Raw genomic sequence first — 47,285 nt, 5'->3', positions numbered from 1 at the left:
GCCCTCATCCAACCCGGAACCTCCGACATTCACACGGGTGAAACCACGCAAAACGGGCCAGGTCAGAAGGGTATTCCAGAACACCGGAACACGGTGCGAGCGGCGAGGGAGAAGGCCCCGGCGAACCAGAAACCTCACCACGTTTCGTCTCGCTCCGCTCGCGCAACGACCCGGGATCGGAGCAGCAGCGGAGCGAAGATCCCGAACTAGGCGAGTCCGCGCTCGTCGAGCCATCGCTTCGCGACGAGCACCGGCGCTCGCACGAGCCAGGCTTCAGCGATGAGCTCCGCGAGGCGGTCGCGATCGATCGCATCCAGCTTCACGAGAAGCCCCGAGTACCCGTCGAAATGCGGGATCGAGAAGAGGATGCCCGGCTCGGCCGCGAGCAGCGCCTCCTTCTCCTCCTGACTCCCGACCCGCACGGCGAGCACCGGCCCCTCGGGCCACGCGGCTCCGAGCGCGGCGAGCTGCCGCAGGTCGGTCGCTCGGGGACCGCGGATCCACGCGATCTGCCCGCTCGACAATCGCCACGCCGGCTCCCCGGTATGGCCGCCCACCCGCTCGGTCACGCCGGGCAGCGCGAGCGCGATCGCTCGCACGTCGTCGATGGTCGCCATGTCGCCATCGTCCTCCCGCAGAGCGGTCGCCACAACCGCCCGTCGCACACGCGCGCCGGCAAAGTCACACACGCGGGAAAGTCACACCCGCGCGGCAGAGTCGCACGCACGCGGGAGGACGGCTCAGCGTGTGATGCGCAGCGTCCGCACCTCGAACGGTCGCAGCGACAGCTCTCCACCCACGCGGGCATCCTCCAGCGGATCCTCGATGAGCGACACCTCGCGGATCTCCGCATGCTCGAACCCGACGGTCAGCGCCCCGGTCGTGCGGCGACCGAGCGCCTCGTACAGCCGCACGATCACATCACCCGATCCGTCGTCGGCAAGCTTGACGCCCGAGACGACGATGCCGTCGCCCGCGACCGACACGAGCGGCTCGACCTCGCGCGCACCGCGCACGACGGAGGCCGGCGCGTTCAGCGCGATGCCCTCGGCGGTGGCGATCGCGGCATCCGCTCCGATCACGAACCCGATCTCGATCTGGTGCGACCCGTGGTCGGTGTCGGGGTCGGGGAAACGCGGCGCGCGCAGCAGCGACAGACGCACGGTCGTCGTGACAGCGTCGCCGTCCACGTCACGCGACGTGTCGTAGCCGTAGATCGAGTCGTTGACGAGCGCGACCCCGAAGTCCTGCTCGCGCACGAGCACGAAGCGGTGCATCGACGCCTCGAACTTCGCAGCCTCCCAGCTGGTGTTCGTGTGGGTGACGCGCGCCTGATAGCCGAACTGCGTCTCGGCCTCGGTGTGCGACGCCTGCACGTCGAGGGGGAAGGCGAGCTTCAGCAGCTTCTCGGTCTCGTGCCAGTCGACGTCGTTGCGCAGGTGCACGGTGCGCGACCCCGCGGCCAGCACGATGCTCTGCTCGATGCGCGACTGCGAGAACTCGCGCACCACCCGCACCACGGCTGCGCCGTCGACGATGGATGCCGAGATCGACGCCACCTCGGTCAGGTCGGTGACGCTGTTGCGGTAGTAGCGGTCGATGTCCCACGCGTCCCACATGTTCGGGAAGTCCTGGTGCAGCTGGAACAGGTTCGCGGCGCGGCCCTCTGCGACGGCCTCTCGTCCTGTGGCCTTGTCGACGGCCGACACGATCAGGCCCTCGCTCGACACGAGCACCGACACGAGGTCGTTCTCCAGCCGCCAGCCGCCGGACTCCTCGCTGAGCGACACAGAAGAGTCGGCGGGTTCGCCCACCCACGCAGCGCCGAGCGCGCGTCCGCGACCGCCGACGGAGCTCGGCGTGAACCGCAGCTCGCGGTCGCCCTCGCCCGCGAGCGAGCGCCGCGCGGCATCCGCGATGTCCTGCGCGTCCGACAGCACGCCGCTGAGCACCTCGACGGCCTCGCGGTGCACCCAGGCGATCGAGGTGCCGGGCAGGATGTCGTGGAACTCGTGCAGCAGTACGATCTCCCACAGCCGGTCGATCTCGGCCTTGGGGTACGCGGCGCCGGTGCGCACGGCATCCGTCGCAGCCCACAGCTCCGCCTCGACGAGCGCGTGCTCGGCCCAGCGGTGCAGCGCCTTCGTCGCGTGCTGGCTGGTGAGCGTGCCGCGGTGCAGTTCGAGGTAGAGCTCGCCGACCCAGACCGCGGGGTTGGCGATCTCGGCGCGCGCCTTCTCGAAGAAGGAGTCCGGATGCTCCCACTCGACGCGCGCGCTGCCCTCGAGGTCGCGCAGGCGCTCCGCCTTGCCGGTCATCTCGCGCGTGGTGCCGCCGCCGCCGTCGCCCCAGCCGACCGGGGCGATCGACCGCGAGGAGACGCGGTTCTCCTTGAACTGGCGGGACGCCTTTGCGACCTCCATGCCGCTCAGCTGCGAGTTGTAGGTGTCCATCGACGGGAAGTGCGTGAACATCCGCGAACCGTCGATGCCCTCCCACAGGAAGGAGTGGTGCGGGAACACGTTCTGCTGGTTCCAGGAGATCTTCTGCGTGAAGAACCACTCGAATCCCGCCCGCCGCATGAGCTGGGGCAGGGCGGGCGAGTACCCGAAGCTGTCGGGCAGCCAGACCCCCTTCGAGCGGATGCCGAACTCGCGCTCGAAGAACCGCTGGCCGTACGCGAACTGGCGCACGAGCGACTCCCCCGTGGGCATCACGGTGTCGGATTCGACCCACATGCCGCCGAGCGGCAGGAAGCGTCCGTCGGCGACGGCGGCCTTCACGCGCTCCCACACCTCGGGGCGGTGCTGCTTGAGCCACGCGTACTGCTGCGCGCTCGACATGCCGTACTGGAAGTCGGGGTGCTCCTCGATCAGCGAGGTCATCGACGAGGTCGTGCGGGCGACCTTGCGGATCGTCTCTCGCACCGGCCACAGCCAGGCGGAGTCGATGTGCGCGTGCCCGATCGCCGAGATCTGATGTGCGCTCGCCTCTGCGGGAGCGGCGAGGACACCTTCGAGACGAGCCCGGGCGTCGGATGCCGTCTCGGCGATGCGCTGCAGGTCGAGCACGTCGAGCGCGTCATCCATCGCCTGCAGGATGCGCATGCGGCGCGGCGAGGTCGGCGCGAGCTCGGCCTGCAGCTCGTACAGGACCTCGAGATCGAGGGACAGGTCGAAGACCTCCTGCTCGAACACGGCGAGGTCCATCCGCCGCGAGCGGTACAGGCGCTCCGGGGACGAGGTGCGGATGTCGCCCTCCTGGGTGGGGAGGAAGGGGTGGTAGTCGAGCAGTACGGGGTTCGCGGCCGCCTCGAGGTACAGCTCCACGGGCTCGTCGCCCCGCGCGGTCTGCGTGATCGGGACCCACTGGTTGCGCGGGTTGATGCTCTTCACGGGCGAGCCGTCGGGGCGGTAGACGAGCGCCTCGCACTGGAACCCGGGCATGTTGATGTCGAAGCCGAGGTCGATCACTGCCTCGACGCGGCGGCCGGCCCACTCCGCCGGCACGCTGCCGGTGAGGCGGAACCAGGTGGTGCCCCAGGCCGGACCCCACATCTCGCCGACCGCGGCCGGCTCGAAGTCGAGGGCGAGTCCCTCGGTCGGGGCGATGGGCTCCCCCGGCAGCTCGTGCAGTGCGATCTCCAGCGGCGCGGAGGCCGAGTGGATGGCGGGTCGGATCCGCTCTTCCAGGACGCGCTTGACGCGGCCGACGGTGAGCGAGGTGTCGTCATGCATGGGTCAGTCTCCGAGCTCGACGGTGAGAGGGGGCGGGTGACGGCGAGGGGGAATGCGGTGCCGTCCGACGATGCTATCGGATTTACTAAAGCGATCTAGCATCCGGGCTCACAGGGTGTCGTCACTCCTTCCTGCGGGCTAAACCGATCAAGTAGGGTGAGGGACTATGAGTCCGGCGAAACGCGTCACCATCGCCGATATCGCGCGCATGGCCGGCGTCTCGCCCGGGGCCGTCTCGTTCGCCCTCAACGGCCGTCCGGGCGTGAGCGAGGAGACGCGGCAGCGCATCCTGACGATCGTCGAGGAGAACGGCTGGCAGCCCAGCTCCGCAGCCAGGGCACTCGTCGGGGCGCGCGCGAACACGGTCGGCTTCGCCCTCGCGCGTCCGGCCCGTTCCCTCGGCTCGGAGGCGTTCTTCACCGACCTCATCGCCGGCATCGAATCGCGGCTCTCCGAGAGCAAGGTCAGCCTGCAGCTGCGCCTCGTCAGCGGCATCGCCGAGGAGATGGAGGTGCATCGGCAGTGGCGCTCGTCCAATCAGGTCGACGGCATCATCCTGATCGACCCTCGCGACGACGACCCCCGCGGCGAGCGCATCACCGCCCTCGACGCCCGCGCCGTCATGATCGGCTCGAAGCCGTCGCCCGAAGGCTCCGTGCCGAGCGTGTGGATCGGCGACGACGCCGTGGCCGACGCCCTGTTCTCGTATCTCGCCGCGCTGGGCCATGAGCGCATCGCCTACGTGGCGGGGCCCGCCGAGCTCGAGCACACGCGGCTGCGCGCTGAGGTGCTCGAGCGGATGACCGGCGACGGGATCGCGGGCGAGGTCATCACGACCGACTTCTCCCCCGCGCGCGCGTCGGCCGTGACCCGCACGCTCCTGGCCGGCCGTCAGCGTCCGACCGCGATCGTCTACGACAATGACGTCATGGCCGTGGCCGGGCTCAGGGTGGCCCAGGAGATGGGTCGACACGTCCCCCGCGACGTGTCGCTCGCATCCTTCGATGACTCGGTGATCGCCGGACTCATCAACCCGTCGATCACCGCGATGACGCGTGACACGTTCGAGCTCGGCGAGCGCGCGGCGACGCTGCTGCTGCAGCAGATCGAGGCCGGAGCGAACCTGCCGAGCGTCGAGGGCCCGACCCCGACGCTGACCGTGCGCGAGAGCACCGCGCCGCCGGCGCCGGTCGCCTGAGCGGGCGACCCCGGCTCAGGCCTGCACGACGGTGTTCACCGAGCCGTAGCGGTCGACGCCGCTCGCGGCGAGATCCGGACGGATGAGGTGTCGGATGCCGCGGGCGTCGAGCGCCGCGGCATCGAGCGCGTCGAGGGAGGTGACCAGGGCGGGGTCGAGCCCGCCGGCGCACGCATCCACCCACGCCTGGAACACCGCTCCGCCCGGGCTCAGGGCGGCCCGGCTCACCGGCACCTCCCGCTCGTCGACCTCGACGACGATCGCGGTGTCGCGCGCGGGGGGCGCGGTGCGTCGCCGCAGCTCGGGGATGAGCTCGGCGAGGCGGAGGCCGATCGACTTCGCCGCACCCGTCTGATCGATGAGGCCCAGCGAGTACTCCAGCTCGGGGAAGTCCCCGAGCTCGCGGCTCACGTCGTGCGAGCACCACCAGGTGATGCCCCAGAGGTTCTCGGTGCGCGCGGCCGAACGGACCGTCGCCTCGAGGAAGTCGGGCATCTCGTCGTCGGCGAGGCAGTTCGACGGCGCACCGACCTCCTGCAGCCAGACGACGCGTTCGGGGTCGGTCGCGAAGGCGCGGGAGAGCTCGATGAGGTACTCGGCGTGCCGGTCGGAGGCGACCGACCTTCCGCCGTAGCGCTGCGCGGTGCCGTTGAAGATCCAGGAGTGGATGGTAGTCATCGCGCCGAGACGCGAGGCATGCGCCGGCGTGAAACCATGCCCGTCCATGTACCAGACCGCGTCGTACTCGCTGTGCACGTGCGGCAGACCGGGGGCTGCCTGTTCGGCGGCCGACAGCAGCACCTCGATCCATCCGCCCGCCTCGTCCTGCGTGACCGGCCAGGGGGACGGATGCGTGTGCGCGGAGAACTGGTTGACCTCGTTGCCGAGCGTCAGACCGAGGAAGTTGGGGGCATCGGCGAGCGCACGGCCCAGCCGATCGACGAGCGCGATCTGGCCGTCGAGAGCCCTGGCATCGGTGAACATGTTCTTGTCGTGCCACGTGAACAGCCACGACGGCACGAAGTCGAAGCTCGACAGGTGCCCCTGGATGACGTCGACGCTCGCGTCCAGGCCGAACTCCGACGCGATGTCGACCATCGCTCGCACGTCGTCGACGGCCTTGCTGCGGATGAGGGTGCGGTTCGGCTGCAGCACGGTCCACAGCGGGAAGACGCGGACGTGGTCGAGTCCGAGCTCGGCGAGCGCCGCGAAGTCTCGGCGCACGTCATCGGGGGTGAAGTCCAGCCAGGAGTGCATCCAGTCCTTCGACGGCGTGTAGTTCGCCCCGAATCTCAGGGGAGCATCGAGAGCGCCGCGCTGCGTCATGTATCCGGACCTTTCCGACGGTGTCCTCCGGCGAGGACGGGATCGGACCACTATAACGCTTGAGCAACGCCGTGCCTACAACCGCATGCATGACCCTGCGCGACCGCTCGAGTGAGCCTTGACACGCGCCGTTTCGGATGGTTTCATCTGCTAAAGCGCTGTAGTCCAATGACCGGACCCACGCCCTATCGCCCGCCTCGAGGAAGAAGCACGATGAGAGTTCCGACACGCATTGCCACGGTGGCAGCCTTCAGCATCGGCGTCCTGGCGCTGACGAGTTGCACGGGAGGCGGGGGCGGCACGAGCGATTCCGGCCCCATCGACACGTCCGGCGAACTGAGCGGGACCATCCAGTTCCAGACCTGGTCGCTCAAGAACGAGAAGTTCACCCCGTACTTCGAGGACCTCATCGACGCGTTCGAGGAGGAGCACCCCGACGTCACGGTCGAGTGGCTCGACCAGCCGGGCGACGGCTACCAGGAGAAGATCCTGAGCCAGGCCAACGCCGACACCCTGCCCGACGTGCTGAACCTGCCGCCCGACATCGCGTATCCGCTGGTCGCCGCCGGCAAGCTCCTCGATGTCGACGAGGCGGATGCCGACCTGAAGGACGCGTACAACACCGGAGCGTGGGAGTCGTACAGCCAGTACCCCGGCGTCGACGGCACCTACGGCCTCCCCTGGTACCTCTCCAGCGACGCCTCGTGGTGGAACCTCGCGCAGCTCGCGCCCTACGGCGTCACCGAGGACAACCTGCCCACCACGGTCGACGAACTGCTCACCCTCGCGAAGGACGTCGCATCGGAGTCGGGCGGCAAGGTGCAGCTGCTGTCGTCGATCCCCGCGCTCGACACCTTCACCTCCGCCGGCATGGAGGTCATCGACGACGAGGGCGAGTTCGTCTTCAACACCGACGAGGCAGCCGAGATCATCCAGGCCTACGCCGACGCCTACGCCGCCGGAGCGATGCCCGCCGAGGCTCTGACCGGCGACTACGGCGGGAACGCCGAGGCGTACATCCAGGAGAAGGTCGCCTTCACCACCGGAGGCACCGGCTTCACGACCGACCTGCAGAAGGACGCCCCGGCGCTCCTCGAGAACACGGTCGCGACGCCGCGCCTCGGCATCCCTCCCCTGTACGTGCAGGGACTCAACGTCTCGGCCGACTCCGACAACAAGTCGGCGGCCCTCGCGTTCGCCGAGTTCGTGACGAACGAGGAGAACCAGATCGCGTTCTCGTCGCTCGCCGTCGGCACCGCGCCGGGCACCGCCTCGGGCGGCGACACCGTGGTCGAGAACATCTCGTCGTCGGTCACCGACCCCAAGCAGCTCGCCGCGATCGACACGGTGTTCACCGCGATGCAGGACGCGAAGGCGATCCCGTTCCAGTGGACGTCCGACATGGCGACGTACATGACGCAGCAGATCGCGCTCGCCATCAACGGCGAGGCCGACCCGAAGACGCAGCTCGACAAGATCGTCGAGTACGCCAACGCGAACCGGGTGGACCAGTAAGCATGAGCGCGGACACCGGCACCCGGAAACGGTCGGGCGGAATCACCTCGCATCGGTGGTTCACGCCGTGGCTCCTGCTCGCACCCGCTGTGATCTGGGTGCTGGTGTTCGCGCTCTGGCCGTTCCTCAACACCGTCGTCCTGAGCTTCACCGACGCCAAGCCGCTGCGCACGCCCGAGTTCGTCGGCGGTGCGAACTACGAGCGCATGTTCGGCGACGAGATGTTCTGGAACGCCCTCACCACGTGCCTGATCTACGTGGTCGTGTGCGTGCCGCTGCTCACGATCCTGCCGCTGCTGCTGGCGCTGCTCGTGCAGAAGAAGCTGCCGGGCATCTCGTTCTTCCGCACCACCTTCTACTTCCCCGTGATCGCCTCGGTCGTCGTGGTCGCCCTCATCTGGACCTGGCTGTTCGACAGCCGCGGCATCATCAACCAGACGCTCGAGTTCCTCGGCGTCGTCGACAAGCCGGTGGCGTTCCTCGTCGATCGGTGGCTGCTGCTCGGCTGCGCCATCCTGCTCACGGTGTGGAAGGGCCTCGGGTATTACATGGTCGTCTACCTCGCTGCCCTCGGGAACGTCGGCAAGGAGCTGCACGAGGCGGCGATGCTCGACGGCGCCGGATCCTTCCGTCGTTTCCTGTCGGTGACGATCCCCTCGGTGCGCGGAGCGATGCTGCTCATCTCGGTGCTCATAGCGGTGTCGGCCATGCGGGTCTTCGCCGAGCTCGACGTGCTGTCGAAGAGCACCGGCGGCCCGGGCGGCTATGACATCTCGCTCGTGATGCTGATCCGCCAGGTCGGATCGGGCCTCAACGGCAACATCGGCTACGCCTCCGCGATCAGCGTCGCACTCTTCCTCCTCACCCTCATCCCGCTCGCCGCGATCGCCTTCATGAATCGCGAGAAGAAGGCGAAGGTCTCCGCATGAGCATCCTGACCCGCCCCCGCACCGAGGACGAGCGCCCGGCAGACGACGCCGCGCCCCCGTCGCGCGAGCGCATCTTCCGCCGCCGTGGCTCCGGCGACTTCAGCAAGCCGACGCTCGGGGGGCTGATCGGCCGGTACGCGCTGCTCGTGTTCGTGCTGTTCCTCGTGATCGGCCCGTTCGTGTGGCAGCTGTCGACCTCGTTCAAGGGGCCGCAGGAGAACATCTACTCCTTCCCGCCGAACCTCATCCCCCGCGAGCCGACGCTCGGCAACTACGCCACCGTCGCCGACATCGTTCCCGTCTACCTGTACGCGTGGCACTCGCTGCTCGTGTCGGTCGGCACCGTGATCAGCAACGTCGTACTCGCGACCTTCGCCGGCTACGCGCTGGGATGCATGCGGTTCCGCGGCAAGTGGATCGTCATGGCCATCCTGCTGTCGACCCTGCTCTTCCCGGGCGAGGTCACGGTGACCAGCAACTTCCTCACGATCCGCGCGCTCGGCCTTGCCGACACCCTGTGGGGCGTGTTCCTGCCGGGCGCGATCAGCGCCATGAACGTGCTGCTCGTCGCGACCGCGTGCCGCATGATCCCGAAGGACGTGCTCGACGCCGCGACCGTCGACGGCGCCACGACCTGGCAGCGCATCCGCCACATCGTGTGGCCGAACATCCGCGGCATGGTCTCGGTCGTCGCGATCTTCGCGTTCATCGGCGCGTGGGACGACTACCTCTGGCCGCTCATCGTGCTCTCCGATCCGGCGAAGTACACGCTCACGGTCGGCATGGCCTACCTGAACAGCAGCTTCTCCGTTGACCCGCGGCTCATCGCCGCCGGCACCATGATCGCGCTCGTGCCGATCGTCATCATGTTCTCGTTCACGCAGCGGTTCTTCTTCAAGGGCGTGCAGGAGGGTGCGGTCAAGGGGTGAGTTCCGCGCAGCTCGTCCCGGCCCGTGGCCCGGTCGATCCGCCGTCGTCGCGCCCGCTGTCGGGCGTGCTCGCCGCACCGGTCTTCGCGTTCTCCTTCGAGCCGGCCGCCGGCGTGCAGCGGGTCGACGTGCCACCCCTCGACACGATCGCGATCACGTCGGACACGGTGCTGCACTGGGCCTTCTACGCCGACGGAGCTGATGCCGCGCTCGCGCCGCAGGCCGCGCTCGCCGTGTCGGTCGACGTGCGGCTCGACGCCGGCAGCCGTCTGGCCGACGACCCCGCGGTGCGCGACCGCTACGGCTTCGCGGTCACCCCGGACGCTCAGTTCGCGGCACGCTGGTGCATGCCGGAGCAGTGGAACGCCGACACCGTTTCGCTCGCGCCGCTCGCCGGGCGTCGCGGGGTGGTCGAGGTCGTGCTCGGCGCGGGATCGCTGGCCGGTGCCGCCGGCCTCCCCGCCCGGGTGAGCGGGTTCGTGCAGGTGCTGATCGAGCAGAGAGTCGCCGCGGCATCCGATCTCTCTCCGGTCGAGCGGGTCGACACGCGTCGCGGCACGCACTCGGGTGCACGGTTCTCGCGCGGCAACACGATTCCGGCGGTGGCGCGCCCGCACGGCTTCACGTTCGTGACCCCGGCGACCGACGCCGCCGACGCGAACTGGCCGTATCGCCCGTTCGTGCACGACGACCCGCAGGGTCGCCGCCTGGAGGCGATGCAGTTCTCGCACCAGCCGAGCCCGTGGATCGGCGATCGCTCGGTGCTGCAGCTCATGCCGTTCTCCGGGGTCCCGGCGTCAGACCACGCCGACCGCCGGCGCTGGATCGTCGCCGGGTCGGAGCGCTCGAGGCCGCACGAGTATGCCGTCGAGCTCGACGACGGGCGCGGCGGCCGCATCCGCGCCGACATGACGGCGACCGTGCACGGCGCGGCGTTCCGCGTCGGCAGCGGCGATGCCGACGAGCGCGTCGGCTTCGTGATCGACCAGCTCACCGACGAGGGACGCCTCGATTGGGCCGACGCCGACCGTTTCTCGGGCTGGATCCCCGAGGGGTCGGAGGACTGGGGCAACGCCCCGCGCTGCTACTTCGCCGGGCGGGTGATCGGCGGTGCCCCGCCCGAGCGCGGGCGGCTCGACGACGCCGGTCGCGGACGGGTCGCGGGCTTCGTCGCCGGCCGCGGATCGCTCGAGGTGCGCGTGGCGGTGTCGTTCCTGTCGATCGAGCAGGCTGAGCGCACTCTCGCCCTCGAGCTCGTCGGCGCGGTGGGGTTCGACGAGCTGCGCGCCGACGCCGCGGCATCCTGGAACCGGTTGCTCGGGCGCGTGACGATCCCGCCGCTGCCCGAGACCGAGGCGCCGTACCGCGCTCTCGCCGACGAGGAGGACACTGCGCGGCTCGCCGCCGCCCTGCACCGCATGCATCTGTATCCGAACACTGCGGCCGAGGACACCGGGTCGGCCGGCTCTCCGGCATCCGCCTTCGCCGACGTCTTCGCGGCGCGCGAGCCGTTCGGCGAGACGCGCACGAGCGCGCCCGTCGTCTCGGGTGAGCTCGTCGTCAACAACGGCTACTGGGACACGTATCGCACGGAGTGGCCCGGCCTGGCGCTGCTCGATCCGGCGCTCGCGGGACGGCTGCTCGACGGGCAGCTCGCGCAGTACCGCCGCGGCGGCTGGATGGCCCGGTGGAGCGCACCGGGGTACGTCGACAGCATGGTGGGCACGTCGAGCGACCAGATCTTCGCGGATGCCGCGCGCTGGGGCGTCGAGTTCGATCGGCGCGCGGCGTTCGAGAGCGGCTGGCGCAACGCCTGCGAGCCGGGGCCCGACGCACGTCGCGGGCGGAAGGGCATCGACCGCGGCCGGTTCACGGGGTACATCTCCTCGGCCGTATCAGAGGGCATGAGCTGGAGCATCGAGAACGCGATCAGCGACGCCGCCCTCGGCCGGTTCGCCGCGCAGCTCGCGTCCGATCCCCAGACCTCGACGACGGATGCCGCGCGCTACCGCGCCTTCGCCCGCTATTTCGCGAATCGCGCCCTGTCGTATCGCGCACTGTTCGACCCCGGGGCGGGCTTCTTCCGCGGCCGGGACGACCGGGGATCGTTCTCGTCCGAGCCCTTCGACCCGCGCACATGGGGCGGCGACAACGTCGAGACGAACGCGTGGGGCATGTCGGTCGGCGCCGTGCACGACGGCGACGGGCTCGCCGACCTCTACGGCGGTCGGGCCGGGCTGCGGCAGCACCTCGATGCGCTGTTCGCCGAACCGGAGACGGCCGACGAGCAGTTCGGCGGCGCGTACGGCACGGTCATCCACGAGCAGCGCGAAGCGCGGGCGCTGCGCGCGGGCATGTGCGGGATCTCCAATCAACCAGCGCACCACATCCCGTTCATGTACGCGTTCTCGGATCAGCCGTGGCGTGCGGGCGAGACCGTGCACGAACTCGCCGGGCGGCTGTACGCGGGCGCGCACATCGGCCAGGGCTTCCCCGGCGACGAGGACAACGGCGAGATGAGCGCCTGGTGGCTGTGGGCCGCACTCGGGCTCTATCCGCTCGAACTCGCCTCGGGGGTGCTGCGCATCGGCTCGCCCCTGCTCGACGACGTCCGCGTCGACCGCGGGAACGGGTCGACCCTGCGGATCCGGTCCCACCGCAGCACCCCCAGCGCGCATGTTCTGTACGAGGCGCGGGTGAACGGCATCCCGCTCGCGACGGCCGAGCTGCCCGTCGACGCTCTCATCGGATCCGCGTCCGCCGACGTCGATCTCGATCTCGTCTTCGGCGACGACCCGGAGCGCTGGCTCGGAGAAGCCACGGAGACGGATGCCCCGCCCTGGCGCCCCGACCTCTCGGCGCGCGGCGGCGCGCCGATCGCCTCGGAGGGCGTCCGGCACGCGGAGCGCGCGTTCGACGACGGGGATGCGGCCGGCGCCGACGGCGTCGTCCTGCGACAGGGCGAGTGGATCGGCTGGCGGTTCGCCGAGGCGCGGGCGATCAGCGACGTCTCGGTGACGACGGTGACGGCGGCGTCGTCGACCGCGCTCGTGTGGGAGTCGGAGACATCGGACGGCTGGGAGCGGATCGCGGTCACCGCCGAGATCGAGCTTCCCGCCAACCGCACGACGCCGTTCACCCTCGCCGCACGCACCGCGACCTCGGCGCTCCGCGTGCGGGCGGAGGCCGAGGTCACGGTGCGTCAGCTCGAGCTCTTCGATCTGGGCTGACGGCCCCGATTCCCGCTCACTGCGGGGCGTACACCGTCGCCTCACCCTTGATCGCCTCGGTGATGCCCGAGATCAGCGACGACTGGTTCGTCGCTGTGAGGTTGTACGCGACGTAGACGCCGTACCCGTCGGCGGCCGTGCGCTGCGCGAAGTCCGCTGCGGTCGCCGCGCTCGTGTTCGAGAGGTCGATCGCCGCGGCGCCGATGCGCGATCGGTCGTCGAGCCCGGGAACCGTGGGGGCATCGTAGGTCGGGTAGTACGGATTCCAGGCGTAGTCGAGCGTCGAGCTCACGTCGAAGGCACTGAAGTCGGTCGCCGTGTACGACGGCCCGATCGCGTACAGCGTGATGAGCTTGTCGGGGCCGAGGCGGTCGCGCAGGGCCGACGCCACCCACCCGAACGACTGCGCGTTGGGCTGCGGCGTGCCGTTCGCGCCGTACTGGCTCCACTCGTCGTCGAAGTCGATGCCGTCGAGTCCGTAAGTGGTCACGGCATCGGCGAGCTCGGCGGCGAACGCGTCGGCTTCGGCATAGGTCGAGAAGTTCGCGAAGCCGGCGCCCTGGTGGTTGCCGAGCACCGAGAGCAGCACCTTGGTGCCCTGCTCCTGCAACGGACGGATCTGGTTCTCGGCATCCTGCAGCGTCTCGGTGACGCGCTCGTTGAAGTGCAGGTACGCCTTCTCGCCGTCGTAGTTGATGTTGGCGGCGAAGATCATCGCGAGGTCGACGGCCGGGGCGCCCGAATCGGCGAGCTGATAGTCGGCGACGTTCGCTAAATCGTTCGAGTTCACTTCGACGTAGACGGCGAGCTTCGCGTCGGTGTCGGGAGCCTCGTCTGCCGCGGCCGACGAGGCGGCGACGCCTCCCACGGCGGCGATGACCAGCGCGGCGGATGCCGCCAGGCATCGCCGGATCAGGGAATGACGGGGGTTCGGCTGACTCATGGTGGAGCTTCTCCTTCGGCGTCGTTGTCGATCTCACGCCGCGTCGATGCGGCGTGCCGATGACTATATCGCTTAAGTGTCGGCGTCGAAAGAGGGGCGGATGCCGCAGCATCCGCCCCTCTCGCCTGCGTCAGATCGGTCGCGATCCGCTCAGATGTTCACGTCGCCCACGAGGTTGACCTTGATGCCCATGCCGGCGAACATCGCGGCCTTCGCGACGAGCGCCCTGTCGGCGGTCTCGGCGTCGGGGGCGTAGACGGTCTGCGCGTGGTTGGCCTTGTGGCGGGCCATGAACTGGTCTCGGGAGATGCCGTGCAGCACGACGTGCGCGATCGGCCACTCCGGGTTCGTGTCGTTCTTGCGGCGCTGCGTCTCCTCCTCGGGCAGCTCGACGACCGAGCCCCGGAAGATGTCGGCCTGCAGGATGCCGTCGGCGATGAAGACCCGCGACAGCACGACCTCGCCGGGCTTCGAGACGCCGTTGATCGTGGCGCCGCCCGCGGGGAAGAACACGTGGCCCTGCCGCCATCCCTCGGCGTTCTGCCACCCGCCGAGGTGGGAGGCGGGCACCGAACCCGAGATCTCGTAGACCCAGACGAACCGGCCGTCGTAGTCCTCGCCCCAGCGGACGTCGTGCAGCGTGTTGTCGGGCACGAGCCCCATGGCGCGCCACACCCGGTCGGTCACGAGCGCGTCGACCGCGACCCCCTCGTCGGCCTCGTTGAAGTGCGGGAACGCGCGCCCCTCGTGCAGCACCCGCGAGCCGTCACGGGAGGTGACCGGCGGACGCTCGGTCGAGTTGAGGATGCCCTCGGCGAGGTCGGAGGCGGGCACGAGGTCCTTGAGGCCCTGCTGGTACTGGATGCCGACGGCATCCAGTCCGAAATCGTCGGCGATGCGCAGCGCGGCGATGTACATCTTGAGCTGCCACTGCACCTGCTCGCGGGTGAGCTCGGTCGCGGCGTCCTCGCCGTACCGGAACGTCATGCCGTGCTCGATGAGCCAGTCGTAGGCGGCATCGGCCTCGGAGTCGGCGACCTCGAGCATCTCGGCGTACAGCGCCGACTGCGACAGACGCTCCTTGTAGATGCCGGTCTTGTTGAGCAGCTCGTCGTCGAAGATCGCGTTGTACATGCCCATGCAGCCCTCGTCGAAGACGCCGATGATGGCCTTCTCCGCGAGCAGCTCGGCCGCGAGCGCCTCGCCCAGCTGCTTCTCCGGACTGTCGGGCAGCTCGGGCAGCGCGCGCACGTGCGAGGCGTCGTGCGTGATGGTGCCGGTCTCGGTCCATTCGCGGATGCCGTCGCGGAACCAGTCGTCGGTGAAGTCGACCGACCAGATCGACGAGTACGGCTTGTCCATCTTGGTCAGGCCCGCGTTCAGGCCGAGCAGACCGACCAGGCCGGGCCAGTCGCCCGCGAAGTTCGCGACGGTGAGGATCGGCCCCTCGTGCGTGCGGAGTCCGGCGAGCACGTGGTGCGAGTACTGCCAGACAGCCTCGGCGACGATGAGCGGAGCGTCGACCGGGATGTTCTTGAACACCTCGAGCCCCATGCGCTGGCTCGAGATGAAGCCGTGGCCGGTCTCGGGGTCGATGTCGTTCGCGCGGATCACGGTCCAGCCCAGGTCGTTCAGCACGCCGGTGACACCGGCCTCCAGCTCGACCTGGGTCGGCCAGCCGGCCGTGTTGGCCGACTCGCGCAGATCGCCTGACGCGATCAGGTACGCGGTCTTCGGGGCGGATGCCGGGCGGGATGCCGGTGCCGGCAGGGTGTAGGTGGTCATGGTGCCTCTCCGGTGGTGCGGGTGGTGCTCGTGCTGATGGTGGTGCTCGTGCTGGTGGTGGTGCTGCGTGTGGAAGGGGGCGGGAGCTCGGCCCGATGCGACTCCCCCGCGCTGAGCCGGATCGGACCGGCGACGACGTGTTCGCGCAGGGCGAGGTCTGCGATGTCGAGCCGTCCGCCCTCGACGTGGATCGTGAGGGCGTCGTCGTCGATCTCGACGCGCCCCCATCCTGTGCCGGTGGTGAAGAGCCCGGTGAAGGAGCGCCCGCCCGCGGGCGCGAACGACAGCGCCTTCGTCGGAGCGTCCCACTGGGCGCCGCTCGCTCCGAGCAACAGGGCCCAGGAGGCGAGCGAGCGCGCGTAGTGGTTGCCGCACTCGATCTCGTTCCAGGGATTGCGGTGGGTGCCGTCGTAGCGGGCGCGCAGAGTGCGTTCGATCCGCAGAGCGTCGTCGGGGCGCCCGGCGAAGAGCAGCGAGGCGGCGACCTGGTGCTCGATCCCCGTCCACACCTCGTCGGAGTAGACGAACGGGATCGTCGGGCGACCGCCGCGCGGCCAGGTGGCGAGCAGCAGTCCGCCCTCGTCGTTCAGCGCGTACACGCGCTGCGTGCTCTCCTGCGTCGAGAGGTCGTCGCGGAGATTGTGGGCGACGATCGCGCCGAGGGCGGAGTCGACGCGATCGACGGGAAGGATGTGCCCGAGCCCGTTGACGAACGCGTGGAACTGGCCGAGCAGCTGGTCCGACAGCACGCCCTCGCCGTACTGGTAGCGGTGCGCGTCGACGTCGTCGATCACCTGGCGGTAGTACTCGCCGTTCCACAGCACATCGTCCATGGCGGCGGCCACGTGGTCGGCGCGGCGCGTCCACTGCGCGGCTCGCTCCGCGTCGCCGAGGTGCTCGGCCATGCGCGAACCCGCCCGCAGCGCGGCCAGGTGGATGCCGTTGGCGAGCGGCTCCGTGCCGTGGAACTCGATGTCGTAGGTGTTGTGCATCTCGCCGTCGAGCAGACCGTCGCCGTCGCGGTCCCACTCCCTCGCGGCGTGATCGAGCGTGCGGACGGCGGCGGGCCAGAGTTCGCGCAGGAAGTCGTCGTCGCCGCTGTACCGCCACTCCCGATGCAGACGCAGGAAGGTCCCGAGCTGACCGTCGACCGCGGCGCTCATGAACCACGACGGCCCGCCCAGTACTCGGTTTCCGCGGAACTTCTGAGCCCCGGCCTCATCGGTTTCGAGCAGGTACTCCGCCCGGCGGGCGCTGCGTTCGAGCGACGGGAACAGCCAGGCCACCGTCTGCGCGTACGACCACACGTGGGTGCAGGTGCCCTCGCAGGAGCCTGCGTGGTCGAACGAACCCTCCCACGCGGCGAACACCGGCCCCTCGCCGAGATCCGGATGCGGCGACTCGACGACGAAGCACGTCGTCGACCGGGCCGCGGCGATGTTGGCGCCGACCGCGTCGGCCAGCACGGGGTCGAGGCTGCCGCCGTAGAGCGCCTCGACGAAGGCATCCGTCGTCCGCTCCAGGGTCGGCAGCTCGGTGTGCAGGTGCGCGGCGGCGCTCCACGCGTCGGGCCAGAGCGTCGCGTAGTGGTTGCGGATGATGCCGCCCGCCGGGTCGGAGAACACGATGTGTCCGTGCCAGCCGCTGCGGCGGTTCGGGAAGCTCCACGCGAGCACGAACTCGAAGTCGCGGCTCTCGCCGGGAGCGAGGGTGTGCACGATACCGAGCGAGCCGGTGCGCAGCCGCGGCAGTTTCGCGAGCATCTGCTCCTCGGTGAGCGGGGCGGCAGCGGGGTCGGCATCCATCTCGGCGAACAGGCCACGCGGCCGGTCTTCGAGTGTGAGACGCGGTTCGGGCTGCAGCAGGCCGTCGTCGGCGAGGTCGTCCCAGAACAGCCGGGCGCCGTCGGGCCAATAGCTCGTCACCCACTGGGGCTTCACCGTGGTCGACTCGTCGGCGGTGGTGAGGCTCAGCGTGCCGTACCCGGGGTCGTCGTCCGGGAGATCGATGTCGAAGTCGAGCCCGCGCACCCCCTCCTCGTCGCGCCAGCGCACCCGCTGCGTGCCGCGCATTCCCCAGGGAGCGTCGGGCCCCGGCTTCCCCCGTCCGGCCGTGTGCGAGACGCTGCCGACGACCGTCACGTCGACGGGGACCTGCCCGGGGTTCGTCACGCGATAGCGGAGCACGGCGGCGGGGATGCCCGACTCGTCGGCGTCGAGCGGCACGAGCGGGGTGAAGGCGTGCAGCGAGACGTCGACCGGCAGTGCGCGATCGGTGAAGTCGAGGTCGACGATCGGATACTCTCCGTGCAACGTCGCCCCGTCGAGGCGTGGCAGGCCCGCGAGCTGGTCGAACGCATAGCCCGCGTCGGCGTCGTGCCGGCCCGTGAGCCGAGCCTCGAGCACGCGGGTGACGGAAGGACCGCCCTCGGGTGCCGCGTGGATCGCGAAGAACGAGTGCGGGTTGCGCCGCCCCTTGTCGGGCAGGTTCTCGAACTCCCAGTCACGCAGTTCGCCGCGGGCGCCGATCGAGACGTTGCCCGTGCCGATGCCGCCGAGGGGGAAGGCGGTCGCCTGCGAGGTGTGCGGGATGCCGCGGGCGCGGCGGGTCATGCCGACGCGCCCCTCTGATCGGCGGCGAGCTCGTGCACGACGTCTGCCGTCTCGCGGTAGAGGCGGGTGTAGCGGTCGAACAGCTCGTCGTAGATGTGCCGTGACGTCTCATCGGGTCGGATGCGTTCGGACACGGGGTTCCAGGCGGCGATCTCCGGCCTCGGGCCGTCGGCCGTGGCGACCGCCGCGAGGAAGGCGGCGCCGTAACTCGCGCCGATCGTGATCTCCGGGACCTCCTGCACGAGGCCGGTGACGTCGGAGACGATCTGCAGCCACAGCCTGCCCTGCGTGCCGCCCCCGACCGCGACGATGCGGCGGATGTCGGCACCGGCGGCGCGCATGGTCTCGACATTGTGCCGCACACCGAGGGCGGTCGCCTCGAGGGCAGCGCGGTAGAGGTCGCCGCGGGTGTGGGCCAGGGTGAGCCCGGCGATGACACCCCGGGCGTCCGGGTCCTGGATGGGGGTGCGCTCCCCCGCGAAGTACGGGAGCATGAGCAGCCCCCGGGCTCCAGCGCCGGAGGCGGTCGCCTCGGCGAGCAGCTGCGGGTAGTCGGCGCCGGTCAGGCCCTTAAGCCACGCTGTGAGCGCACCGGAGGTCGAGAGTCCACCGGCGAGGTTCCTCGTACCGGCGAAAGCACCGGCCGTGGTCCACATCGAGGGAGTGCGCAGCGTCTCCTCGCCCGTCGCGACGAGGAACATGGTCGTGCCGTACATGAGCATGAGGTCGCCGAGCTCGTGCGCCCCGACGCTGACGGCCTCGGTCCATGCGTCGATCGTGCCGGCGATCACGGGAGTGCCCGCGGGGATGCCGGTGGCCTCCGCCGCGCCGGCGGTGACGGCGCCGGCGACATCGCCGGCCCAGATCAGCGGCGGCTGCTCGATTCCGGGCGCGTACCGCTGCCACCAGTCGTCGTGCCACACCTCGCGGTCGATCTCGTACAACGGCGACATCTGACTCGCGGACTGGTGGTCGAGGACGTAGGCGCCGGCGAGGCGTCGGGCAAGCCACGAGGCCGGCATGTACACGCGACGAGCACGCTGCCAGGCATCCGGTTCCTCTTCCGCAACCCAGACGAGCTTCGGACCCCCGGCCTGCGAGGTCAGCGTCGATCCGCCGATGCGCGTGATCTCAGACTCGCCCAGCTCGGCCGTCATCCGTTCGATCTGCGCCGTGGCGCGGGTATCGACCCCGTAGAGGATCGCCGGGCGGACCGGGCGATCCTCCTCGTCGGCGAGGAGGATGCAGGGACCCATGCCGCTGACGCCGACGCCGGCGACCTCCGCGTCGGGCACCGCAGCGAGGAGTTCGCGGGCGAGGGCGACGAACTCGTCCCACCACACGTCGCCGTCCATCTCGACCCACCCGGCGCGGGGGCGGGAGACCTCGTGCGACCGGGTCGCGGTAGCGACGATAGCGCCGTCGGCATCCACCAGCACGCCCTTGCTGCTGGATGTGCCGATGTCCACCCCGAGGGTGCAGCGCATGGCGTCCTCCTTGAAACCCGAGCCGTCGATTCTGAAATCTCTCGCAACTGTACGCGAAATCGATTTCAGCGCGCAAGACGAAGATCGGATGTTTACCGGGACTCTGGCGCGTCGGGCGCGGCGCAGAGTCGAGCCTTGCTGCACGACGCAGGGTCGTCATCGCGTTGTCCACACGTCACGGGCGACGGGAGCGGTCGGCGCGACGAGAGACCGGAATACTGTGACAACCTGGGCTTTGCCTCGCAGAATGGAGCCATGGACATGACGGAACCCCAGACCTGGACCGTGATCGGGGTGTTCGCCGCCATGATGCTCGGCGGCATGACTCTCATGACCACGCAGTTCAGCCGGGTCATCCGCGCCGAGGTCGGCGGCCTCCGCAGCGAGATGTCGGGAGAGCTCAACGGGTTCCGTGGCGAGATGCTGGGAGAGCTCAACGGATTCCGGGGCGAGGTGAACGGACGGTTGGACGTCATCGAGAGCCGCCTCACGCGCGTCGAGTCGAAGGTCGACGACCTCGACACTGAGCTCACCAACCTGGCGACGCGCTTCTGGAAGTCGCAGTAACGTCAGCGCTCGGGCGCCGAGATCAGTCGCGGACGGTTCGGGCGGGCTGGATCTCGTTGCGCAGCACCACCGTACGCGCCGGCTGCGTGTCACCGCCGATGCGCTCGAGCAGCATGCGTGCCGCGGTGACGCCCATGTGGCGGGCGGGCAGCCGCACCACGGTCACCGCGTTCGGCGAGAGGGTCGTGAACGGCAGTGAGCCGATCACCGCGACGCCCATGCGCGGGGGCGTGAGTCCCCGCTCGGTGAGCACCTGGATCGCGCCGACGCCGATGAGGTTGTTGCCGGCGACGACGGCATCCGGCGGCTCGGGCAGGGCGAGCAGCTCCTCCATCGCCTCCCGGCCGCCCTCGACGCGGAACGACGCGAAGCGGACGAGCTCGTCGACGTCGAGGTCGGGCAGCTCGCGGGTGAGCGCCGCCCTCCACCCGGCGGCGCGTTCGGCGGCGGTGTCGATGTGCTCCGGCCCGCCGATGTACGCGATGCGGCGGTATCCGGCATCCAGCAGATCCTTCGCGGCCGACGTGCCGGCCGCGCGGTTCGCCATGACGACCCCGTCGATGTCGTAGGTCGTGCTGCGGTCGACCGCCACGACGGGGCGCCCCGTCGCGAGGATCGCGTCGAGATTCGTGCTCTCGTCGGCGGTCGCGATGATGACCCCCGACATGTGCTCGGCGATCGCGATGCGCAGGTACGTGGCCTCTTTCTCGACCTGCGCATCGGAATTGCACAGCACGACCGAGTAGCCCGCCTCCGATGCGACGTCCTCGACGCCGCGCGCCATCTCCGTGAAATACGGGTTCTCGATGTCGGGGATCACGAGGGCGATCACCTCGGAGCTCTGCCGACGCAGCGAGCGGGCGGTCCGGTTCGGCGTGAAACTCAGTTTCGCCGCAGCGTCGCGCACCGCCGCCACCTTGTCGTCCGACACGCTCGTGCCGTTGAAGACGCGCGAGACCGTGGCGGGAGACACTCCGGCGAGTTCCGCGACGTCGTAGATGGTGGCCATGTCGAACCTCATTGCTGTGTCCGGCTGTGCCGGATCTCCAGCAACAGTAGCGCGCGAGTGGCGCTCTCTGGTGCTTCGACCTGAAATCGATTACATTGACGCCCATGACTCACGCACCCTCCGACCTCGCGACGATCGCAGCGCTGCGATCCGTGCAGACACGATCGATCAGCCCCGAGAACTTCGACGGATCCGCTGGGGGCGGAGGCCGGGCGACCGAGGGCACGGGGGCGTCGTGCGCCCGCGACCTCGGCCCCGGCTGGAAGATCTCGCCGAGCGTCGATGTGAAGGCCGGCGAGACCTTCGACCTCGCGAACATCGAGGGCGCGGGAAAGATCACCCACATCTGGATCACGACGCACACCGACAACTGGCGAACCCTGCTGCTGCGGGCCTACTGGGACGGCTCGGAGGATCCGGCGGTCGAGGTGCCCTACGGCGATTTCTTCTGCAACGGCTGGGGCGTCTTCGCGCAGGTGAACTCCCAGACCATCGCCGCGAACCCGCACGGCGGATTCAACTCGTACTGGCCGATGCCGTTCCACGACGGCGCACGTCTCACGATCGAGAACACGTCGGTCGTCGATGTGCGGATCTACTTCCAGATCACATACGAGATCGGCGGCGACTACTCGAACGACGCGTACTTCCACGCGCAGTGGCGCCGGTCGAACCCGCTGGAGGAGCTCACTCCGCACGTGATCCTCGAGGGCATCGAGGGCCAGGGGCAGTACGTCGGCACCTACATCGCGTGGGGCGTGAACTCGAACGGCTGGTGGGGCGAGGGCGAGATCAAGTTCTACCTCGACGACGACACCGACTACCCGACCATCGCGGGCACCGGCACCGAGGACTACTTCGGCGGCGCCTGGAACTTCGACATCCCCGGGCAGGGGTACACCGCTTTCTCGACGCCCTATCTGGGGATGCCGCAGATCATCCGACCCGACGGCCTCTACGTCAGCCAGCAGCGCTTCGGCATGTACCGCTGGCATCTGCTCGACCCGATCCACTTCGCCACCGGCATTCCCAAGGTCGACATCCAGGCCCTCGGCTGGCGAAGCGGATGGCGCTACCTGCCGCTGCGCGACGACATCGCCTCGACGGCGATGTTCTACCTCGACCGCCCCACGGCGCGCAGGCCCAGGACGCCCTCGGCCGATGACCTGGAGGTGCACCTAGGAACCGCGCCGGTGCCTGACATCGGTGCCACTCCCCCGCGCGCCCCGCAGGACTGAGTCGATCGGATGCTGCGGCGGGTCAAGCCGCGGCATCCGATCGCGCACACACCACCCGCCTACACGAGCCCCTGCACGCGGAACTGCTCCGAGTGATAGACGCTGTTGTTGCCGGTGTTCCACTGGCTGACGCTGAGGTGCAGATCCGACAGCGTCGAGCCGGGGATGATGTAGCCGCCGTAGAGCTGGGCGACGTGCGACGCGTCCTCCTGCCCCCACTCCGTGCCGGTCAGCAGGGTGGTCTTGGTGGCGGTGTAGAGGTTGTCGGTCGGCGTGTTCAGCACCATCGCGTCGATCCGGTACGCGGCCGCGTTGAACCAGGTCAGGACCCACTTGCCGCCGAGCGGCCGCAGGCACATCTCGCCGAAGCCGCCCGGCAGGATCTCGGTCACCGGCTTGCCCCAGCCCCACGAGCCGTTCGCGAAGCCCCACGGCTGGTAGGCCGACAGGGTGGTCATGTCGTTCGACGCCACGCGGTAGAGCACGATGCCCTTGTCGCGCTGGAAACCGGTGCCGTAGATGTACACGTACCCGTCGTTGCCGAGGCCCCAGGTGATGCACTGGAACTTGCCGCCCGCCATGTCCGCCGGGAACTGCAGACCGGTGTGCTGCCAGGTCGCGCCGTTGTCGTCGGACTTCCACAGCTCGGTCCACCGCACCGCCCCGAACTGCGGGCCGTTCACGATCGCGTGCAGGTACATGCGCGAGCCGATCGTGATGACGTCCGAGGGGATGACGGTCGTGAAGTACGCGTCGTGCGGGTAGTACCAGAACTGCGGCGCCACACCCTGCGTGTTGGCGCCCGCTCCGGCCGAGCCGTTGAAGATGACCCCGGTGGCGAGGTTCGTGGTCGACGAGTAGAGACCGACCGGCGAGCGCCAGTTCGCGCCTCCGACGTGATCGGCCCAGGTGTCGCCGAAGACGAACAGCAGACGTCCGTCCGGCGTGCGGGCCGGGATGCCGAGGTCCGTCGCCCCGATCCCGTACTGCACCGGGCTCTGCGTCCCGGCGAGCACCTTCAGTCTCGTGACGGTGAGCGGGCCGGCGGCGGATGTCGGAGCGGCGGCGCCGATTCCGACCGCGGGTGCCGCCAGCATCCCGGCGCCGAGCGCGAGCGCGCCCCGCAGGATGCCCCGGCGGGAGATGAGCGGGGGTGTGTGCTGCTCGGTCATCGTCGACCTCTTTCCGTGTGGGTCTCGCTCTGCGTCGGCCGGGCTACTTCAGACCGGCCATCTTGATGTTTCCGATGATCTGGCGCTGGAAGATGAGGAACAGGATCATCACGGGAGCCGCTGCCAGCACCGACCCCGCCATGAGCAGCCCGAGCTCGCTCGTGCGCTCGGACCGGAACGTCGCGAGGAACTGCTGCACGACGAAACGCTCGGGCGTGGTGATGGTGAGGATCGGCCACACGTAGGAGTTCCAGTACGCGAGGAACGAGGTGATGCCCATGACGACGAACGGAGGCTTCGACAGGGGCAGGAAGATGCGCACGAAGATCGCGAACCGTCCGCAGCCGTCGAGCATCGCGGCCTCCTCGAGGCTGGCGGGGATGTTCAGGTAGAACTGGCGGATGAAGAACACCGTGCCGGCGCTCGCAGCCCCAGGCAGCACCAGCACGGCGAGCGTGTCGAGCATCGACAGCCGGGTCACGACGATGAAGCTCGTGAGCAGGATCGTCATCCCCGGGATGAACATGGTCGTGATGACGACGACCCACAGCGTGCGCTGGAACCGGAAGTTGAGGCGAGCGAACGCGTAGGCGGCGAGCGAGTTGACGGTCAGGCTCAGCAGCGTGAAGAGCACCGCGCCGCCGAACGTCCACAGCATCGTGCGGGTGAAGGTGGGGTCGGCGAGGATCTGCGCGTAGTTCTCCCAGCGCCACACCTCGGGGAAGAACTGGAACGGGGTCTGGATGACCTCGGTCTTCGACTTGAATCCGGCGATGACCATCCACGCGAGCGGGAAGAGCGCCGCAACGAGGAACACCGCTCCTGCGAGCAGCTTCGCGATGACCGTCGCCCACGATCCGGGGGTCTTCGGCAGGCGGGCTCGGCGGGGCGGCTCGGTGCCGGCGAGCACGATTCCGCGCGTGGTGTCCTGCGGCGCGATGGTGACCATCAGTCCACCAGCCTCTCGGAGTTGACGAACTTGAAGACGATCGCCGAGACCGTGCCGAGCACGACGAACATGACGAGCGCGGCGGCGATCGAGTACCCGACGTTGATGTCGTTGCGGAAGTGGTTGAAGATGAACAGGTTCGGCAGGGTGGTCGAGTCCAGCGGGCCGCCGCCCGTCATCACGAGCGGCAGCTCGAACTGCTGGATCGCCGCGACGAATCCGGTGATCAGCAGGTACAGGATGATGTTCTTCATCTGCGGCAGCGTGATGAACGCGGTCTTCTGCCACCAGTTCGCGCCCTCCATCGCCGCCGCCTCGTAGAACTCGGTCGGGATGTCGACCATCGCGGCGACCATGATGAGCGACGTCAGTCCCATGCCCAGCCAGATCGCGGGGATGGCGATCGCGAGCAGCGCCCACGCCGGGTCGCCGATCCACGCGATCGGGTCGATGCCGAAGATGCCGAGGAACCAGTTGAGAAGTCCGCCCGAGTAGTCATACATCAGCACGAAGATGATCGACGTGATCACCGACGAGATGATCGTCGGGATGTAGATGCTGACCTTGAGGATGCTGGCGAAGCGCCGCGACACGCTCACCACGAGGCTCGCGAAGAAGAACGCCAGCACGAGCATGGGCGGCACCGTCATGGCCACGAAGGCGAAACCGCGGCCGACCGACGCCCAGAACAGCGGATCGCTCAGCACGGCGGTGAAGTTGCGGAGGCCGACGAACTCCGGCTCCTTGTAGAAGCTCCAGTTCTGGAACGACAGGAACCCGGCGTAGATCGCCGGCCAGATCACGAAGATCCCCAGGAGGCCCACGACCGGGAGGAGGAAGAGGTACGCGACCTTCGTGTCACGGTACTTGCGTGCGTCCGCCTGGCGTCTCACCGCCCGTCGCTCCGTCGAGACTGCACTGACCATCATCGCCTCACCCGTTCCCTCGTGGTGTCGTGATCCCGCACGCAGTGGCCGGCGCTCGGGCGCCGACCCCCGTCATCCGGGTCCTACTCGCTCGGCGCCTTGTCGGCGAGACCCTCGCGGTCGATGACCGTCTGGATCGCCTTGTTCGCCGTGTCGATGGCGGCATCCGGCGAGGCCGACCCCTTCATGACCGACTCGAAGGCGGTGCCGACCGCGAGGGAGACGTCCCACGGGTAGGTGGGCTCGGGGATCGCGTTCGGGGCGATCTCCTCGGTGATGATCGACGACCAGGGGGCGTCAGCCGCCTTGGGGTCGGCCGCCACGGCATCCTGCACCGACTGCCGCACCGGCGCCTTCGTGAACTGCGTGTCGACGAAGAACGGCACGAGGTTCTCGGGGTCGCCCGCGATGGCCCAGGAGAGGAACTTCCCCGCGGCCTCGGCGTTCTTGGTCTTCGCGTCGACGACCCACTTGAAGTTGCCCAGGGTGGTGGCGGTGCGGCCGTCGGCCTCCGCCGAGTTCACCATCGGGCCGATGCCGGTCTTCCCGAGCACGTCGGCATAGTCGGAGCCGATCTCCGACAGCATCCACGAGCCGGAGACCTTGAAGGCCACCTTCTGCTCGCCGAAGTCCTTGCCACCGCCGTAGTCGGCGAGCGGCTGCTTGGGCATATAGCCCTCGTCCCACAGCGCCTTGTACTGCTCCATCATGTCGCGGTATCCGGCGTCGTCGATGTCAGCGGCGGTCCAGTCGGAGTTCAGCGCGGTGTGGCCGGCGAAGTTGTACTGCTGACCGACCGTCGACCAGGCGAAGGTCGCGGCGTCCTGCGCCGGCGAGATGCAGTACTGGCCGTCGGCGAGCGTCGGCTGGATCTTCGCGCACGCGTCCATGAGCTCGTCCCACGTGGAGGGGCCCTGCTCGGGGTCCACGCCCGCTGCGTCGAGCATGTCCTTGTTCCAGAACAGCACGGCCTGCGGCTCGAGCAGCAGGGGGTAGGCGTAGTAGGTGCCGTCGATCTCGGATACCGGCTTCGCGGCATCCGAGATCTCGGCGAGCGCGTCTTCGGGAACGATGCCGTTCAGCTCGTGCAGCTGCCCGGCGTTCACCGCGTCCTGGATGCTGCCGGGGTGGGTGTAGATGTCCGGCGCCTTGCCCGCGGCCTGAGCGGCCTTCATCTTCTGATCCCAGGCGTCACCCGGCACCTGCGTGCCGACAACCTTGATCTCGTCCTGAGAGTCGTTGAACTTCTTGATGATGTTCTCGTACCACTCGTTCTCGACCGGCGTGAAGTTGCGGTGCCAGAACTGGATCGTTGTGACGCCGTCCTCGCCTCCTGAGTCGGCCGACTCGCCGGGGGTGCTCGACCCGCAGCCGGCGATCATCGCGCCGACAGTCAGTGCGCCGAGGACGACGGTCGTCGCCCTGCGGGTGCGTGGGGTGATTCTCATGGGTTCCTCCTCAGGAACGGACTCCTCGTCGAGTCGCTGCTGTGTGCTCGGCTGTCGTCGAAGGACACCGGCCCAGCCGACGGTCTTCGGCGACCGGGTATGCGCCAGAGTAGGCGAAATCGATTTCATAAGCAAGGGATCCGACACCTCACTTCACCCGATCGAGGTCGGCGGAGAACCAGAAGACGTTGTAGGGCCCCCAGAGCGAGAGGGTGAAGTGGATGCGCCTGCCATCCTCCGTCACGTACCGCGGATTCAGGTACGGGGAGTACAGCCCCTCGTACTCGCTGCCCGGCACGAGCTCGAGCGGATCGCCCCACGGGCCCCACGGCGTGATGCCCTCGCGGATGTACGCGTTCCCCGCGTCGGAGTAGGTCATGATCCATCGCTCGAGGTACGTCGACCACATCACCGAGAGCTCGCCGATCGTGCCGTCGACCACCGTCTCGGCATCCGCCATGTCGTCGCTCCAGATCGGCGCACCGCCGTCGACCCCGGCGAAGTACGAATACGCCGACTGGTCCTCGACGGCCTCCTCGGTCGCTCGGACACGCATGAGCTGCACGCTGCCGAAGCGCCCGGACGGGATCGACCAGAAGTAGATCCAGTCCTCGCCGCCCTCGTTCACCTCGGCGGTCGCGACCTGGACGAAGTTGGAGTCCCCCGGCCATTCGACGCCCTCGACGGGGTCCCAGGTCTGGCCGCCGTCGCGCGAGACGATCAGCGCCGAGCGGTTGGCATCCCAGGCGCCGGGCTCTCCCCAGAAGCGCACCGACATGTACGACACGTACATCGTGTCGTCGATCGCGAAGCCGTAGGTGGGGATCTTCGTGACCTCGCCGTCCGCGCCGTTGGCATCGTGATCGCCCTCGATGAGGGCCTCCGCCAGGCCGATGTCATCGGTCACCCACCCGCCGAAGTCGATGCCGCCGGTCGGGTCGTCGTCCTCCGTCCACGCCGCGACGTTCGACCGCCAGAACCCGCCCTGCCCGCCGATCGACTCCGGGTCGCGCTCGCCGAACGTGTCACCGAAGAAGAAGAACGTACGGTCGCCCACGTTCGTCATCGAACCGAGATCGGTACCGGCCACCGACACCGCCGCCGTGTCGTTCATGGCGCCTGGTCCGGTGAGCTGCGCGATCTCGGTGAGGTTGCTCACCCCCTCGAGCACGAACGGCTTGTCGGGGTCCGGATCCACGCTCACGACGGATCCGCCGGCTCCTGCGGTGCAGCCGGAGAGCGCCGAAGCCAGAACGACGGATGCCGCGGCGAGGCGGCGATGGGATGCGGATGCACGGCGCATGATCCTCCTCGATCGGCGGTGCCGGTGCACCGCGCCTGGCATCGAACCTAGCGAAATCGATTTCACAGCACTAGGGTCTCAGCCATGTCCGCATCGAGCGAAGGAACATGGCTGCGCGCCGACGGTGAGCCGCGGTGGGGCCACCGCGACGGCATCCGGATCGGCATCCCTCCCCTGCCCGGCCCGCGAGGGCTGCTGCGCGTCTACACGCCGTACCTCGACCACCCGCCGGAACGACTCGTGAACTTCATCGCCGTCGAACCGATCCCGGAGGGGCAGGCGGAGCGCGGATTCTCGGAGCTGGAGCCGAGCACACTCGACCCCGGCGAGCGCGGCAAGCGCATGTGGGCGGCCGACGACCCGGATGCCGCAGCCCACCCCGACGGGTCAGCAGAGCCCGCCCGCGGGATCGTCACGGAGATCGACAGTGTCGAGACCCTGACGGTGTGGATCGGGGTCGAGCGCTTCGACGACGGCGCCGATGTGCGCGTGCGGGTGCGGTTCCGCGCCGACCGCCCACACGAGGTCGAGGTCGCGGGGTTCACGAACGAGGGCTCGGTGGCGCTCGCCCATCTCGTGCTCACGGCCACCATGGGCAACTGGGCGAGGCTGCGGGTGCTGCGGCTCGCCCACCGCATCGTCACCCCGGCGGATCTGTGGCCGGGATTCACCGGCACCGCCTTCACGGAGCACGGGCGCTTCGGCCTCGCCGAGCTGGTTCGCGACGGCGAGGCAGCGATCGTCGAAGCCGTCGGGGACGAAGAGGATCCGTGGTCGGTCGAGTACGCGCCCGACACCGCCGACCACTGGCGGTTCCTCGGCCGGCGTTCGGTGCAGCGGTGGCGGGTCGACGACCCGCATCCCGAGCTCGAAGCGCGAGTGAATGCACGCTGGGCCTACTGGGCCAGCACCTCGCCGATCCCCGGCGGTCCGGCGTTCGAGAACGTCGAGATCGTCGAGCCGTTCCGCCAGGGGGCGGCGTTTCGCTTCTCGGTCGAGCCGGTGTGAGCGGAGTCCCTACATGCCGGTGTCAGCTGACCCAGGCCGGCACGCGTCCGCGCAGGAACGCGCCGTCGAGCGAGAAGCGCCCGGCGCCGGTGAACGCGAGCGCCAGGGCGGCAACGCCGAGCACCGCGACGAACTCGTAGCCGCCCTCGCCCACCCAGAGGCCGGCGGGCAGATGCACGGCGACGAGCGCGACGATCATGTCGATCGCGAGAAGGATGCCGACGGGCCGCGTGAACAGACCGAGCGCGAGCAGGATGCCGCCGACCAGCTCGAGGAACGCGACGAGCGGAGCGGCGATCTCGGGCAGCGGGATGCCCATGCCCGAGAAGCTCGCGATGGTTCCGGGGATCGTGTACTCGAAGACCTTCTGCGCACCGTGGGCGGCGAAGATCCCGCCGACGACGAGTCGCAGGACCAGCAGTCCGAACGAGGGGGCGGCAGAGGGGGCGGTGGTGTTCGTCATGAGGAGTTCTTCCTTCGTGGCAGGACACCGCGCCAGGCGCGGAGCAGGGGCGTTCCCTGCCTCCACGCTAGGAACGACACTTTGCGATCTCCTGTGCGCGGCGAGCTCCTGTGCCCGGGGAGCTCCTGTGCGCGGCGGGATCGGGCAGCGGCGGACGCGCGTGAGGGGCGGGCCGACCGAGTCGACCCGCCCCTCCGACAGCATCCGTTCAGCCGGCTGTGGCGTTCTCGTACGCGCGCATCGCGGCCTGCTGCGCGTCGGCGAGAGCCTCCTCCGGCTCTTTGTCGCCGAGCAGCGCTGCGGTGATCGCGTTGTTGAGCTCGTTCTGGATCTCCTGCCCGGCGGGCGAGGATCCGAACGACTGGCCGTAGCCGACGACGTCGTAGAACGTCGAGATGACCTGGTCGAAGCCGGCGTTGCCGGTCTCGGTCACGAACTGGTCGCGGATGGCTTGGTCAGACGCCGGCGAGCCCGTGAACAGGCCGGTGTTGAGCCCGCCGTCGTCCTTCAGCGTCTGCGCGCGAGCCTCACCCGCCGCCATCCACGCGTCGTCCGAGGTGAGGTTCACCATCCACGCGCACGCCGCCGCCGGGTTCTTCGCGCCGACCGGCACCACGAACGCCGTGCCGGATGCGACCGAGAACGGCTCGCCGTCCTTGTCGCGGAACGGCACGGCCTCGATGTCGATCTGATCCGCGTACGGGCCGAGCACGTTCGGGTACCACTGCGCGTTCACCTGCGCGCCGACCTGCCCAGCCACGTACTGGTTGTTGTCGCCGAACGTGTCGAACGAGTCGGTGAAGCTCTTCACCGCGGCGAAACCGCCCTGCGCGTCGGTGATCTGCTTCAGCAGCTCGATGCCGGCGAGGTTGCTCGGGTCGTCGAGCGTCGGGGCTCCGTCTTCGTCGTTGAGCTGTCCGCCCATCGCGAGGATCCAGAGCCCGCCCTGGCCGGTCGCGACGGGGTCGAAGCCGAGGCGCGACGGCACGCCGCCCGACTCCTGGTAGATCTTGCCGATCGCATCGATCAGACCGTCGGGATTCGAGGTGTCGAACTGATCGGGCGTGACGCCCGCCTCGGCGAGCACCGTCTTGTTCACGATGATGGCCGGCGGCTGGTAGAACTGCGGCACGGCCCAGACCTCGTCGTCGTACGTGACGTCGTCGACCACGAACGGGTACCAGTGGTCGCGGGGCTCGACGTCCTGCGCCGCGAAGCACTCGTCGAGGGGCATGATCAATCCCTGCGCCGCGTAGGTCGTGACGTAACGACGGTCCATCTGCACGACGTCCGGCACATCGCCGCTCGCGATGCGGGTGGTGAACTTCTGCGCGTCGAAGGCCGTCGCGTCGAGTTCCACCTCGACCTCGCCGAGCTGCTCGGCCGCGTAATCGACACGGGACTGCCCCACGTCGTCGGCGTTCTCGAAGCCCCACGCGTTGAGGGTGCCCGTGGGTTCGGCGTCGAAGTCGGCATCCGCGCCGCCCTCGCCCGCTCCTCCCCCGCTGCAGCCCGCGAGCACGATGGCGGATGCCGCGGCCATGGCGGCGAATCCCAGGATGCGCTTGCGCATGTCATTCCTTCTTTCGGTTGCTGTGTGTGTCGTCGTATCGGTCGATGGACGTGTGGTGTTGCCGCATCAGCCCTTCCGCCCCTGCGTGGCGACGCCCTCGATGAAGTAGCGCTGCCCGAAGGCGAAGAGGATGAGCATCGGCACGGTCACGATCAGAGACGCCACCATGACGTACTGATAGTCGCCGTGACCGCCGGCTGTCGGGCTGTACTTCGTCATGGCGTAGGCGATGCCGAGCGGGGCCGTGAACTCGTCGACGGAGCCCGCGTTCAGGTAGATGAGGGCCGCCTGGAGGTTGTTCCAGCTCGCCTGGAACTCGAACAGGAACACGATGATGAACGACGGGATCGACAGCGGCATCGCGATCCGCCAGAACAGGCCCCAGTAGCTGGCCCCGTCGAGACGAGCGGCTTCGAAGAGCTCGCGGGGCAGCCCCAGGAAGAACTGCCGTTGCAGGAAGATGTAGAACGCGGATCCGAAGAGGTTCATGCCCCACAGGGGCACCCACGTGCCCAGCATCCCCGTCTCTTTCCAGATCAGGTAGATCGGGATCATCGTGACGGCGCCGGGCAGCATCATGGTGGCCAGGACCAACCCGAAGAGCAGCCCGCGGCCGGGGAACCTGAAGTACGCGAATCCGAAGGCGACGATCGAGCTCGAGATCGCGACGGTGCCGGCGGCGAGCAGGGCGATGGCGATGCTGTTCCACATCCAGCTGAGGAGCGGGAGCTGGTTCCACACCTCGATGTAGTTCTCGGGGATGAACGTCTTGGGGATGAGCGAGTTGTCGAACACCTCGCCGCGGGGCTTGAAACTCGCCGCCAGGAGCCACACGAACGGGTAGAGGAACAGGAGGCCGAACCCGATGAGGATGACGGCGAGGACGATCCGCACTGCGAGACTCTTCGGCTGCGACACCGCGCGACGCAAGCGCGACCTCTTCGGCACCGTGACGGCGCGAGTCTCGTTCTCGAGGATGGGCTCGGCGGCGGGAGGCAGCTGCCGCAGTGAAGACGACATCAACGGTCTCCCTCGTAGTAGACGAATCGGTTGCCGACCTTCACCTGGATGACCGTGATGATCATGATGATCACGAACAGCAGCCAGGCCATCGCCGCGGCGAAGCCGAAGTTGAACTGGCGGAAGGCCTGCTGGAAGAGATAGATCGCGTAGAAGAGCGAGGCTTCAGGCGACGAATTGCTCTGATCTCGCCAGAACAGCAGGTAGGCCTGATCGAAGATCTGGAAAGCGGCGATCGACAGCACGATGACGTTGAAGAACATCGCGCCGGAGATCATCGGGAGCGTGATCGAGAAGAAGCGTCGGATCGCGCCCGCGCCGTCGATCGACGCGACCTCGTAGAGCTCGGTCGGCACGTTCTTCAGCGCGGCGAGGAAGATCACCATCGTGCCGGCCACGGTCCACAGGGTCATGATGACGATGCTCGGCTTCACCCACGCCGGGTCGACGAGCCACTGCGGACCCTGGATGCCGAAGAGGCGCAGGAACTGGTTGATCGCACCGGAGTTGCCGTTCAGCAGCAGGAAGAACACCGCGGCGGTCGCGACGGCCGGGGTCATCTTCGGCAGGTAGTAGAGCGTGCGGAAGATGCCCGCTCCCCGGCCGACGCGGTTGAGCAGCAGCGCGAGGACGAGCGCGAAGACGATCTCGAGCGGTACGGCCATGACGACGTAGAAGAGGGTGTTGGCGAGCGAGACGCCCACCCGCGGATCCTCGAACAGCTGCTCGTAGTTGGTCGTGCCGACGGGCCGAGCCGTGTTGGTCGCCAGGTTGTAGTTGCTGAACGAGATGTACAGGCTGTACGCCATGGCCCCCGCCGTGAAGACGAGGAAGCCGATGATCCACGGCGAGATGAAGAGGTAGCCCGCCAGCGCTTCGCGCTTGTTGTAGTGCTGCTTCAGTGCAGGACTGCGCCTGCTGCGACGGGTGCCGCGCTCCCTGCGGGCGCGCGACGGGGAGGATACTGACATGGCGTGAATCTAGAAGCGGTTCTCCCTTTCCGCGCGGGGCTTGCTTCTTCTCGCGCAGTGTGATTCCGCCCCTCCTGCGCGGCGATCTCCGTCGCACTCCGTAGACTCGCCGGATGGGCGACGCGCGACCCGACGCGCGTCGAGGGAGGGACGACGGCCACAGTGAGGGCACGAGCGGTCTTCGGCGTGCTGCGCCTCGCCGCGGCGAGCGTGTGCACCGTCGCCCTCGTGCATCGCATGTTCTGGGGGCTCAGCTCCGCCACGATCGCCGGAGAGAACTTCTTCGCCTACCTCACGGTGCAGTCGAACTGCGCGCTGGTGGTCGTGCTGCTCATCGGCGCGGTGCTCGCGTTCCGGCGGATGACGGATCCGCGGTGGTTCACGGTCTCCCTCGCACTCGTGCTCACCTGGACGATCACGGCCGGTCTCGCGTTCGCATTGATCGTCTGGCAGGCGGGGCTCCGCGGCATCCGCGTCGACGTGCCCTGGTCGGATCAGGTGCTGCACTTCTACCTGCCGGCGTGCACCGCCATCGCCTGGGTGCTCACCCCCGGCCACCGCGGTGTGCCGTGGTGGGTGGTGCCGACCGCGCTCGCCTTCCCCCTCGCCTGGGGCGGCGTGACCCTGTGGCGCGGCCCGATCGTCGGCTGGTACCCGTACTACTTCCTCGATCCGCGGCAGGTGTCGGGGCCGCCGGAGTTCCTCATCACGAGCGGCATCGCGCTCGCGATCTTCGCGGCGGTGGCGTCGGTCATCGTGCTCGTGAGCCGGATGCGCCGACGGGGACACGACCGGCCACCGGTCTGACCACGCCCTCCCGCGTCAGGGCGCCGCGAGGAACGGTGCGAGCGAGGCGATGGCCGCCTCGAGCGCCTTCTGGTCGTCGAGCTCTGCGAACTCGCCTGCCGCATCACCGCCGAGGATGCCGACCACGACGCTCTCACCGGTCTCGGCCGAGAGGTCGAACCACGTGCGGATCAGCGCGTCACCACCCACGACATGCCACACCGTCGGCACGGCGGCGTCGGGATCCTCGGGGGCCGTGGCGGCGAACGGAGATTCATCGAACCGCATCCAGACCGTCTCGATCCGACCCATGCCGAGTTCGGCGATCGCCCCGCGCTGTGCGAAGGGCAGCGCGGGGGCGAACTCCAGCCCCTTTCCCTGCAGCACTCCGAGCGGGACCGTGACGACGACCCTGTCGAAGGAGAGCGACTCGCCCGTGGCTATCCTCAGGCTGAGGCCGGCGTCGTCGTAGGCGACGCGAGAGATCGGAGACGAGAGGCTGACCTTCGCGCCCTCGAGCAGGTCTTCGACGACGGCCCCGAGATCACCGAGGGGAGCGATCAGCTCCGACGGGGGCAGAGCGGGCGGGAACCAGGTCGACGCCTCGTCGGCATCGGAGCCGGAGGATGCCGCCACGGCGGCGAGGAGTGCCACGATGCCCGCATCCTCGACATCGACGCCCGCCTCGGACAGGGCGTCGGCGAGCGCGACGTCGGTCGGCTGCTGCTGTCCGGCGGTGATCGCCCTCTGCACGGGTTCGGTCGACACCGGCTCGACATCGCCCTCTGCCGATCGCCAGGCCTGTGCGCCCAGCACGGTGGTGCGGATGTCGATGCGGGTGAGCTGCGCGGCCATCTCGCTCTCGGCCGAGGCGAGGAGCCACCCGCCCAGTTGCGCGGGAACGGGCCACCGCTTCTCGTCGACCACCGACTGCACCCGGCCTCCGACTCGGTCGCGTGCCTCGAAGACCGTGACCTCGTGACCGGCCTCGACGAGGCGCGAGGTCGCGACGGCACCCGCGAGACCCGCGCCGATCACCGCGATCCGCTCGCCGTCGCCCGCGACCCGCTGCACGTCGTCGGCGGCGCGCTCACCCGAGCGCAGCGCGGCGTCGATCGTGCCAGGCGCCTCGGTGTCGGTCGCCTCACCGGCGAAGAACACGCGGTCGTCGACGGGGGCGGCTAGCGCCTCGCGAGCGCTCTGCTGCGTGCCGACCGGGGTGTAACTGGCGGCGCCGAGGGAGAACGGATCCGTGCTCCAGGCGCTGCGGGCGAACGCGGTGGGCGTTATCGCACCTGCGGTGGGCTTCGGCGTCGGGGTCCGGGTGGGCGTGGCAGTGGGCGCCGGCTCAGGCGTGCAGGAGGAGAGAATCACTCCCAGGACACCGGCGCCGGCGCCGATCAGCAGAGTGCGACGCGTCATCCTCATCGTGTCGCAACGATACCGCGCCCGCCGCGTCGCCGCCTGCCGACCCGAGGAGGTCAGCGGATCACGAGTTCCGGCGTGATGAGCGCGTGCGCGGATCCGGACTCGAGGCGACGCGGCGCCACGACATCGCCCGTCGGTCCCATGAGCAGCGTCAGAATCGCGTCCGCGACATCCTCGGGTCGCTGCTCGACACTGGAGAACCCGAGCGCCTCGGCGGTGGGCGTGTTGTCGAATCCGATGACCGGCGCCCTGACCCCGGCGTCGGCGAGCGCGAGCAGCGCGCCGACGGCGAGCGAGTCGCTCGCGCAGACGATGGCGTCGGCGCGAGTGCCGCCGCTCAGGGCGGCGGCGACGGCGTGCCGCGCACCCTGCACGGAATCCTCCGACACGATGCGGGCGCCCTGCGCCCCGGCGCGGTCGATCGCCTCCCGCCATCCGCGCTCTCGGTCGTCGCCGGTCCCAGAACCCGACGGCCAGCCCAGGAAGGTCACCGACCCTCCGCGCTGCAACGCGTGCTCTGTCGCCGCACGCGTGCCCGCCGCGCCGTCGACATCGACCCACAGGTGCGTCGGGTCGGCGATATCGTCGTCACCCCAGGGACGGCCGAAGGAGATGAAGGGCAGGCCGACCGCATCCAGTCTCCCCACCCGCTGGTCGTCGCGAACGGTACCGGTGATGATGGCGGCATCGATCTCCGAGCCCTCCCAGAGCTCTGCGAGCCGGGCGAGCTCCTCTTCCGGCGTGCGGGCCGCGTAGACCAGCATCCGCATGCCGCGCTCGCTGGACCGGTCGGTGATCGCGTGCACGAACCGATCGAGCACCACACCCGAGACCCCGCCGAGGTAGGGGTCGAGTCGGATGCCGATGGTCGAGCTCCGCCGGAGACGCAACCTGCGTGCCGCCGCGTGCCGGCGGTATCCGAGCTCATCGATCGAGGCGAGCACCCGCTCCCGCGTCGCGGGCTTCACGATGTCGGGCGTGTTCAGCACATTCGACACCGTCTGGCGGGAGACGCCGGCGTGCGCAGCGACATCCTCGACCGTGGGAGCCTTCGCCATCCTTCACCTCGATCCCGCGGGCTTGACACGTCCGGCCCGCGCAACCTAGCGTATGGCATGCGCAGTTTGATCGTTCAAATTTCTGCGCCAGAGGCCCTCATCAAAGGAGAGAGACATGACACGGCACACCACACGCGCCCTCCTCGGCACCGGGGCGGTGCTGCTCACCAGCACGCTCGTGCTCACGGGATGCGGCTCCGGCTTCTCCGGTGACGAACCCGCAGGGGACTCCGACGGACTCAGCTCGTCGGACGACGCGCTCACCGTGCTGATCGGCTCGTCGGGTGACGCCGAGACCGAAGCCGTGCAGTCTGCACTCGACGCCTGGTCGGAGGAGTCGGGCACCGACGTCGACCTTCAGGTGGCGAGCGACCTCGCGCAGGAGCTGTCGCAGGGCTTCGCGGCCGGCGAACCCGCCGACCTCTTCTACCTCGCGCCGGAGCAGATGGCGGGCTACGCGTCGAACGGCTCGCTCCAGGCCTACGGCGACGAACTCGCCAACAAGGACGACTTCTACCCGTCGCTCGTCGAGAACTTCACCCTCGACGGCACCTTCTACTGCGCGCCGAAGGACTTCTCCACGCTCGCCCTCGTGATCAACACCCAGATGTGGGCGGACGCCGGACTCACCGATGCCGACCTGCCGAAGACGTGGGATGACCTCGCATCGGTCGCCCAGAAGCTCACCACCCCGGAGCACGTGGGACTCGCCTTCGGCGCCGAGTACCAGCGGGTCGGCACGTTCATGGCCCAGGCCGGCGGCGGGCTCGTCGACGACGGCACCGCGATCGCCGACGACCAGGCGAACGTCGATGCACTGGACTACGTCAAGACGCACCTCGCCGACGGCACCTTCGCCTTCGCGAAGGACATCGGTGCGGGCTGGGGCGGTGAGGCGCTCGGCAAGGGCCTCGCAGCGATGGTGATCGAGGGCAACTGGATCACGGGCGCGATGGCGAACGACTTCAGCTCGATCGGCTACACCGTCGCGGAGCTCCCGGAGGGCCCCGGCGGCCAGGGCACTCTGCAGTTCACGAACTGCTGGGGCATGGCAGCAGACAGCCCGAACCAGCAGGCCGCGCTCGACCTCGTCGAGTACCTCACCAGCGCCGACAGCCAGCTCGCGTTCTCGAAGGCCTTCGGCCCGATGCCGTCGATCACCTCGGCCGCCGACCAGTGGACGACGGACAACCCCGACCTCGCACCGTTCCTCGCCGGTGCGGACTACGCGCAGTTCCCGCCGAACCAGGACGGCGCGGCCGACGTGATCTCCGACTTCAACGCGCAGCTCGAGTCGCTGAAGACCGGTGACCCCGAGCAGATCCTCGGCACCGTGCAGTCGAACCTCGAAGCGATCGTCGAGTAGTCATGGCGGTGCAGGCCACGCCTCGCCGCGGAGGGGCCTCCGGGCTCCGCCGCGGCGAGGCCGCAGCCGGATGGCTCTTCACGGCGCCGGTGATCGTCATCCTCGGGGTCTTCCTGCTCGTCCCCGTGCTCATGGCGCTCTGGGTGAGCATGTCGGACTGGGCGGGGCGCGGCAGCCCCCTCTCGCCGTCGGTGTCGTTCGTGGGCGTCGAGAACTACTCCGCGGTGCTCGCCGACGGCGGTCTCGCGACCAAGGACTTCGGCACCGCCCTGCGCAACAACGCCTGGTACGTGCTGCTCGTCGTCCCCCTGCAGACCGCCATCGCCCTCTTCCTCGCGGTGCTGGTGAACCGCGCCGTGCTGCGCGGCCGCGGATTCTTCCGCACCGCCTACTACTTCCCCTCCGTGACCAGCTCCGTGGCGATCACCGTGCTGTGGCTGTTCCTGTTCTCGGCGAGCGGCGCGGTGAACAGCGTGCTCGCCTGGTTCGGCGTCAACGGTCCGAACTGGTTCAACGACCCCCGCGGCATCCTGCACCTCGCCCTCAGCGGAGTCGGCGTCGACGCCGGCCCCGCCGCACTGACCGGTGGCGGCATGCTCGGCATCTCCTGGTGGGAGTGGCTCGCCGGGCCGTCGATCGCGATGAGCGCCTACATCCTCATGGCGATCTTCACCACCTCCGGCACGTTCATGCTGCTGTTCCTCGCCGGCCTGCAGAACCTCGGCGCCGACGTCGACGAGGCCGCGATGATGGACGGCGCGAACGGCTGGCAGCGCTTCTGGCGCGTCACGCTCCCCCAGCTGCGCCCGACGCTGTTCACCGTGCTGACCCTCGGCCTGATCGGGTGCTGGCAGGTTTTCGACCAGATCTACACCGGAACGCGCGGGGCCCCGAGCAAGACGACGCTCACCCCGGCGTACCTCTCGTACAAGACCGCATTCACGGACCAGGAGTGGGGTCAGGGCGCGGCGATCGCCTTCATCCTCTTCGTCATCATCGTCGTGTTCACGCTGCTGCAGCGCTGGGTGCTGCGCGATAGGCCGGTGTCGCGCCGCCGGATCCGCGCCTACGAGATCACGACGAAGGGAGGTGCATCATGAGACTCTCGTCGAAGCAGCTCACGTGGCAGATCGTGCTGTACGCGGTGCTGATCGTGCTCGCACTGATCTACATCTACCCGTTCCTCATCCAGGTGTTCACGAGCTTCAAGACCGATGAGGACGCCGCATCGTCGGGCGTGAACCTCCTCCCGGAATCGTGGACCTTCGCGGCCTACGAGCGCCTGTTCGCGAACTCCGACTTCCCGTCCTGGTTCGTCAACAGCGCGATCGTGACCGTCTTCGTCACCGCCGGTCGCGTGTTCTTCAACTCCCTCGCCGGGTACGCGCTCGCCCGTCTGCGGTTCCGCGGGCGCGGCGTCGTGTTCGCGGCACTCGTGGCGGTCATGTCGGTGCCGACCGTCGTGCTGCTGATCCCGAAGTTCCTCGTGATCAATCAGCTCGGCATCTTCAACTCCTACGCGGGCATGATCCTGCCGCTGCTCGTCGACGCCGCCGGCGTCTTCATCATGAAGAACTTCTTCGAGTCGATCCCGGTGTCGGTCGAGGAGCAGGCCCGCATCGACGGCGCCGGCACGTTCCGCATGTTCTGGTCCGTCGTGCTGCCCATGGCGACGCCCGCGCTCATCACGATCGTGATCCTGTCGTTCCAGGGCTCGTGGAACGAACTCAGCCACTTCATCGTGTCGACCAACGACCCCGCCCTGACGACTCTGACGAAGGGCGTCGCGTCCCTCGCGAGCGGCCAGCTCAGTCAGGGCACCCAGTACCCGCTCAAGCTGGCGGCGGCGCTCATCATGACGATCCCCGTCGCCGTGATGTTCTTCATCTTCCAGCGCCGAATCATGAATTCCACCGAAGGAGCCGTCAAGGAATGACCGACCGCCCCCACCTCCAGCCTCTGCTCGACGACGCCGTCATCGTGCTCGCCGCCCCCACCCAGGTCTGGTCCGATCGCGCCGGGCGCATCGGGACCGCGCCGATCCACGGGGTGTTCCACGGCGACGTCCGGCACATCGCCGGGATCGACATCGCGGTGCGCGGAACAGCTCTCGAATCGATCGGATGCTCCTCGCCGACACCACGGAACGTGCGCTTCACCGACCTGCTGCGCGGACTCGATGACGCGGGGGCCGACCCCAAGGTGCGGCTCGACAGGGATCGCACGGTGGCGGCCGGTCGGTTCGCGGAGACGCTGCGGTTCTCGTCGCACCTCGAGGATGCCGTCGAGGTCGCCGTCGAGGTGCGCGTGCGACCCGATTTCGCGCCGATGCAACTCGTCAAGGCGGGCGAGGACGGAGATCAGGACTGGACGTGGGACGGTGAGCGCTGCCGAGCGGGAGAGGCATCGTTCGCCCTCTCGGCTCGGGGTGCCGACGTGTCGGCCGACGGGGGCGATCTGGTCGTCGCCTGGAGTGCGACCGTCCCCGCGCGCGGCGCCGTCGAGCTGTCGTGGGCGGCGGACCTCGACGACCCGACCCTGGTGGTGACCACGCCGGGGCAGGCCGCCGAGATCCGCCGCATCGCCATCGGGAACGACCCGCGCGCCGCCCGGTGGGTCGACCGGGCCACCGCCGACCTCGACGCCCTGCGCCTCGCTCTCCCCGATCACCCGGATGACGCCTTCTACGCGGCGGGGGCTCCGTGGTTCTTCACGCTGTTCGGGCGCGACTCGATCTGGGCGGCGCGCCTGGCCCTGGCATCCGACCCTGCGATCGCCGGATCGACTCTGCGGGTGCTCGCCCGGCTGCAGGGCACGACGGTCGACCCGCGGACCGCTGAGGCGCCGGGAAAGATCGCGCACGAACTGCGCAGCGCTGAGCTCTCGCTGCCGGGCGAGGGCGTGCTCCTGCCGCCGCTGTACTACGGCACGGTCGACGCCACCCCGCTGTGGGTGTGCCTGTTGGCCGATGCGCGGGACGCGGGCTTGCCGGAGCACGACCTGCGCGAGCTGCTTCCCGCTCTGCGCGCCGCCCTGGACTGGATGATCATGCACGGCGACGCCTCGGGCAGCGGATTCATCGACTACGCCGACGAGACGGGGCACGGTCTGGCGAATCAGGGATGGAAGGACTCCGGAGACTCGATCCAGTGGCGCGACGGGCGGCTCGCCGAGGGTCCGATCGCGCTGAGCGAGGTGCAGGGCTACGCCTATGAGGCCGCCGTGCGCGGTGCGGCGCTGCTCGACGAGCTCGGCGAGCCGGGCGGCGACGCCCTGCTCTCCTGGGCGGCGGATCTGCGCCGGCGGTTCCGTGAGGCTTATTGGGTGACGACCGCGGAAGGGCGGTACCCCGCCATCGCGCTCGACGCGCACGGCGCCGCGGTCGACACCCTCACCAGCAACATCGGCCATCTGATCGGCACCGGTCTGCTCGACGCCGAGGAGGAGCGCGCGTGCGCGGAGCTGCTCCTCGGCGAGTCGATGTCGAGCGGCTACGGCATCCGCACGATGTCGACGGATGCCGCGGGCTACTGGCCGCTCAGCTACCACGGCGGCAGCGTGTGGACGCACGACACCGCGATCGCCGTGCACGGCATGCTGCGCGCCGGCCTTGCGGACGAGGCCCGGCACGTCGCCGCGCAGCTGCTCGATCTCGCGGAGGGATTCGACTACCGCGTTCCCGAGCTGCACTCCGGTGAGCCGCGCGTGCCGGGCGGTCGCCCCGTACCGTATCCCGCGGCGTGCCGCCCGCAGGCCTGGTCGGCTGCGGCGGCGGTCGTGACCGCCGCCGCGCTGCGCTGACGCATCCGGCATCCGGCATCCGGCTTCCGGCTTCCGGTCGCAGTTCGTGTCGCTTTCCACCGTGGCGAACGGCACGAATCGCGACCGGAACGGATGCCGGCGTCGACGTCAGCGGACGGCGACCCCGTCCTTCCAGACGCGCTCCACGAGGGGCACGCCCGGACGGTAGGCGAGGTGGGTGCGCGTCGGCGCGTTCAGCAGCACGAGGTCGGCCCGGGCTCCCGGCATGATGACTCCGACGTCGTCGCGACGCAGCGCCCTCGCGCCGCCCGCGGTCGCCGCCCGCACCGCTTCGGCAGGGGTCATACCCATGTCGCGGACCGCGAGCGCGATGCAGAACGGCATGGACGAGGTGAAGCTCGAGCCGGGGTTCGTGTCGCACGCGAGCGCCACCGTCACTCCCGCGTCGATCAGCCGCCGCGCGTCCGGGTAGGGCTGCCTCGTCGAGAACTCGACCCCCGGCAGCAGTGTGAGGACGGTGTCCGACCCGGCGAGCGCGGCGACATCGGCATCCGTCAGATAGGTGCCGTGATCCACCGAGGCCGCGCCGAGCTCGACCGCGAGCTGCACGCCGTCGCCCGGTCCGAGCTGGCTCGCGTGCAGGCGCGCTCGCAGCCCGCGCGCGATTCCCGCCTCGAGGATGCGACGAGACTGCCCGACCGTGAACGCACCGGTCTCGCAGAACACGTCGATCCACCGTGAGTACGGCGCACAGGCATCGAGCATCGGGCCGCACACCAGGTCGACGTACTCCTCGGGGTCGTCGGCGTACTCGGCGGGGACGACGTGCGCCCCCAGGAACGTCACCTCGGGCGTCACCTCCGCGGCCAGGCGCACGAGCCGCTCCTCGTCGGCGACCGAGAGGCCGTAGCCGCTCTTGATCTCGACCGTGGTCGTGCCCTGCCCGAGCATCTCGTCGAGGAACCCGCGCAGGCGCGCGCGGAGCTCGTCGTCGCTCGCGGCGCGCGTGGCGGCGACGGTGGAGCGGATGCCCCCGGCGGCGTACTTCTGCCCCGCCATGCGCGCCTCGAACTCGGCGGCGCGGTCCCCGCCGAACACGAGGTGGCTGTGGCTGTCGACGAAGCCGGGGATCACGGCCCGGCCCTCGGCGTCGACGACCTCGTCGGCGTCCGGTGCCTCCGCGGCTGAGCCGACCCACGCGATCCGTCCGCCGTCGATCAGCACGGCCGCGTCGCGCGTCGTGCCGCACGGGTCGCCTGCGCGTCCCGATCCGCTGACGTCGTCCCGATCCGCCGCCGCATCCGCCGAATCGGACCGCAGATCGGGGCCGCGTCCGCGAATCGGGTCTGCCGGCGAGCCGACGTTGGTCGTCAGCTCGCCGATGTTCGTGATCAGCAGAGTGCTCATAGGCGTGGTGCTCGCAGCATCGGCACCGTCAGGCCGCGATCGCGGGCGATCTCGCGCGCGTGCTCGTATCCGGCGTCCACGTGCCGCATGACGCCGGTGCCGGGGTCGTTGGTCAGCACGCGCTCGAGCTTCTCTGCGGCGAGCGCGGAGCCGTCGGCGACCGTGACCTGACCGGCGTGGATCGACCGCCCGATGCCGACTCCGCCGCCGTGGTGCAACGACACCCACGACGCGCCGGATGCCGTGTTGAGCAGAGCGTTGAGCAGCGGCCAGTCGGCGATCGCGTCGGAGCCGTCCTTCATGCCCTCGGTCTCGCGATACGGGGAGGCCACTGAGCCGGAGTCGAGGTGGTCGCGACCGATCACGATCGGCGCCGAGAGCTCCCCGGAGGCCACCATCTCGTTGAACTTCAGGCCTGCGAGGTGCCGCTCCTTGTAGCCCAGCCAGCAGATCCTCGCCGGAAGCCCCTCGAAGTGGACCTTCTCGCCCGCCTTCTCCAGCCAGCGGTGCAGCGCGGCGTCCTCTGGGAACAGCTCGGCGATCGCGCGGTCGGTCCTGCGGATGTCCTCCGGGTCGCCCGAGAGGGCGGCCCAGCGGAACGGGCCCCGCCCCTCCTCGAACTGGGGGCGGATGTACGCGGGCACGAACCCGGGGAAGTCGAAGGCCCGCTCGAAACCGCCGAGCTGCGCCTCCGCCCGGATCGAGTTGCCGTAGTCGAACACCGCGGCCCCGGCATCCTGGAACCCCACCATCGCCGCGACGTGCGCGGCCATGGATCCACGGGAGCGACGCGTGAACTCCTCGGGATCGCGCGCGGCCTCCGCCCTCCAGTCGGCGACCGGGACGCCGATCGGAAGATACGCGAGCGGGTCGTGCGCACTCGTCTGGTCTGTCACGATGTCGATGGCCACGCCGCGGCGCAGCAGCTCGGGGAACACCTCGGCCGCATTGCCGACGATGCCGACCGACAGGGCCTTCCCCGCTTCCTTCGCGGCGGAGACGCGGGCCACGGCGGTGTCGAGGTCGGTGGTGTACTCGTCGAGGTAGCCGTGGTCGACGCGACGGGCGAGGCGTGTCTCGTCGACGTCGACGATCAGCACGACTCCCTCGTTCATGGTCACGGCGAGCGGCTGCGCGCCGCCCATGCCCCCGGCCCCGCCGGTCAGGGTCAGCGTGCCTTGCAGCGAGTCGCGACCGAGCGAACGGGCCACGGCGGCGAAGGTCTCGTATGTCCCCTGCAGAATGCCCTGCGTGCCGATGTAGATCCACGAGCCGGCGGTCATCTGCCCGTACATGGTGAGTCCGAGCTGCTCGAGCCGCCGGAACTCCGGCCAGTTCGCCCAGTCGCCGACGAGGTTCGAGTTCGCGATCAGCACGCGCGGAGCCCACTCGTGCGTGCGGAACACCCCGACCGGCTTGCCGGACTGCACGAGCAGCGTCTCGTCGGGCTCGAGCTCGTCGAGGGTCCCCACGATCGCGTCGTAGGCCTCCCAGCTGCGAGCCGCCCGGCCGGTGCCGCCGTAGACGACGAGGTCTTCGGGGTGCTCGGCGACCTCGGGATCGAGGTTGTTCATCAGCATCCGCTTCGCCGCCTCGGCGCCCCAGCTCTTGGCGGTGCGCTGGTTGCCGCGCGGGGCGCGGATCGCGCGGGTGACGTCGGTGGTCGTGCGGGTGGTCGGTGTCCGGTCAGTCATGGGCATGCTCCTTCGCGATGCGGGCCATGGCGCCGGACTGCACCAGCGCGGTCACGGCCTCCATGTCGGGTGAGAGGTAGTGGTCGGGTCCTACGCCGGCGGCGACGGTGCGCACGAGGTCGCGCACTGCACCGGTCGCCGGCCCGGCCTGCAACGGCGCCCGCAGGTCGAGGGCCCGCGCCCCGGTGAGGATCTCGATGGCCAGCACTCGGCCGAGCCCGTCGATCGCGCGACGCAGCTTGCGCGCGGCCGCCCATCCCATCGACACATGGTCCTCCTGCATCGCCGACGACGGGATGGAGTCGACGGATGCCGGAGCCGCGAGCCGCTTGAGCTCGGAGACGATACCGGCGGCGGCGTACTGGGCGATCATCAGCCCGGAGTCGACGCCGACCTCATGGGCGAGGAACGGCGGGAGCCCGTGGTTGCGTGCCGGATCCAGCGCCCGGTCCGTGCGTCGCTCGGAGATCGAGGCGACATCGGCGACCGATATCGCGAGGAAGTCGAGCACGGCGGCGACCGGCGCCCCGTGAAAATTGCCGTTCGACTCGATCCGTCCGTCGACGGTGATGACGGGGTTGTCGATCACGCTCATCAGCTCGCGGTCGGCGATGAGCGTGGCGTGCGCCATGGTGTCGCGGGCGGCGCCGTGCACCTGCGGCGAGCAGCGCAGCGAGTATGCATCCTGCACCCGGCCGTCCTCCGGCCCCTTGTGGCTGTGCACGAGGGGCGAGCCGCCGAGGAAGGCGCGCAGATTGCGGGCGGACTCGGCCTGCCCGAACTGCGGCCGCAGCGTCATGAGGTCCGCGGCGAAAACGGCATCCGTCCCCAGCTGCGACTCGATCGACATCGCGGCGGCGATGTCGGCCGTCAGCATCAGCGTCTCGAGGTCGTGCAGCGCGAGCGAGAGCATGGCCAGCATCCCGTCCGTGCCGTTGATGAGCGCGAGGCCCTCCTTCTCGACGAGCTCCAGAGGCGCGATCCCCGCAGCGGCGAGGGCGTCGGCCGCGGAGACGATGTCACCGCCATGGACTCGAACCTCTCCCTCACCCATCCCGGCGAGGGCGATGTGCGCGAGCGGGGCGAGGTCGCCGGAGCATCCGAGGGAGCCGTACTCCCGGACGATCGGCACGATCCCGGCGTTGAGCAGAGCGGCGTACGTCTCCACCACGACGGGCCGCACCCCTGTGCGACCGGATGCGAGGGTCTGCAGACGCAGCAGCTGAAGACCGCGCACGACCTCGCGCTCGACCTCGGCGCCCGTGCCCGCAGCGTGCGAGCGGATCAGGCTGGCCTGAAGCTGACGACGGCGGTCAGCCGCGATGAACGTCGTGGCGAGGGCGCCGAAGCCGGAGGAGACGCCGTAGTGCGGGTCGGGGTCTGCGGCGAGTCCGTCGACGACCGCTCTGGTCTGCCGCACGCGGTCGAGGGCCTCGGGCGCGAGCACGACGGCGGCATCGTGACGGGCGACCGCGACGACGTCGGCGATCGAGAGCGGGGCGGCGCCCGCGATGACGGGGGAGGAAGAGCTCATGGTTCGATTCCACACCCGGGCAGTGGCGCGGGACAGGGCGCGATGGCATCCTGTGTCTGTGATCTCAGACAAAGCGGGCGGGCGCGAGCGCGGCTCGGGTGCGCAGGTTCCGGCGGCCGACAACACGCTGCGGATGCTGCGCTATCTCGCCGCACGGCCGACGCCGGTGGCCGCGTCGGCCCTCGCCCGCGATCTCGCGCTCCCCCGGTCGACGGTCTATCACCTGCTCACGACGCTGGCCGAGCACGGCTTCGTCCTGCATCTCGCCGAGGAGCGCCGATGGGGTCTCGGCACCTCCGCGTTCGAGCTCGCGGGCGGCTACACGAGACAGCAGCCCCTCGCCCGTCTCGGCCGGCCACTCGTCGCAGCGCTGTCGGACCGTCTGGGCGAGAGTGCGCACCTGGCTGTCATGAGCGGGGGCGACGTGCTGTACATCGTCGAGGAGCGAGCTCCGCGGCGCCCCGCGCTCGTCACGGACGTCGGGGTGCGGCTTCCGGCACACCTCACCGCGTCGGGCCGCGCGATGCTCGCCGCACTCCCTCGCGAGCAGGTGCGCGCGCTGTACCCGAGCGCCTCGGCGTTTCCCGACCGTACGGGACTCGGGCCTCGCACACCACGCGAACTCCGCGATGTACTGCGCACCGTGCGCGAGCGCGGTTACGCGACAGAGGACAGCGAGGTCGCCGATGGGCTCCGCAGCGTCGGCGCGGTCGTTCGCGACCACGCCGCGTGGCCGGTCGCCGCCGTCGCCGTGACGTGGGCGGACCCGGAGCTCGACGAGGGCGTGCTGGCGGATGCCGTGCGGGAGACCGCAGCGGTCCTCGAGTCTCGGTTGCACCGATGAGCGGCTCACCGCCGTGCGCGAGGAGTGCGTTAACGCAGAGAAGCCACCCAGCTTTGGGTGGCTTCTCT

Annotated in this window: 36 protein-coding genes; 14 read left to right on the top strand and 22 right to left on the bottom strand. The window is 69.4% G+C overall.

Annotated features, from left to right (window positions below; all coding sequences use genetic code 11):
* Window positions 1-206: 206 nt before the first annotated feature.
* Together RAC81_RS16760 and RAC81_RS16755 are read right to left on the bottom strand one after the other, a co-directional pair.
* A complete protein-coding gene (locus tag RAC81_RS16760) occupies window positions 207-617 on the bottom strand; it encodes an MmcQ/YjbR family DNA-binding protein (protein WP_375083414.1) in 411 nt (136 codons plus the stop codon).
* A gap of 123 nt (window positions 618-740) precedes the next feature.
* Complete coding sequence (locus RAC81_RS16755) at window positions 741-3,737, bottom strand: alpha-mannosidase (RefSeq protein ID WP_375083413.1); 2,997 nt, start codon at window positions 3,735-3,737, stop codon at window positions 741-743.
* 166 nt (window positions 3,738-3,903) lie between these two features.
* Between RAC81_RS16755 and RAC81_RS16750 the strand changes: the two genes are divergently transcribed.
* Window positions 3,904-4,935, top strand: a complete 1,032-nt coding sequence (locus tag RAC81_RS16750) for a LacI family DNA-binding transcriptional regulator (protein WP_375083412.1) — start codon at window positions 3,904-3,906, stop codon at window positions 4,933-4,935.
* Between the two features lie 15 nt (window positions 4,936-4,950).
* Here RAC81_RS16750 and RAC81_RS16745 read toward each other — a convergent pair whose 3' ends face one another.
* On the bottom strand, window positions 4,951-6,261 hold the full coding sequence (locus RAC81_RS16745) for a glycosyl hydrolase (RefSeq protein ID WP_375083411.1): 1,311 nt from the start codon (window positions 6,259-6,261) through the stop codon (window positions 4,951-4,953).
* 213 nt (window positions 6,262-6,474) lie between these two features.
* Between RAC81_RS16745 and RAC81_RS16740 the strand changes: the two genes are divergently transcribed.
* The 4 genes from RAC81_RS16740 to RAC81_RS16725 are packed head-to-tail and all read left to right on the top strand — an operon-like array spanning window position 6,475 to window position 12,864.
* Window positions 6,475-7,776 (top strand): ABC transporter substrate-binding protein, encoded by a 1,302-nt coding sequence (locus RAC81_RS16740; protein ID WP_375083410.1) that lies wholly within the window; start codon window positions 6,475-6,477, stop codon window positions 7,774-7,776.
* Window positions 7,777-7,778: 2 nt separating this feature from the next.
* Complete coding sequence (locus RAC81_RS16735) at window positions 7,779-8,705, top strand: carbohydrate ABC transporter permease (RefSeq protein ID WP_375083409.1); 927 nt, start codon at window positions 7,779-7,781, stop codon at window positions 8,703-8,705.
* A complete protein-coding gene (locus tag RAC81_RS16730) occupies window positions 8,702-9,634 on the top strand; it encodes a carbohydrate ABC transporter permease (protein WP_375083408.1) in 933 nt (310 codons plus the stop codon). Before RAC81_RS16735 ends, RAC81_RS16730 begins: the two co-directional genes overlap by 4 nt.
* Window positions 9,631-12,864 (top strand): GH92 family glycosyl hydrolase, encoded by a 3,234-nt coding sequence (locus tag RAC81_RS16725; RefSeq protein ID WP_375083407.1) that lies wholly within the window; start codon window positions 9,631-9,633, stop codon window positions 12,862-12,864. Before RAC81_RS16730 ends, RAC81_RS16725 begins: the two co-directional genes overlap by 4 nt.
* A gap of 16 nt (window positions 12,865-12,880) precedes the next feature.
* Here RAC81_RS16725 and RAC81_RS16720 read toward each other — a convergent pair whose 3' ends face one another.
* The 4 genes from RAC81_RS16720 to RAC81_RS16705 form a co-directional block, all read right to left on the bottom strand.
* Window positions 12,881-13,807, bottom strand: a complete 927-nt coding sequence (locus RAC81_RS16720) for an endo-beta-N-acetylglucosaminidase H (RefSeq protein WP_375083406.1) — start codon at window positions 13,805-13,807, stop codon at window positions 12,881-12,883.
* Window positions 13,808-13,957: 150 nt separating this feature from the next.
* The gene (locus tag RAC81_RS16715) at window positions 13,958-15,592 is read right to left on the bottom strand and encodes a fucose isomerase (RefSeq protein WP_375083405.1); all 1,635 of its coding nucleotides are present in this window, start codon (window positions 15,590-15,592) and stop codon (window positions 13,958-13,960) included.
* Window positions 15,589-18,204, bottom strand: a complete 2,616-nt coding sequence (locus RAC81_RS16710; RefSeq protein ID WP_375083404.1) for a GH116 family glycosyl-hydrolase — start codon at window positions 18,202-18,204, stop codon at window positions 15,589-15,591. Before RAC81_RS16710 ends, RAC81_RS16715 begins: the two co-directional genes overlap by 4 nt.
* Entirely contained in the window at window positions 18,201-19,691 is a 1,491-nt protein-coding gene (locus tag RAC81_RS16705) for an FGGY-family carbohydrate kinase (protein ID WP_375083403.1), read from the bottom strand. Before RAC81_RS16705 ends, RAC81_RS16710 begins: the two co-directional genes overlap by 4 nt.
* 255 nt (window positions 19,692-19,946) lie before the next feature.
* On the opposite strand from RAC81_RS16705, the gene RAC81_RS16700 reads away from it, so the two are divergent.
* Window positions 19,947-20,258 carry a hypothetical protein gene (locus RAC81_RS16700; RefSeq protein WP_375083402.1) on the top strand — a complete coding sequence of 104 codons (312 nt, stop codon included), beginning with the start codon at window positions 19,947-19,949 and terminating at the stop codon, window positions 20,256-20,258.
* Window positions 20,259-20,280: 22 nt separating this feature from the next.
* Here the strand turns inward: RAC81_RS16700 and RAC81_RS16695 are convergent, their stop codons facing one another.
* Window positions 20,281-21,267 carry a LacI family DNA-binding transcriptional regulator gene (locus RAC81_RS16695; RefSeq protein ID WP_375083401.1) on the bottom strand — a complete coding sequence of 329 codons (987 nt, stop codon included), beginning with the start codon at window positions 21,265-21,267 and terminating at the stop codon, window positions 20,281-20,283.
* Between the two features lie 104 nt (window positions 21,268-21,371).
* Here RAC81_RS16695 and RAC81_RS16690 point away from each other — a divergent pair, with 104 nt between their 5' ends.
* Window positions 21,372-22,505, top strand: a complete 1,134-nt coding sequence (locus RAC81_RS16690; RefSeq protein ID WP_375083400.1) for a glycoside hydrolase family 172 protein — start codon at window positions 21,372-21,374, stop codon at window positions 22,503-22,505.
* 59 nt (window positions 22,506-22,564) lie between these two features.
* Here the strand turns inward: RAC81_RS16690 and RAC81_RS16685 are convergent, their stop codons facing one another.
* From RAC81_RS16685 to RAC81_RS16665, 5 genes are all read right to left on the bottom strand, one after another.
* The gene (locus RAC81_RS16685) at window positions 22,565-23,677 is read right to left on the bottom strand and encodes a DUF4185 domain-containing protein (RefSeq protein ID WP_375083399.1); all 1,113 of its coding nucleotides are present in this window, start codon (window positions 23,675-23,677) and stop codon (window positions 22,565-22,567) included.
* Between the two features lie 43 nt (window positions 23,678-23,720).
* The gene (locus RAC81_RS16680) at window positions 23,721-24,626 is read right to left on the bottom strand and encodes a carbohydrate ABC transporter permease (RefSeq protein ID WP_375083398.1); all 906 of its coding nucleotides are present in this window, start codon (window positions 24,624-24,626) and stop codon (window positions 23,721-23,723) included.
* A complete protein-coding gene (locus RAC81_RS16675) occupies window positions 24,626-25,555 on the bottom strand; it encodes a carbohydrate ABC transporter permease (protein ID WP_375083397.1) in 930 nt (309 codons plus the stop codon). The genes RAC81_RS16680 and RAC81_RS16675 overlap by 1 nt, the downstream gene beginning before the upstream one ends.
* 80 nt (window positions 25,556-25,635) lie before the next feature.
* Window positions 25,636-27,000 (bottom strand): ABC transporter substrate-binding protein, encoded by a 1,365-nt coding sequence (locus RAC81_RS16670; protein ID WP_375083396.1) that lies wholly within the window; start codon window positions 26,998-27,000, stop codon window positions 25,636-25,638.
* Between the two features lie 148 nt (window positions 27,001-27,148).
* Entirely contained in the window at window positions 27,149-28,303 is a 1,155-nt protein-coding gene (locus RAC81_RS16665) for a DUF4185 domain-containing protein (protein ID WP_375083395.1), read from the bottom strand.
* An 84-nt stretch (window positions 28,304-28,387) separates the two neighbouring features.
* Between RAC81_RS16665 and RAC81_RS16660 the strand changes: the two genes are divergently transcribed.
* Entirely contained in the window at window positions 28,388-29,311 is a 924-nt protein-coding gene (locus RAC81_RS16660; RefSeq protein ID WP_375083394.1) for a hypothetical protein, read from the top strand.
* A 22-nt stretch (window positions 29,312-29,333) separates the two neighbouring features.
* Here the strand turns inward: RAC81_RS16660 and RAC81_RS16655 are convergent, their stop codons facing one another.
* The 4 genes from RAC81_RS16655 to RAC81_RS16640 all read right to left on the bottom strand — a co-directional run bounded on the left by RAC81_RS16655 (window position 29,334) and on the right by RAC81_RS16640 (window position 33,338).
* Complete coding sequence (locus tag RAC81_RS16655) at window positions 29,334-29,774, bottom strand: DoxX family protein (protein WP_375083393.1); 441 nt, start codon at window positions 29,772-29,774, stop codon at window positions 29,334-29,336.
* A 208-nt stretch (window positions 29,775-29,982) separates the two neighbouring features.
* On the bottom strand, window positions 29,983-31,347 hold the full coding sequence (locus RAC81_RS16650) for an extracellular solute-binding protein (protein WP_375083392.1): 1,365 nt from the start codon (window positions 31,345-31,347) through the stop codon (window positions 29,983-29,985).
* A gap of 66 nt (window positions 31,348-31,413) precedes the next feature.
* Window positions 31,414-32,367: a carbohydrate ABC transporter permease gene (locus RAC81_RS16645; protein ID WP_375083391.1), complete on the bottom strand. Its 954-nt coding sequence runs from the start codon at window positions 32,365-32,367 to the stop codon at window positions 31,414-31,416.
* Window positions 32,367-33,338, bottom strand: coding sequence for a carbohydrate ABC transporter permease (locus RAC81_RS16640; RefSeq protein ID WP_375083390.1), 972 nt, complete (start codon window positions 33,336-33,338; stop codon window positions 32,367-32,369). Before RAC81_RS16640 ends, RAC81_RS16645 begins: the two co-directional genes overlap by 1 nt.
* A gap of 162 nt (window positions 33,339-33,500) precedes the next feature.
* On the opposite strand from RAC81_RS16640, the gene RAC81_RS16635 reads away from it, so the two are divergent.
* A complete protein-coding gene (locus tag RAC81_RS16635) occupies window positions 33,501-34,145 on the top strand; it encodes a Pr6Pr family membrane protein (RefSeq protein WP_375083389.1) in 645 nt (214 codons plus the stop codon).
* A gap of 15 nt (window positions 34,146-34,160) precedes the next feature.
* Here RAC81_RS16635 and RAC81_RS16630 read toward each other — a convergent pair whose 3' ends face one another.
* Window positions 34,161-35,546, bottom strand: a complete 1,386-nt coding sequence (locus RAC81_RS16630) for an FAD-dependent oxidoreductase (RefSeq protein ID WP_375083388.1) — start codon at window positions 35,544-35,546, stop codon at window positions 34,161-34,163.
* Window positions 35,547-35,605: 59 nt separating this feature from the next.
* On the bottom strand, window positions 35,606-36,610 hold the full coding sequence (locus RAC81_RS16625; protein WP_375083387.1) for a LacI family DNA-binding transcriptional regulator: 1,005 nt from the start codon (window positions 36,608-36,610) through the stop codon (window positions 35,606-35,608).
* A gap of 115 nt (window positions 36,611-36,725) precedes the next feature.
* Here RAC81_RS16625 and RAC81_RS16620 point away from each other — a divergent pair, with 115 nt between their 5' ends.
* From RAC81_RS16620 to RAC81_RS16605, 4 genes are read left to right on the top strand one after another with little or no spacing between them, the layout of a single operon-like run.
* On the top strand, window positions 36,726-37,976 hold the full coding sequence (locus RAC81_RS16620) for an extracellular solute-binding protein (protein ID WP_375083386.1): 1,251 nt from the start codon (window positions 36,726-36,728) through the stop codon (window positions 37,974-37,976).
* Window positions 37,977-37,978: 2 nt separating this feature from the next.
* Window positions 37,979-39,076: a carbohydrate ABC transporter permease gene (locus RAC81_RS16615; RefSeq protein ID WP_096714219.1), complete on the top strand. Its 1,098-nt coding sequence runs from the start codon at window positions 37,979-37,981 to the stop codon at window positions 39,074-39,076.
* Entirely contained in the window at window positions 39,073-39,912 is an 840-nt protein-coding gene (locus tag RAC81_RS16610) for a carbohydrate ABC transporter permease (protein WP_375083385.1), read from the top strand. The genes RAC81_RS16615 and RAC81_RS16610 overlap by 4 nt, the downstream gene beginning before the upstream one ends.
* On the top strand, window positions 39,909-41,777 hold the full coding sequence (locus RAC81_RS16605) for a glycogen debranching N-terminal domain-containing protein (protein ID WP_375083384.1): 1,869 nt from the start codon (window positions 39,909-39,911) through the stop codon (window positions 41,775-41,777). Before RAC81_RS16610 ends, RAC81_RS16605 begins: the two co-directional genes overlap by 4 nt.
* A gap of 108 nt (window positions 41,778-41,885) precedes the next feature.
* Here the strand turns inward: RAC81_RS16605 and hutI are convergent, their stop codons facing one another.
* Genes hutI through hutH form a run of 3 tightly spaced genes read right to left on the bottom strand, consistent with a single transcriptional unit; the run spans window position 41,886 to window position 46,373 of the window.
* A complete protein-coding gene (gene hutI / locus RAC81_RS16600; protein ID WP_375083383.1) occupies window positions 41,886-43,145 on the bottom strand; it encodes an imidazolonepropionase in 1,260 nt (419 codons plus the stop codon).
* Window positions 43,142-44,839 carry a urocanate hydratase gene (gene hutU, locus RAC81_RS16595; protein WP_375083382.1) on the bottom strand — a complete coding sequence of 566 codons (1,698 nt, stop codon included), beginning with the start codon at window positions 44,837-44,839 and terminating at the stop codon, window positions 43,142-43,144. The genes hutI and hutU overlap by 4 nt, the downstream gene beginning before the upstream one ends.
* Window positions 44,832-46,373 carry a histidine ammonia-lyase gene (hutH, locus tag RAC81_RS16590; RefSeq protein WP_375083381.1) on the bottom strand — a complete coding sequence of 514 codons (1,542 nt, stop codon included), beginning with the start codon at window positions 46,371-46,373 and terminating at the stop codon, window positions 44,832-44,834. Before hutH ends, hutU begins: the two co-directional genes overlap by 8 nt.
* A gap of 52 nt (window positions 46,374-46,425) precedes the next feature.
* Between hutH and RAC81_RS16585 the strand changes: the two genes are divergently transcribed.
* A complete protein-coding gene (locus RAC81_RS16585) occupies window positions 46,426-47,217 on the top strand; it encodes an IclR family transcriptional regulator (RefSeq protein ID WP_375083380.1) in 792 nt (263 codons plus the stop codon).
* Window positions 47,218-47,285: the final 68 nt, after the last annotated feature.

Origin of the sequence: Microbacterium sp. CR_7, assembly GCF_041954755.1 — a bacterium.
Taxonomy (GTDB): domain Bacteria; phylum Actinomycetota; class Actinomycetes; order Actinomycetales; family Microbacteriaceae; genus Microbacterium.
The sequence above is the reverse complement of the archived record's forward strand: the minus strand, read 5'-3'. Positions and strand labels throughout refer to the sequence as shown.

What these genes read in the sequence shown, in the direction of transcription:
- RAC81_RS16760 (WP_375083414.1), bottom strand. Translation starts at nt 617, where the DNA reads ATGGCGACCATCGACGACGTGCGAGCGATCGCGCTCGCGCTGCCCGGC.
- RAC81_RS16755 (WP_375083413.1), bottom strand. Translation starts at nt 3,737, where the DNA reads ATGCATGACGACACCTCGCTCACCGTCGGCCGCGTCAAGCGCGTCCTG.
- RAC81_RS16750 (WP_375083412.1), top strand. Translation starts at nt 3,904, where the DNA reads ATGAGTCCGGCGAAACGCGTCACCATCGCCGATATCGCGCGCATGGCC.
- RAC81_RS16745 (WP_375083411.1), bottom strand. Translation starts at nt 6,261, where the DNA reads ATGACGCAGCGCGGCGCTCTCGATGCTCCCCTGAGATTCGGGGCGAAC.
- RAC81_RS16740 (WP_375083410.1), top strand. Translation starts at nt 6,475, where the DNA reads ATGAGAGTTCCGACACGCATTGCCACGGTGGCAGCCTTCAGCATCGGC.
- RAC81_RS16735 (WP_375083409.1), top strand. Translation starts at nt 7,779, where the DNA reads ATGAGCGCGGACACCGGCACCCGGAAACGGTCGGGCGGAATCACCTCG.
- RAC81_RS16730 (WP_375083408.1), top strand. Translation starts at nt 8,702, where the DNA reads ATGAGCATCCTGACCCGCCCCCGCACCGAGGACGAGCGCCCGGCAGAC.
- RAC81_RS16720 (WP_375083406.1), bottom strand. Translation starts at nt 13,807, where the DNA reads ATGAGTCAGCCGAACCCCCGTCATTCCCTGATCCGGCGATGCCTGGCG.
- RAC81_RS16715 (WP_375083405.1), bottom strand. Translation starts at nt 15,592, where the DNA reads ATGACCACCTACACCCTGCCGGCACCGGCATCCCGCCCGGCATCCGCC.
- RAC81_RS16710 (WP_375083404.1), bottom strand. Translation starts at nt 18,204, where the DNA reads ATGACCCGCCGCGCCCGCGGCATCCCGCACACCTCGCAGGCGACCGCC.
- RAC81_RS16705 (WP_375083403.1), bottom strand. Translation starts at nt 19,691, where the DNA reads ATGCGCTGCACCCTCGGGGTGGACATCGGCACATCCAGCAGCAAGGGC.
- RAC81_RS16700 (WP_375083402.1), top strand. Translation starts at nt 19,947, where the DNA reads ATGGACATGACGGAACCCCAGACCTGGACCGTGATCGGGGTGTTCGCC.
- RAC81_RS16695 (WP_375083401.1), bottom strand. Translation starts at nt 21,267, where the DNA reads ATGGCCACCATCTACGACGTCGCGGAACTCGCCGGAGTGTCTCCCGCC.
- RAC81_RS16690 (WP_375083400.1), top strand. Translation starts at nt 21,372, where the DNA reads ATGACTCACGCACCCTCCGACCTCGCGACGATCGCAGCGCTGCGATCC.
- RAC81_RS16685 (WP_375083399.1), bottom strand. Translation starts at nt 23,677, where the DNA reads ATGACCGAGCAGCACACACCCCCGCTCATCTCCCGCCGGGGCATCCTG.
- RAC81_RS16680 (WP_375083398.1), bottom strand. Translation starts at nt 24,626, where the DNA reads ATGGTCACCATCGCGCCGCAGGACACCACGCGCGGAATCGTGCTCGCC.
- RAC81_RS16675 (WP_375083397.1), bottom strand. Translation starts at nt 25,555, where the DNA reads ATGATGGTCAGTGCAGTCTCGACGGAGCGACGGGCGGTGAGACGCCAG.
- RAC81_RS16670 (WP_375083396.1), bottom strand. Translation starts at nt 27,000, where the DNA reads ATGAGAATCACCCCACGCACCCGCAGGGCGACGACCGTCGTCCTCGGC.
- RAC81_RS16665 (WP_375083395.1), bottom strand. Translation starts at nt 28,303, where the DNA reads ATGCGCCGTGCATCCGCATCCCATCGCCGCCTCGCCGCGGCATCCGTC.
- RAC81_RS16660 (WP_375083394.1), top strand. Translation starts at nt 28,388, where the DNA reads ATGTCCGCATCGAGCGAAGGAACATGGCTGCGCGCCGACGGTGAGCCG.
- RAC81_RS16655 (WP_375083393.1), bottom strand. Translation starts at nt 29,774, where the DNA reads ATGACGAACACCACCGCCCCCTCTGCCGCCCCCTCGTTCGGACTGCTG.
- RAC81_RS16650 (WP_375083392.1), bottom strand. Translation starts at nt 31,347, where the DNA reads ATGCGCAAGCGCATCCTGGGATTCGCCGCCATGGCCGCGGCATCCGCC.
- RAC81_RS16645 (WP_375083391.1), bottom strand. Translation starts at nt 32,367, where the DNA reads ATGTCGTCTTCACTGCGGCAGCTGCCTCCCGCCGCCGAGCCCATCCTC.
- RAC81_RS16640 (WP_375083390.1), bottom strand. Translation starts at nt 33,338, where the DNA reads ATGTCAGTATCCTCCCCGTCGCGCGCCCGCAGGGAGCGCGGCACCCGT.
- RAC81_RS16630 (WP_375083388.1), bottom strand. Translation starts at nt 35,546, where the DNA reads ATGACGCGTCGCACTCTGCTGATCGGCGCCGGCGCCGGTGTCCTGGGA.
- RAC81_RS16625 (WP_375083387.1), bottom strand. Translation starts at nt 36,610, where the DNA reads ATGGCGAAGGCTCCCACGGTCGAGGATGTCGCTGCGCACGCCGGCGTC.
- RAC81_RS16620 (WP_375083386.1), top strand. Translation starts at nt 36,726, where the DNA reads ATGACACGGCACACCACACGCGCCCTCCTCGGCACCGGGGCGGTGCTG.
- RAC81_RS16615 (WP_096714219.1), top strand. Translation starts at nt 37,979, where the DNA reads ATGGCGGTGCAGGCCACGCCTCGCCGCGGAGGGGCCTCCGGGCTCCGC.
- RAC81_RS16610 (WP_375083385.1), top strand. Translation starts at nt 39,073, where the DNA reads ATGAGACTCTCGTCGAAGCAGCTCACGTGGCAGATCGTGCTGTACGCG.
- RAC81_RS16605 (WP_375083384.1), top strand. Translation starts at nt 39,909, where the DNA reads ATGACCGACCGCCCCCACCTCCAGCCTCTGCTCGACGACGCCGTCATC.
- hutI (WP_375083383.1), bottom strand. Translation starts at nt 43,145, where the DNA reads ATGAGCACTCTGCTGATCACGAACATCGGCGAGCTGACGACCAACGTC.
- hutU (WP_375083382.1), bottom strand. Translation starts at nt 44,839, where the DNA reads ATGACTGACCGGACACCGACCACCCGCACGACCACCGACGTCACCCGC.
- hutH (WP_375083381.1), bottom strand. Translation starts at nt 46,373, where the DNA reads ATGAGCTCTTCCTCCCCCGTCATCGCGGGCGCCGCCCCGCTCTCGATC.